The sequence below is a fragment of the Streptomyces sp. NBC_01017 genome, from assembly GCF_045162795.1.
Classification (GTDB): domain Bacteria; phylum Actinomycetota; class Actinomycetes; order Streptomycetales; family Streptomycetaceae; genus Streptomyces; species Streptomyces machairae.
The window spans coordinates 10,299,235-10,356,905 of sequence record NZ_CP108683.1 but is presented as its reverse complement, the minus strand read 5'-3'; the positions used below and the strand labels follow the sequence as shown (position 1 = coordinate 10,356,905).

The following is a 57,671-nucleotide window of genomic DNA, read 5'->3' as shown; positions in this document are numbered from 1 at the left end:
GACCATCCCATCAAGACGCACCGGCCGCGCATACCCATTCAGGAAGATGTTCTGGCCCTCGTCTGAGTAGAGAAACTCCTGCCACAGACGAGCTGCTGCCGGATGGGGGGCCTCTCTATTGATAGCCTGCGCGTAGTAGGATCCCAAGACCGCGCTCTTTGGGACGATAACTTTCCAGTCAATCTTTCCCGCGAATTTGACAGATGAAGCGGTATTCAGGTAGTCCCAGTCGAAAACGACAGGGGTCTGTCCGCTCGAAATCGTCGCAGGCGTGGGATTGATCGGCAGAAGGTTTCCCCTCTTCTTCAATTCAGCGAAGAATTCAACACCTGGGGCGATGTTGTCGGCAGACCCTCCGTTAGCCAGGGCCGCGGTGATGACAGCGCTGAACGCTGAAGCCGACTGGGTAGGATCGCCATTGAGGACGACTTTTCCCTTATATTCAGGCTTCAATAGGTCCTGAATGGTGGCAGGCGCTGGCACCTTTGATGCATCGTACCCGACCGACATATAGCCGCCGTAATCATTCGTCCACCGGCCGTCGGGGTCCTTGAGGTGCTCCGGAATGCCCTTCCACTGACTTACTTTGTACGAGGCAAAGAGGCCTGTGTTGGCGAGCGCAAAGCTCTGCCCCAAGTCGAAGACGTCAGGAGCACGGCTCGTCCCGGACAGCTGCTTAGCGGCGTTGATCTCCTCCTGACTTGAGGCATCGGGTTGCCGTGAATCTACCTTAATTCGGTATTTCTCAGAGAAAACCTTGATCATCTGTCGATAGTTAGCCCAATCGGGGGGCAGGGCGATGACGTTGAGTTGCCCTTCCTCCTGCGCCGCCTCGATCAGTTTCTCCATACCACCCAGGTCCGTCACGGACTCGGCGGAGGACGCGTCACCGTCCGCGTCCGAGGATGAGGAACCACAAGCCCCCATAGCAACTAGCACAACCCATCCGGTGAGCGCTGCGACGCTTACACTGACTCGATTGCGCCTCATGCGAGTCTCTCCCTATCGGCTTGGGCATCACTTGCCGGAGTGCATGCCACCTCGCCGCCTGGGCCGCACTTGGTGACCCGGCGACAGTAGGCCTCCACCGCAGCGCGGGCCCAGCATTCGTTGGGCGCACCCCGGGCAAGAAATGTCGTGTTTGTCCGGCTAGTAGCCTTTCAGAAGACTGGATCACCGTCCACTCGGACAGGCATGCTTCGAGGCGATGGCATATGCGCCCTCGGCAGGAGGCGGCGATGCAATGTTCACGGAGACAGCTTGGGAAGATGGAGACACCCGACGGAGCACGCCGCTGCATCCAGGTCACCGTCCCCCGCGACGAGGGGAAGAAACGCTGGTCGCTCGCTTCGGCGGGATCCCGCTCATCCGGCAGCGCGCGGAAGTTCGCACCGACATCCGGCCGGTCATGGCCAGCATGAGCAACGAGCTGACCACGGTCTCCTCGCCGAGTACTGCGAGATCTGGGAGACGCGGACGAACGTTGAGGTCCACCACGTCCGCAAACTCGCTGATCTCAACCGACCCGGACGCCGGGAGAGGCCCACGTGGGTCCATCTGATGGCGATGCGACGGCGCAAGACCCTGGTGATCTGCCGCGCTGTCAAGAAGACATCCACGCGGGACGTCCCACCGCACCACCCCGGAAGTGATCACTGGAGAGCCGGATCCCTGGAAATCGGGCCCGCCCGGTTCGGAAAGGGCCGCCGGAAAGGGACCCGAGCCACGGGCACCTTAAGACCGTGTCCTACATGGTCAGTTTGAGGAGCCGTTTGTAGCAGCAGAGGGCGGATGCCAGGCCAAGAAAGGCCAGGTAGTTGCCGGGTTTCCGTTCGTAGCGGTGGTTGAGTCGGCGGTAGCCGGTAAGCCAGGACGTTGCGTTCGATGACCCACCTGCGCCGGCCGAGTCCTTCACTGAGGTTCTTCAGCGGTGCTTCTCCAGGGTGAGGATGGCCTTGGCGATTGACGTCAGGCGGTTGGGACTGCAGCGGGCGCGGCGGAAGATCCGCCAGGACTTGAGTAGGGCGAAGGCCCGCTCGACCGGGCTGCGGAGCCGTGCGTGCGCGCGGTTGACGGACTTCTGGTGCGCGGTCAGCTCACGGCCGCGGTGCCGTTTGTATGGTGTGCAGAAGGTTCCGCCGGCTCCTTCGTAGGCTTTGTCCGCCAGGACGGGAATCTTCAGGCGTTCACATACGGTGATGATGCGGTGGGTGCGGGCGGCGGTGATGTCCACCGTGCGGCCCGGCAGGGCTGGCGAGTACCAGATCAGCTTGCCGGTCGGTCCGGTGACGGCCTGGATGTTCACTCCGTGCCGTCTGGCCTTGCCGGAGTAGTCGCGTTCGCCGTCGCCGACCCGGTCGCACTCGGCGATGGTGCCGTCCACGAGGACGTGGTCGGGCTTGGCCCGCCGCAGTGCGCGGGTGAGAGACGGGGCCATGTCCGCCAGCAACGCGGTGACGCTGTGTACATAGGCGTGGGCGGTGGCTTCGCTGATCCGGAAGCCCGCGGCGATCTTGGCGAGGGTGGTGTGCTCGCGCAGGTACACCAGGGCCACCATGGCCCGCTGGGAGGGGCGCAGCTTGCAGCGGCGGTCACCCTCGCGGGTGACGATCAGCATGGTCACCCACTCCACCAGTGCATGCGGCAGGTCGAGTGCGCAAGGATAGGTCACCAACGAGGCCCCCTGGCTGGCGAGTCGAGACGTGAGACATCTCGCTCAACAGCCCGAGGGCCTCGCCTGTTACGCCCCGCCGCCGGTCACCCGATCAGTGGCCACTCTGAAGAACCTCACTGGAGTCGATGCCCTTGCGTGCGATGCGGACGCCGATGCGTTTGCCCCACAGCCATCGCCGCAGGTGAGGGATGTCGTACGCCTTGTCTGCATGAAGGCGTACAGGTTTGGAGTCGGCCGCGTGGGATTCGTGTCCCATGTGGAAATGGGACAGCATCGGCTTCAGAGCGAGACTGTCGTGGGTGTTGGCCGCGGAGACCCCGACCCGTAGGGGCAGTCCGTTCGCGTCGGACAGGACATGCATCTTGGAACCGGGCTTACCCCGGTACACGGGGCTCGGACCTCCAAGTCGCCCCTTTTTTAGCGCGGACATGTACTGAGTCGAGGACTGCACGGGACAGGTCGACCAGGTCCTGCTCGTCCATGAGCTGGAGAACCTTCTGATACAGCCGGCCCCAGACCCCGGCCCGGGACCAGATGGCGAAGCGGCGGTGCACGGTCGACTTCGACGCCCCGAAGCACGGTGGCAACGCCCGCCATGCACAGATGGTGTCCCTCGTCGTGGTGTTGCGGATCAGCGGCTGGGAGTGCGCGGGCGTCTGCCCGGGGCGCACTTCCACGGGTGAGTGCCGCTCCCTGAACAGGGGGTGGGCCACCGCGTAACTCTTCTTGGTGAACAGCCAGTTCAACCACGAGGAGTACACGATGGCCCTGTCCCAGTCTGAGCTGATACGGCTGCTTGAGTCACTACGCTCGACCGACGGAATCGAGTTCATCCGCACCATCGCCGAGCGGATGGTGCAGGAGCTGATCGAGGCCGAGGCGAGTGCCCATATCGGTGCGGAGTGGAACGAGCACACGCCGACGCGGACCACCATCCGCAACGGGCACCGCGAGAAGGTGCTGACCACGCTGGCCGGCGACCTGAACCTGGAGATCCCCAAGGTCCGCACCGGCAGTTTCTTCCCGTCACTGCTGGAACGGCGGCGCCGGATCGACCAGGCCCTCTATGCCGTGATCATGGAGGCATACGTGCACGGTGTGTCCACCCGCAGCGTGGATGACCTGGTCAAAGCCCTGGGTGGGGACAGCGGCATCTCGAAGTCGGAGGTCTCACGGATCTGCGCGGCGCTGGACGAACCGCTGACCGCGTTCCGCACCCGCCCACTCGACCATGTCCGCTTCCCCTACGTCTACCTGGATGCCACGTACTGCAAGGGGCGGGTCAACCACCAGATTGTCTCCCGGGCCGTCGTGGTGGCCACCGGCATCACCGAGGACGGCAACCGCGAGGTCCTGGGCCTGATGGCCGGAGACAGCGAGAGCGAGGCGTTCTGGAAGGAGTTCCTGCGCTCCCTGCGTGAACGCGGACTGTCCGGGGTCCGCCTCGTCGTCACCGACCAGCACTCGGGTCTGGTCGCCGCGGTCCGCAAGGTGATGCTGGGCGCCGCCTGGCAGCGGTGCAGGGTTCATTTCCTGCGCAACGTCTTCGGCGTGATCGACCGGGACTCCGGTGAAATGGTTGCCGCGACGATCCGCACGATCTTCACCCAGCCCACTGCCGGCCTCGTGCGCACCCAGCTCGACACCGTCGCGGACATGCTCGGCACCCAGTTCCCCAAGGTCAAAGCCATGCTCCTCGACGCGAAGGAAGACCTGACAGCATTCGCGGACTTCCCACCGAGGCACTGGAAGAAGATCCAGTCGACCAACCCGCTGGAGCGGATCAACCGGGAGATCAAGCGCCGCACCGACGTCGTCCAGGTCTTCCCCAACGACGACGCGCTCTTGCGGCTCGTCACCGCCGTGCTGTTCGAGATGCACGACGAATGGATCGCCTTCCCCCGCCGCTACCTCCCCGAAGGCAGCATGGACGAGCTCTACTCCGAACGCCCCGAAAGCGCCCCCGCACTACCCAACACCCCGAACACGCCCACCAGTTGATCGGCAACACCACGACGGGGGACACCATCCATGCACAGCCGCTGACCAGGACGTAGATGATCGCGGCAAACACCGCCTCATCATCGATGTTCGCGACCCCGCCGCCCTGCGGCCGAATCCGCGCCACCGGCAGCAGCGGCCTGGCCAGCTCCCACAAGCCGTCCGGAACAATCCATCCCCACCGTCCACTCCCCACACCCAGCACAACCGCCAACTGACCATGTAGTCACGGTCTTGCCGACGGCGGCTTTGGCGCCGGATTCCTCCCACGCCTTGCAGTCGTTGCGGTTTCCGGCGAGAGGCCGGCCCACGACGACGACCAGGCTGGTGTCTGCGCCGATGACGACCAGGTGGTTGGTCGAGTACCGGTACTTCTTGGACTGCTCCGCCACCGTTTGGTCGCGGGTGGGGACCAGGGTGCCGTCCACGATGAGCACGGTGTCCTTGGCGACCGCTTGCGGGGCTGGAGCGCGAGCATCGGTCCGAGGTGGTCGATGATGCGGTCAGCTGCCGACTTGGACACCCCGAAGAGCAGGGCGAGCCGGCGCATCGTCAAGTCCGTGCGCCAGTACGCCGCGACCAGCAGAGCCCGGTCCTCCAGCGGGAGGCTCCATGGCCGGCCCCTTGCGGACCGCATCCGCACCCTCGCGCCGCAACACGGTCACCAGCTTGCCGAAGAGGCGGGGGCTCAGCCCGGTGAACGGGGCTGTCCAGGACGGCTCCGCCGCCGTGATCACACCAGTCACATCAAGATCATCTCACCCGTGACCAGCAGTTACGGGACAGCCCTTCGTCGGCGGCCTACTTCACTGGGCGGCTGCTCGGGGAAACCCACCGATGGAGACATCGGCAGGGTCATCCGAGTCGACCTCACCCAAGGCGCGGAACGGGTCACTCCTTGACCTTCTCGATCAACAGCGCGGGCAATCGCGGAAAACGAGTCCAGTTAGGGATCGCGAGGAAGCGGTGAATCGCCGCCATCGAGTTGCTACCGCTGCCCCAGACCAGGGGGGTGAACAAAACTCGCACCTTCACATACGGCAGGGAAGGCAGGCAGTCCTTCCGCTGTGCGGCCAGGTGCAATCGTCCTCAGAACGGCATGGGACGACCAGAGGGAGTTCGCAGGTCTGGCGGTGAAATGGGCCGAGGTGTCCGCGGCTGCTTGTGGATGAGAATCTTGCGCATATCGATCACCGATCGCGATTGGACAGTCGGGCGCGGTGCCGCGTCGACGGATAAACGTTCGCCTGCGGTGGCAGGCGTAGTGCAGCGCCACGAGCCGGCACGTCACCTGGCCTGAAGCGCAGGAACGGCTCCGTGCGACAGGACCCCGGCTGTGCCGCTGGGCGGCAAAGAGGCTTCTCCGGGTGAACTGTGCTGCTCGGGTCTACTCTCGGGCTGGCTACCGCCGGATCTTCACTATCCGGGCGAGCGGTTGCCTTGCAGTGTGCAGGTTCTCCCTGTCACAAACGTCCACTGATCGAGAAGCGCCTTGTTTTCTTATCTGTCTTCAGTCAATGCCATCCAGTGGCCGCAGGAATCAGGGGAAACCCCTAGTCCTTGGGGCACCCATCCCTAGGGGTGCCCCCGTGGCTTGGGTGAGGCGGGCGTTGAGGCGGTGTGCTGGAGCTGGGAAGGGGTGAAGTCGTCGGGCTTGGAGGGTGACGACTAAGCCTGAAACCGCAGTGCGAGGACCTTCGAGCCATGGGCCCGTAGGGCGGGGCGCTCGTGTGCGTCACGCTCTAGGTTCGATGCCGCCCTGCTTCAAGGCGTGGAGGGCACGTCTTCCGTCGCCAACCGGCCCATCTACGTGGCCCTGGCCGTCACTGTCGAGGGCCGGCGCGAGATCCTGGGCCTGTGGGCCGGGGACGGCGGTGAGGGCGCCAAGCACTGGCTGCACATCCTCACCGAGATCAAGAACCGCGGTGTCAACGACGTGCTGATGCTGGTCTGCGACGGGCTCAAGGGCCGGCCCGAGGCGGTCTGGCCTTGCACGATCGTGCAGATCTGCGTGGTGCACCTGCTGCGGAACTCCTTCAGCTACGCAGCCCGCCAGGACCGGGACAAGATCGCCAAACTCCTCAAGCCCGTCTGCACCGCACCGACCGAGGAAGTGGCTTGTTGCGGTTCGCGGAGTTCGCTGACGCGTGAGGAAGGAACTATCCGGCGATCGTGAAGCTGTGGGAGAACGCCTGGGAGGAGTTCACCCCGTTCCTGCGGTTCGACACCGAGATGCGCCGCATCATCTGCACCACCAACGCTATTGAGTCGGTGAACGCGCGGATACGGCGCGCAGTCAAGGCCCGCGGCCACTTCTCCTGCGAGCAGGCCGCGCCGAAGTGCGTCTACATGGCGATCATGTCTCTCGATCCCACCGGCAAGGGCCAGGCCCGCTGGACCATGTGCTGGAAGACCGCGCTGAACGCCTTTCGACATCACCTTCGACGGCCGACTCTCAGCAGCCCGCCAGTAGTCAACAACCCAGTTGCATCGCTCGTTTGACGGACCCGCCAAGGGCGTCCTCACCCTGGAGAAGCAACGCTGAAGAAGCTCAATCGACCCGGCGGTTCACAGAGCGGTGCGGAGCTGGCGGCGGCGGGAGGTGAGTCCGAGATTGGTGCAGATGTGCCCGAGGCGGTATTCAACGGTTTTTCCGCTGACGTAGAGTTTTGCGGCGATTTCCCGGTTGGCTTTCCCTTGTGCGGCCAGCCGGGCGACCGTGTATTCGCGTTCGGTGAGGCTCTATGTCGCGGTGCTGGTAGCAGGGTGGACACCGCAGACGGTGAGGTCGGCGGCGGCACGTTCGGCGAAGGGAACTGCGCCGGGCGTGGCAAATCGCTGGTGGGCGGAGTGCAAGAGGTCGGCCGCGCGGTGGCGCTCACCGGTGGCAAGGACGAGGCGTCCGTACGTAGGCGTGCTCGAGGCGGGCCTGGTGGAACGGTACGTCCGTCTCACCCGGGGGCAGCCCCTTGCTGTAGGCGGCCTCTGCGGCCTCGGCATCGTAGTGGGCTTCGGTGAATTGGCCGGCTGATCAGGCGGTGATGGCGTGCAGATAGGGCAGTTCGTCGGCGAGCTAGCGCAGTTCGTCGAGAGTCTGCTGAGCCTCGTGGAGGTGGCCAGTGCCGATGAGGGCCTCGGTCTGCAGGGACAGGGCCAGGGGTGCATGAGCAGGCGCTGCCCGGTGTCGGGCATGTTCGGGTTCTGGCGGAGGGCGTCGAGCATGCTGGCCTGGTCTCCCCGTGCTTGGGCCAGTGCGGCAACGGCTACGATCGGGTAGCGCCCGAACATTCGTGGCATGGGCGACCAGGTGCGTATGCCTGCAGGTGTTTCTGGGCAGTCCACCAGCGGCCCTGGCCCGCGGCGATGATGGCTGTCCACGGCGTGTCCGGGAGTGTGGCCCGCTCTATATCCGGCGGTTTCGCCCTCGACCATCCCCTGTTCCGCGTGCACTGCGGCCTCATCTCAGGAGCCGAGGAAGTACTGGCAGAACGCCATCCAGCAATGGCGTCATCAGCCAAGGGCACGTCATCGATCACTATCGCGACAGGATTGAGGTTCTCCGCCGCGCCCAGCAGGGTGATCACCTCGGCCCCCACCGCCATGGGCTCCACTATCGGTCCGAGCCCCCCGGTCAGCACCGGGGACTGCGCCAGCAAGTGCGAGTCTACGTGCCGCAGCAGCTGGTCCACCACCCCCGAACGGCCAGTCCTGTTCCGCGGCGTCGCATCCCGCCCACCACACCGCGAGCCCCTCAAGACCGACCATCGCTTCTCGCAGCAGCGACGTCTTCCCGATCCGGCCTCCCCCTCCACCGAGACCACCCGCGGCGCACCCCCCATCACCTGAGCCGAGCAGTCCTCGATCAACCGCAGCTCCACCTTCCTGCCGACGATCCCCCGGCACCCCGACGCATCCGACGTACACATGCCACCAGAAACGACTTCCAGGACGCGAAGGAGACCTGCCACCTCGCCAAGGGCGCCAGATCACATGGAACTCCTGGCACCGCATGGGTGTGATCGGCCTGGTCGCCTACGCCTTCCCGGTCGCCACCGCCGCCCTCGAACGCGCCGCCCAGACCTGCCCCGCCGAAGCCGACCTCGTCCCCCTCAGCAGCCACGGACTCCTCCGCCTGCTACCGGCCATGATCCTTCCGCCGCCCCGGCGAGACCCCGAACACCCGCTGTCGTGGTCCACCTGGCGCCGCCGCCACCAACACTCCCGCCTCTGTCACCAGCGATGGCACGCCTACGCAAGCCCTGGGCACCAGCAGGCTTCCATGCTCGGCGAGTCCAGGTGCGCGCGGAGCATACCCTCACTATTCCCCGCCGGATTTTCGTCCCGCCCGCCCCCGCGTGCGGCCATCGCGGGCAGTCTGCGTCTGCGTTCTGTGCGTGACTACGGCAAACTGGCAGTACCAGAGATTTCGGCCGCATCGGCAGATGACCATGAGCCACAGCAATGACGTGCTCCCGACGTCACCAGTTCAAGCCTCGCCCCAGTTTGACGCGCCCAGCCGCGTCAAACGCCTCCACCTACGGATCTGGCACAAACTCGCACTCATCGTCATAGCCTTCCTGGTCCCGCTTGCTCTGGCGTGCACCTACCTGGTCGCCCAGCAGAGGGAAAGTGCCGACCTCGCCCACAACGAATTGCGCGGTACCCAGTACCTTCGCTCGCTGAGTACCTTGACCTCCGACCTGGTCGCCTACCGCTCGCTGGCGACGATCACCAATCGAGGCGGGGACGTGTCACCGTCGCAACTCCAGGCGGCACAGGGACTGGTCGACCGCGATTTCGCCCGCTTGAGCAGCACTGCCCCTTCACTGCAACGCCAACTCAAAGCCGATCTGGAGGCCAAGAACCTGGTACGGATCCTGCCGGCGGCGCTGCACGCCGATTGGCGGAGGGTCAAGGGCCTGGCCCCGGCGGAGGCCCTGAGTTCGGGACTGACGCAACAGTTGGTGGCAAATGTCCTTGCGCAATATTCTTATGTCGGCGAGACATCCGAACTGATACTTGACCCGGATTTTGACAGCTACTACACCATGACCGCCCTGTTGATGAACGAGCCGGTACTGGTGAATCAGGTGGGCCGCCTCGGGGACTTGTTGAACATCATCGTACTAAAAGGAAGCAGTCTGGCCCCAACCGACCGGACAGCACTCATTCAGGCGGCTGGCCTTGCCGACGAGCAGCTGGTGAAGTTGCAGGATTCATTGAATCGCGCCATCAGCTCAACCTCCTCCAACAACACGTCGCTGCGGTCTAGTGTGCTGCCTCTACTGAATCAGACCAACGGCGCGGTCCGCGCCCTTATCGGCGCCGCCAATTTCGAAGTGTCATCATCGGAGCCCGGGCTGTCCCTGGCTGACACGCAGCCCTTGCCCGGTGCGGCGCTCCAAGTCAACACACAGTTGTGGAACACTCTGTTCGACCAGTATGACCGCATGGTGCACTCCCGAATCGACCGGATGGAAGAGCGCAACGCGATGCTCCTGGCGAGCATCGGCATAGCATTTGTGCTGATCCTGGCACTGACCACCCTCACGTCCCGCCGTATCGTCCACAACCTGTCACGCGTGGCCAATGCCTCCCAAGCGCTGGCAGCCGGCAACCTGGAGCGGCGGGCTCACGTGGCCAGCCACGATGAGGTGGCCACCTTGGCCGACACGTTCAACACCATGGCCGACCACCTGCAAGCAAGCTACTTCGCCTTGCAGGAAAGCCATAGGGCTGTCGAAGACAAAGTCCGGGCGCGGACCGAGGAACTGCACAAGCGCACCAAGCTCCTGCATTTGCTACAAGGCGTGGCCACCGCTGCGAACAAGGCCATGACATGGGATGAGGCCCTACAGAACGGGCTGACCCTGATCTGCACGTACCTGGACTGGCCGGCCGGGCACGCCTACATCGTCACGCCGTCGCCCGACGACGAAAACACACCCCTCCTGTTCGCCTGCCCCGCCTGGTACACCCAGACCAGCACACCAGCATCATGGTGGAAGCAGGTGCAGGCCGAGGCTGCCCGCGCGCCGTCGCCGCTGGTGCAGAGTGCCCTTTCCAGCGGCCAGCCCCAAGGCCCCGTCCCGCTGCAGGCGGAGACCGGCCTGCCAGCCCTTCCTCCCGCGCAGTCACGAGTCCGCGGAACTGTTGCGTTTCCGGTGTCGGCACGCCAGGAGATCGTGGCCGTGGTCGAATTCTTCACCAGCGACACAGAGCCCCTGGAGAAATCCACCACGGCACTGATCGCAGACCTGGTCGGCCAGCTCGGCCGGGTACGTGAACGGGAGATCACCAGTACGGCGCTGCAGACCGCGGCGGAGACGGCCGAGACCGCCACCCGAGCGAAGAGTGCTTTCCTGGCAACTATGAGCCATGAGATCCGTACCCCAATGAACGCTGTGATGGGCATGACGGAACTCCTGCTTGATGCTTCCCTGACCGACGAGCAGCGTAGCTTCGCCGAGATCATCCATAACAGCGCCGACAGCCTGCTGACGATCATCAACGACATTTTGGACTTCTCCAAATTTGAAGCCGGGAAGTTCCAGCTCGAGCAGACACCCGTTGACCTGTCCCGCTGCATCGAGTCGGCCTTCGATCTCATCACACCCAAGGCCAGGGAGAAGGCCGGTCTGGACCTCGCCTACGTTATCGGCCCGGACCTGCCGGACGAAATAATGAGTGACGGGATGCGGCTGCGTCAGATTCTCGTCAATCTCCTGAGTAACGCCGTCAAGTTCACCGAGACCGGCGAGGTCGTCCTGACAGTCAGTCGGCTGCCACCGGCACACGACGGCCCTCAGTCAGCGGCGCCGGAGGGCCAGGAGGCGTTCACCGTGCAGTTCTCGGTTCGGGACACCGGGATGGGTATCCCCCCGGACGGGATCAGCCAGCTCTTCCTGCCCTTCGAGCAGCTCGACTCCTCCACCACCCGCCGCTACGGCGGGACCGGGCTAGGGCTGGCCATCAGCCAGCGGCTGGTCGAACAGATGGGCGGCATGATCTGGTGCGAATCTGAAGTCGGCCAGGGGTCGACATTTCATTTCACGGCAACGACTCGTGAGGTATCCCCGCAGCTGCGGCACACCAAGGCTCCTGGCGAAAACGATCTGCGCGGTCGGCACATGCTGGCCGTCGACGACAACCCGACCAACCGCATGATCCTGTCCAGCCAGGGCGAGACCTGGGGAATGCACGTGCGCGCCACGGGATCAGCCAGGGAGGCCCTCGAATGGATCCGCAACGGCGACCCGTTCGACATAGCAATCCTGGACATGCAAATGCCCCACATGGATGGCGTAGCCCTCGCCCGAGAGATCAAGCGCTGTCGCGAGGGCCTGCCGATGATTCTTCTGACCTCCCTGGGCAAGCCGGAGGCCCGCCCCAAGGACATGACGCTGTTCAGCGCCTATCACACCAAGCCGATCAGGGCCGCACAGCTGCACGACACCCTGTGCCAGACGCTGATACCGTCCGACCAAAGCCTCGCAGTCCAGCACCCCCCAACCCGGACAGCACCCCGGCCCGCCCCGGCACCGTTGCGGATCCTGCTGGCCGAGGACAACAACGTCAACCAACAGCTCGCTCTGCGCATGCTCAACAAGATTGGCTATTCGGCAGACGCAGTCAGCGACGGCGCCCAAGTGCTCGATGCGCTGCGTAACCGGCCTTACGACGTCATCCTGATGGATGTTCACATGCCCGTCATGAACGGGATGGATGCCTCCCGGGCCATCCAGCGAGAATGGCCCGGCAGGCAACGCCCACGCATCATCGCCCTGACCGCCAGCGCCCTGCCTGAAGACCGTGAGGCCTGTATCGCCGCTGGCATGGACGACTACATAACAAAACCCCTTAGCATAGAAACCCTGGCCGCCGCCCTTGCCCAGCCCACCACCAGCGCTGAGGACCTTCGCAGCGCACCCTGAGCCTCTTTCACCGGGACTGTGCATCTCGTTGGTGTAACTCCCGGTCATGGCAGAAGCACCGATGGCCAGTGATAAGGCGTCCGGACGAGGCCGGTCGGGCAAGGCCGGGGCTGAGATACCCGACCGGACCTTCGCGACCAGTCGTGATCAAGAACGACAGCTCCCGTGTCAGCGCTGCCAGACGGCACGGTAGTGATCCCGATACCCATTCGGCGGCTCATAAACGTTGCCCGATCCGATGTTCTTCTTGGTGACCACATGCAGCGGTGCGATGTAGTAGCTCGGAGGCGATCCGGCGAAGGCGCGATTCAGCTCGTCAATGAGCTGCCAACCCTGCTCGTGAAGCGGTTCCGGAATTGTCGCGGTCTGGTACTCGCCTGCCCGAATTCGTTTGAACGCAGGGACTGAACCGTCACCACCAGAAGTATTGAAGGGCGGTCCGGCAGGGGGCTTCCTTGCCTTCCTAAGGGAAGAAACGGCGCCATCATAGTAGAGGTCGTTGATGGCAACGGAGTCCGTCCAGCGCGATCCGAAGCGGGAAAGCAGATGATTTACTTTCTGCGGGGTACGTTCAACGGCGGCACCGAGGGGGATGCTGACGTAGGACAGTACTGAACATTCCTTGCAGGACTCGATGGTGTCTTGCATGATTTGCGCCTTGGAGTGCGCGATCGGAATGGAGTCATCCGTGAAGATCACCGTACCCGTATGGCCGTTTGACCGAGCAATGGCGAATTGCGCGGCAAGTTGCGCCACCTTGGTGGTGTCTGTCCCTACGTTGTAGAAGACCGCAGGGTCAGTGAGCGGCCCAGGGTTGTCACCCGAATGCCACCCGACCACCGTAATGCCCTTGCTACTTGCTTGAGCCAGCAATGGTGCCTCGCCCTGCGCGTCGAAGGCACCAAGAATAATTCCGTCCGGCTTCTGATCGATGGCCTTCTGCAGGGCGGCAGTGATGCCAGAAGGCGTGCCTCCGCCGTCGATGAGACGGAAATCCCACCCGATGACCTTGGCGGCTTCGCGAGCCCCCTCCATCGAGCCGGTCACGCCTCCATTGGCCAGTGTCTCGGAAACATAAATGACCAGGCGGCGTCCACTGACGGCTGCCGGTCCGGTGACAGGACCCGTCCATCGAGACGGTCCAGTCCTGCTCGCCGCAGCCACTGCCCTCTTCGCCTCCTGGACCACCGGATCCAAAGCTCCGGTACCGGTCGTCGGGCTGTCGCCCGGTCGGGCCTGACCGCCCTGCGAGCAACTTGTGAGTGCCAGTAGGAGCGCAATGACCAGAACAGGTACCAGCGGTCGACCGGTACGGCCGCCTGCGCCGACCGTCCGGAAATTGATGCTGCCCACTGGATGCCTCCTACCAGCGAAGTCCTGGACCGGAATTTCCGACCCCACAGTACGGGGCAGGTCGGCCACCACAAGTACACTCTCATCCGAGAGAATGTTTGTCATCCTTGAGAGTGAACCTTTCACGCTAAAAGCTGCACGCGAAATGGTACGGGTGATGGCGGGGACGGATATGCCCGCTGGAGCCGAACTCGAATTCGGCTCTGCACATCGCAGCAGGATCGGTGGTGATCAGACCTCCTCATCCAACCCGACGGTGCGTCGCAGCTCCTCGGTAGCCTCACCGGTCTGCCGTCCCGCTCCTCCAGGAGCCCGGAGGCTCTGGCATCCAGCTTCCACTGGATCGCGTGTTCGGCCCTCTGCCACAAACTCTCCAACAAGCCACTCAGCTTGAACTCGTAGACGCCGAGAGGGCGTGACGGTCCTTGATCCCTGCGGTATGGCAGGTTCATGCGGTATGCGCAGAGGGGCGGGTATACGCCTGCCGAGCAGGAACGACGTGAACAACTGCGGCTGAAGGCCGCTGAGTTATTTGAGCAGGGCGAGAGTTCTGGTGCGGTCGCGGCGGAGTTACGGGTAGCGCCGCGCACTGTGCGACTGTGGCGTCAGCGGTGGCGCGAGGGCGGGGTGCAGGCCCTGCGTTCCAGGGGACCGGTGTCGCCGGAGCGTCTGTCGGCGCGGCAGTTCGCGCGTCTGGAAGCAGAACTGCGGCGCGGCCCGCCGGCGCACGGATTCGCCGACGACCAGCGGTGGACGCTGAAGCGGATCAAGGCGCTGATCGGGCGGCTGTTCCATGTGGGCTACACGGTGCAGGGCGTGTGGAAGCTGATGCGGCGCCACGGCTGGTCGTGCCAGGTCCCGGTGCGCCGGGCCGCCGAGCGGGACGAGGAGGCCATCGAGGTGTGGAAGCAGGAGGTGTGGCCGCAGGTAAAACCAGTGCGGCGGACCTGGGCGCCTACATCTGCTTCGAGGACGAGGCGGGGCAGGGCCTGAGGCCGCCGAAGGGCCGCACATGGGCCCCGCGCGGGGCACGGCCCGTGGTGAGGGTGCGTGGCAGAGGTTCCGGCCGGGTCAACGTGGCCGGCGCGGTCTGCTTCCGCCCCGGCGAGCGCCCGCACTTCTTCTACCGGCTGCACGTCTATCACGGGCGCAAGGGCGAGCCCAAGAGCTTCGCCTGGCACGAGTACCGCGAACTGATCCTCGCCGTTCACCAGCAGCTGCACGCGCCGCTCGTGTGGTGCTGGGACAACCTGAACGTGCACCTGTGTGCACAGATGAAGGAGTTCGCCGACGAACACCAGGAGTGGCTGCGTGTGATCCAGATGCCCGCGTATGCACCCGAGCTGAACCCCACCGAGGGCGTCTGGTCACTCCTGAAACGCTCCATCGCCAACTTCGTCGCCGCCGACCTGGGCGGCCTCGTCCGCATCGTCAAGCGCAAGCTCAAGAAGATCCAGTACCGGCCCGACCTGATCAACGGCTGCCTCACCGAGACCGGCCTGGTGATCGAACCACCGTGATCCACCAGCCGGCGTCTACGAGTTCAAGCTGAGCAGCAAGAGCAGGGCTGCAGGCCAATGGCCATGAATTACCGCGCTTGAACTTGTAGCGTCGCAGCCAGTGAGCCTTTTCCATCCTCAGTCTGAGCTGGTCAGGTGGAGTGTGAGGACAGCCTGGAGGGAGGCTCGTGATGTGGGTCACCGACCTGACGATGATCCCCACGCACGAGGGGCCACTGTGGCTGTCAGCCATCCGTGACGCCTTCTCCCGCCGCGTGGTTGCCTGGGAGACCTCCGAGAAGGCGGACGCCGACCTGGTCCTCACCGTCCTTGAGTACGCCCTCGCCTCCCGCGAGGTCACGCCCGGCACACTCGTCCATCACGCCGACCACGGCTGTCAGTACACATCCGTGAAGCTGACAACACGACTGGTCAGGGAAGGCGTTGAAGCGTCCATGGGGCTGTGTCGGATCCTGTTACGACTGTGAGGATGGGGTCACCGCCGTGGGAGTGGCCTGACTCTTGCTTACGACTGACCCTGCGGGTGTCCTGGCTGTTGATCTGTCGGGCACTTCCGCGGCGGGCTCGATGCGGGCCGTCGGCCGCGCGGGCAGTGACCGCATAGGAGCCTGCTGCCACCTGGCGCTCGTCACAGTCCTGTCCTCTCGCCCGGCCGATGGTCTCGCGCTGACCGCCGTCTCCTGGGAGGGGAACGGACAGCCATGACCAGCATCCTGCAGGCCGAGCCGATCGGGAAAGTCGTCGTCGGGGTCGACGCCCACAAGTACGTGCACACCGCGGTTGTCGTCGACGTCGTCGGCGGTACCCAGGGCACCCTCAGCGTCGCCGCCGACCGGGGTGGATACGAGCAACTCGTCCAGTGGACCGCTCAGTTCGGACAAGTCCTCGGCTTCGGTGTTGAGGGCACCGGCTCCTACGGCGCTGGTCTCGCCTCTCATCTGCGCAGACACGGCCATAAGGTCATCGAGGTCAACCGGCCCGACCGCCGGGTGCGGCGCCGGCGCGGCAAGTCTGACCCCATTGATGCCGAGAACGCCGCCCGTGCTGTCCTCGCGGGCACTGCGACCGCCACACCGAAGAGTGCCGAAGGCACGGTGGAGATGATCCGCCACACCAAGATCGCCGGGATACGGCCGTGAAGTCCCGCACCCTTCAGGGACTGTCGAAGATGATGCTCATCGAACGGTGCGCGGGACTGCGTCCTGGCCAGGTCACCAGCGTCCTGGCCCCGGCCAAACGCTCCCTGCGGTCGTTGGCCCGCCGCTGGCTCGCTCTCGACGAGGAGATCAAGGACCACGACCGCCTGCTGGGCGAGCTCACCCGCCGGCAGACCCCCGATCTCGTGGACTCCTTCGGGATCGGCGCGGATACGGCGGCCGAGGTCCTGGTTGTAGTCGGTGACAACCCCGAACGCATACGCTCACAGGCGGCGTTCGCCAAACTCGCCGGCGTCTGCCCCGTCCCGGCCCTCCTCCGGCAAGACCGACCGGCACCGGCTCAACCGCGGCGGCCACCGCCAGCTGAACTCCGCGCTCTACCGGGGCGTCATCGTTCGAATGCGCTTCCATCAGCCCACCATCGACTACGTCGCCCGGCGCACCAGCGAGGGCAAGACAAAGAAAGAGATCATCCGCTGCCTCAAGCGGTTTCTCGCCCGCGAGATTTACCAGATGGTCAAAGCCCGGCCCGATCCTGCCAAAGCGGCTTGACGAACTATAGGAGCGTCAATGCCCTGGCCGAATCATTCTTCGGCGCCCTGAAGAACGAGCGCGTTTCGAGGGTGACTTACCTGACCCGCGACATCGCCAGGCAGTGCATCACCCGTTAGATCGAATTCTGGTACAGTTACAAACGCCTTCACTCGGCGGTGGGTTACCGTACTCCCCGCGAAGCCCACGCCGCGTACCAGAAGTTGCGAATCGTCGCGTGAGTCAATAGTCAGATGCCTGTCCGGAAAGCACGAGGCCCCTCAAGGCGAGCGATTCCGCGATGCCCGCCCGGGGCTTCGCTGCCGCTCTAGGCGGAGTCTTCAAATGATCTTGCAGGGTGGATCATGGTCGGGTGATACGTCGACATGAACTGTCCGATGCCGAGTGGGAGTTCGTCCGGCCGCTGCTGCCTGTGTCGTTGCGGGGCAGAAGGCGATTGGACGACCGCACGGTGCTCAACGGGATCGTGTGGAAGTTCCGCACTGGGACGGCTTGGCGTGATGTGCCCGAGCGGTACGGTCCGTGGGCCACGCTGCACACCCGCTTCCGCCGATGAGCCCTGGACGGCACCTTCGAGCGAATGCTCCAGGCCGCCCAGGCGAGGGCGGACGCGGCCGGCGACATCGACTGGCTCGTGTCGGTCGACTCCACCGTGGTCCGCGCCCACCAGCACGCCGCCGGGGCGCGAAAAGGGGGCTCCGCAGCCCCGGACTCGGACGGTCCCGGGGCGGCCTGACCAGCAAACTCCACCTGGCCTGCGACGCCCTGGGCCGTCCTCTCGCCTTCACCGTCACGGCCGGCAACACCAACAACTGCACCCAGTTCATCGCCGTGATGGAGGCGATACGGGTGCCCCGGACCGGTCCCGGACGACCCCGCGTCCGGCCCGATCACGTCCTGGGCGACAAGGGCTACAGCTCCAAGGCCATCCGGACCTGGCTCAGACGGCGCGGCAACGCCCACACCATCCCCGAACTGGCCGACCAGATCCGCAACCGGCTCCGGCGCGGCAGCCGGGGCGGCCGGCCGCCGACCTTCGACAAGCAGCTCGACAAGCAGCGCAACGTGGTCGAGAGAAGCAAGCCGCAGTGCTGTCATACCTGCGGCTCGGTCTCATCGCCGGTTGCTCCTTCTGGTTCGGTGTTCGTGCCGACTGTCTGATTGTTCATCCAGGGGCGGCGGTTGTGCTGCCCGCGGAGCACTTGGTGCAGGGTGCGCAGGCGTTCGACCTCGGTGGGCTCGGCGCTCACGATTCGCAGTCCGGCCTGGGGATGGAGGTAGCCGGTGGCCCAGCCGCGCCGCACCCATGCGTCGAGGGTGACTTCGGACATCTGGAGGTGTTCTGCCAGGTCACGCAGCCACCACTCGTGCTCGTCCAGATCAGGGCGGGCCTGGCGGGCCGGGGTGCGTGAGCGTTGGATCCCCAGGGAGCGCAGGAGGTCACGGACGGCGTTCTTGGTGAACGTCTTGCTGCGCTTCGGAGGACGCAGGCCCTCGGCGTTGAGGCGGTCGGCGATCTGCCCGGCGTTCATCCCGGCGTCCACGAACTGCTGGGCCCGGGTGATGAGTTGCGGGTAGTAGCTGAGCGGTCAGGCAGGCGACCGGACGTACCGTTTCGCTCTCGCTTCGATGCCCGCCGGCCCAGGTGACCTGGACCTTCACCTTCTCGTTAGTGCCGATCACCTCGATGTGGACCCTCTCGACCAGGTGCCGGATCAGCTGCTTGCGGTCCGCATCACTGGTCGTGGGAGCATGCCAGATGCCGGGGACATCAGCGGCCAGGGCGCGGATCTGCTCGCGCTCGGCGGCGCTGAGGGTGCGGGGCCGCACGGCCAGGAAACGGTCGTACTCCTCCTTGAGACGTTGCCGCTCGCCCATCGCGGTCTCCCAGTCTTTCTCCAGCTGTCGTACGACCAGGCGGTTTTCTGGTTCGGCGAGTTGGTACTGGCGCCGGGCCCGGTCCACGGCGAACTCGGCCCGCTCCAGACGCTGCCGCCAGATCTGGTCCACCTGAGCGCGCTGGGCCTGGCCCTGCTCGGCTGCGGCGAGGGACACCTCGACGGCGGCCGGGGCCATCGCGGCCAGCAGCAACACGGTGACCTGCTCGTCCACGCAGTCGCCGGCCAGCTGCTGGCACTGCCCGCTCGCGAAGGTCGTTTTGTCCGATCCACAGACGTAGGCCGGGTGCAACTTCCCGCCCGCCCCGCGCTGGTAGCGCACCGACATCTTCTTCCCACAGCGCCCGCAAGCCACCAGCCCTGCCAGCAGGGCCGGCCCGTCGCGCACCACGCCGATACTCTCGGCCCGGGCCCGGTTGGCGTCCATCCGCTGCATGTTCCGCTCGTACCGCTCGACGCTGATATAGGCGGGCAGCAGGCCCGGAAGGTAGACGTACCAGTCCTCACGTTCGGTACACACCCGGCCGGTATACGGCCGCCCCGCCTGACGGCGCCGCGGATCGATCCTGCTGCGGCCGTAGGCGTAGATTCCAGCGTAAGCCGGATGACGGAGCATGTTCTGCACTCCGGCCCGGCTGGGACGACGCCACCGCAACTCCCCCCGATCGGGCCCCTCGCGCAGCCGCACCCCCAACTGGATGTTGTTATCGGCCAGAAAACAGAGCACCGCGTTGATCGTCCCAAGCCGGTCGAACAGATCGAAGACGAGGCGGACCACGGCCTGGACCTGCTCATCGGGATCCAGGACCGCTTCGCCGGACGGACGGCGCACGTAACCGACCGGCAGCGCCACGACCAGCTCACCGCGCCGGGCCTTCGCCAGCCGCCCGGACCACATCCGCTGTTTGATCAGGTGCAGTTCCGCCTCACTGATCGTCCCCTTCAGCCCCAGCAACAGCCGGTCATTGTGATCAACGGGGTCGTAGACACCGTCCGGGTCCGCGAGCAGAGCGCCCGACAACGCGCACAACTCCAGCAACTGATGCCACTCACGGCCCGTCCGCGCCAGTCGTGACATCTCGATCCCGAGCACGATCCCCACATGGTCCAGGCCGACCTCGGAGACCAGACGCTGAAAGGCGGGCCGGGCATCGACTCCGGACGCGGAGTGCCCCAGATCCTCATCAATCACCAGCACCCGCGAGGCCGGCCACCCCAGCGCGACCGCTCGCCCGACCAGCGCGTACTGCAGCCGCGTGGACTCCTGATGCTCCTTGACCTGGCCAGCGGTCGACTGCCGGACATACACGGCGGCAAGACGATCACGATGCCACGGCTGGACCTTGCCCTCCAGCCGCTCCCACGGCCGCCTGACCGTCGTCATCGCCCGCACCCCCGTCCCTGCTCCTGGGAGGTGTCGCTGCTGCCATCCGTTCCACCAGCAGGCCCAGCAACCGCTGGACCACCACCCGGTTCACCTCCGGGAACGACTCCCAGCTCGGGGCGCCCGCTATCGCGGGCTTCGACTGGGGGGCACAGCCGCGTCTCCTCCTGCCACCGCGACCCACCCCCCTCGCCTGTCCCGCTCCGCCGGTCCCGCAGCAGGCGGACCGTTCCGGCCAGCGCAAATGTCAGCACTGCGGCTTGCTCCTTGAACGCTGCATCAACCGCTTGAAGCAGTGGCGCGGCATCGCCACCCGCTACGACAAGAACGCCGAGTCCTACCAAGCCGCCGTCACCCTCGCATCGCTCCTAATGTGGCGTGACAATTGAAGACAACTCCCAGGGCACTTCATTAGGGCGTACGCCTTTGCATTCTCGTAATACGTGGGCATGGCGAGCGCGGCCAACTCCATTGCGGGTAGACCGGTCTCCACGTCGAACTGCTGGCCTTCTCACAGTGCGGCCATGAGTTCCGAACGGTGCCCATCGGCCTGCAGTCGGAGCTTGTACCTTTTGGAATGCGGCTGTTCGCCCACCGGCCAACGCAGCTCCCACGGCTCGGGCCGTCCAGAGGGCTGACGGATGGACCACACGACAACATCGTACGTGAGCATGTCTCTTCAGACAGAAAGAGCCCGTCCCGGCGTCCGGGGCGGGGCCTCGTGAGCAGGGCGTGGTCCCAGCACAGGTCAACCCAACGCGGCCCCGTGTTCGAGGCTGTCGTATGGGCGGGCGGTGGCGCTCGGATCGACGCACACCGAGCACGGCAACGGGGGCATGCGCAGGATGCGGAGCATCTGCTCGTCGCGGTTCAGCGTGGCCAGTGCCGGTTCCAGCGCGCCCCGAGGGATGAGAATCTACTCGGCGCCATTAGGCGGGGAGGGTGCGGACGCTGGCCCGGGGGCGCGGAGGCCGAAGAGACCACCCGCGTAAGCGAGGTGGTCTCTTCAAACGCCTACCGAATGCGCGAGCGGCTGCAACACGAGATGTCCAAGCGACTCCGTGCTCGTGAACGGTAGTTGTCCGCAAACAGCGACCGAGGAACTACGGCGGAGCCGCTTAGCCCCGAATGATGGAAAGGTGACTTTCCCCTGGATCGCCAGAACCCTTCAGTGGTTCATATCTCAGGCGGGACTATACGGCATCGGTATTGCGTTAGCTTTTCGATGGGGAATCAAGGGGCTTGGTTCGCGCAGATCGCGAAAGCGAATATGATAGCATTGGTCGAATTGGTATTCTTTCCATTCACTATCCAAGTCGTCGAGGTACTGGGCAGGCTCCAATAGACCTGGACGCCCGGAGAGGCCTCGAATCCCCCGCCGAGGACGACTTTACCCGCAGGGCATGTGGCTGTCGCATGCTGAGTGGAACCAGGTGCGATGGTGGTCGGACTATCTCCTCTTACCCTCTCCCACCCAGAGGTCCCGCCAGGCCCCTGGTCTCCCTTGACGCCGGGCAGGCCCTGGTCGCCCTTGTCTCCCTTGACGCCGGGCAGGCCCTTGTCTCCCTTGACGCCGGGCAGGCCCTGGTCGCCCTTGTCTCCCTTGACGCCGGGCAGGCCCTGGTCGCCCTTGTCTCCCTTGACGCCGGGCAGGCCCTGGTCGCCCTTGTCTCCCTTGACGCCGGGGTCACCCGGAACTCCCTGGTGCCCCTGAACACCGGGCACACCCTGGTCTCCCTTGTGCCCCTGAGTGCCGGGCACGCCCTGGTCGCCCTTGTCTCCCTTGACGCCGGGGTCACCCGGAACTCCCTGGTGCCCCTGAACACCGGGGTCACCCGGAACTCCCTGGTGCCCCTGAACACCGGGGATACCCGGAATTCCCTGGTGCCCCTGAGGGCCGGGGATACCCGGAACTCCCTGGTGCCCCTGAACACCGTGAAGACCAGGGTTGCCCTTGGGTCCGACAGGACCCCGAAGACCCCGAGGCCCCCGAGGACCCGGGCAATTGTGCTTGCAGGGCTTCGTGACCTCGTGCAGCGAAGAATGTGCTGCAGCCGTTTGCGCGGACGCTAGTGAGGGGCTGGTCGTACCCGCTGCTGCCACTGTCGCTGCGGCACATATGCTGGCAGCCACCACCAAGGTCCGCCGAGATCGCAACGTAGCCAGGCGACCCCTGGCCCGGAATGCAGCCTTGTTGAGATTCATTTACTACTTCCTTAACTGTTAGTCAGGTCGGGGCTACTGCACGCCCCGACGGGGCGCTTGGGCTCGACAGATGCCCGCCGCACTTCAGGGTCATTCCCTAGGTCGAGGTGGGAGCCTTGTGCTCGTGCGTCCGCCCACCAACCACGTCGTACCGTATTGAGTGAAACGCAGCAGTCCGAGGCCCTGCAGGCAACAAGGCGGGCAAAGATCGCCTCCCATTAGGGCACATAGCGAAAAGGTCTCACTCGGCTGCGAGGTGCCCACTGAAGCGAAAGTGACAGGAACCATGGTGGGTGTGACATCCGGTGGGCAGCCGGTGCTACTCGAGTATGCCGATGAAACCTATGGCGCCGTAGGTACTGATCTTTGAGGTGCCGTTTGTCGGCGGGTGTGTGCGGCAAAACGGATCCATGAGGACTCGAACCCGTCGGCTGTTGAGCCCAGTTGAGCTGGAGCGGCGTCGGCTGCAGGCAGCGGATTGTTCGAACAAGGAATGCGGCCGGTCAGGGTCGCGGAAGCGCTCGGCGTGACCCGGCAGGCGGCCGGTCTGTGGCATCGGGCCTGGCGTGAGGGCGGGGTGGAAGCGCTCCGGTCCAAGGGGACGGGCAACAACGCGTATCTGAGCGACGAACAGGAGGAGGAACTCCAGGGCCTGCTGAAGGCGGGCCGACCGCGTTCGGCTGGGATGATCAGCCTCGATCCGTCAGCGGGGTTTGGTCGCTGAGTGGCTCGGCGGTTCGCCTGAAATGTCCCCTGCCGGTCGGGGGTGGGCCGTCGCGTGACGCTGCGGCTGCGCCGGGTTCCACGGGCCCGGGGTGGTGGGGGTCTCCTCCGTTCTGGTCTTCGTCGGGACGGAGCCGGTCCGTCAGGTGAGGGCCGGAAGTCCAGTGAGTCGCTGCCGGCAGGCGGTGAACGCCTTGGCCCAGGGCCAGGTGGAGTCGATGCGGAGCCAGCGGCAGCGGGCGTGTTTCGTGAGGCGGGCGGGCAGGTGGTAGAGGCGAAAGCGCATGGTGTCGATCTCGGCGTCGGCCAGGTCGTCGACGTCGTGCAGGCCCAGGAGCCTCAGCCAGGCGTCGAGGTCGGCGGCCAGGTTCGCGGCGAGCATCCAGCCGCGGTTCACATCCCAGGACTTGGATGGGAGATTGTGCAGGCCCATCGCCTTGTTCGTCCGCACCCGGTCCTCCACTTCAGCGTGATCACGGTGGAGGACGTCGAGGAATTGAGGCTGGTGGGAGCCGGCGATGCCCCACATCCGGCCGATGTTCGTCGCGGTGATGCTGTAGCGCCAGCCGGTCTTGCGCTCGAAGCCGGTAAGTTTCTTGATCTGCCGGCCCGACGGCTTGACCCGCCGGACGATCAGCCGGGTGCCGTCGGGCCAGCCCTCCCGGGTGTTCAGGCCGGTCAGCTCGGCCACGAAGTAGGCGGCCTGGAGGCCTGACTTCCGCAGTTGGTAGGCATGCGGATGCGGCCGATATGGGGTCTGAGCTGCGGGAACATGCGGAACGTGGCCGGGTGTGCGTGTGCCCACGCGGCTAGGTTGTGGCTGGTCAGGCGGGGTCTGCGGCGGTGATCCGGGGCGGTGGTTTGATGCCGCAGCCGCGGTAGATCGTGGCCTGCTCGCTGGTGAGCGGGGTGGTCTGGGTCAGCTGTCCGGCGTCGCCGGTGAGGGTGACCTCGTGGACGCGGCCCAATTCGGTGCTGATCCGGTTCCAGGTCTGGCCGGTGCGGCGTTCGGCGACGCGGATCAGCAGCAGGGCGAGCCAGCACAGCAGTACGTGCGCGCGGATGCGATGTTCCAGGCGGTGGAAGACCGGCCGCAGTTCCAGCACCGTCTTCAGGTCGCGAAATCCGCGCTCCGCTTCCAGGAGCGCCTTGTAGCCGACCGCGATCTCCTCGGCGGTCAGGTGCGGGTCGGAACTGGTCAGCAAGTACTTGCCGTCCAGCCGCTCCTCGGCCTTGACCTTGGCGCGGTCGATCGCCAGGCGTCCGCTCTTCGATGTCCTCAACCACCGCTTCAAGGTGGGGTGTTCGATCAGAGCGCATTCGGCGCGCACGTGCGTGGCCTCCGCGCGCTCGCGGGCCTTCGCAGTGGTCAGGCGCTTGGCGTCGCGTTCGCGCTGGGTGCGGATGCGCTCCAGTTCGGCCTCGATACGGGTGATCGCCTCCTCGCGGTGGTGGCGGTCGCGTTCCTCCTGAGCGGGGTTGTGGCAGATGACGAAGCGTCGGCCAGGGGCCTGGTCGAGCTTGACCTCCTTGACCCGCAGGTTGTCGCGGACGCTCTGGTAGCGGCCCTGGCGGGCGAGGGCGGCCTCGGCGAGGTCATTGCCGTCGCGCATGCGCATCCCGGCGATGAAGTGGCCGCCGGCGCGGGTGAGGTAGGCCAGGTTGTCCGCGCTGGAGAAGCCGCGGTCCACCACGGTGATCACCCGTCCCAGCTTCCAGTCGCGCATGTCGTCCTTGACCTGCGGAAGGATCGCCTGATCACTGGTGCCACCGGGCCAGCACCAGCAGCGAACCGGCACGCCCTCCTTGGTGACGGCCAGTCCGATGGTGATCTGCGGCAGGTCGTCGCGGTGGTCCTTGCTCTTGCCGTAAGTGCGAAACGGGTTCTCGCCCGCGTCGGGCTCGTCGCGTTCGAAGTAGGTGTTGGTGGTGTCGAAGAACAGCAGGTCGACTTCGAGGTTGAGGAGGTTGGCGACCGCGAAGAACACCGCTTCTTGGACCTCGGCCTGGGCGTCGGCTTCCACCAGCAGGTCCATCGCCCGGTATGCCTGGTCCTCGTCCATCGCCTGCAGGCCCGGTATCGCCGTGTCGCGGCCGGCCCACTCGGCGGCCGAGAGCTTCGAGGCCGGGGCGATGGCGCGGTTGGCGACCAGGGCGAACAGCACGCGCTCGACGTCGGTGCGGAATCGGCGCGCGCCCAGGATCTTCGTGAGCGCGGCGTCGATGTCCAACTGCCGCCACAGGCCCTGCAGTAGCCAGACCGCTCCCAGAGGACGCGAGCCGGTCACCTGCAGGCCGCCGCCGGCCACCGGTGCCGCCGCGTCACCGCCCTCGCCGAGGTAACGGTTGATCGAAGTGACCAGGCGGCGCAGACCGTCGGTGTCGAGCTGGTCCTCGCGGCCGAAGTTGTGCAGCACCTCGGCCTGAGTACTGCCGCCCACGCGGTGGTTGTGCGCGAGCTGCACGTAGCGGACCGCCGTCCCGTCCTTCTTCTTCCGCTGGGTGGTCCGCAAGTACATGCCCACAGCATGAACGATCACCCCAGGAGGATTCAACCCTCACTTCAGAAAACGTGTGCCCACGCGTTTTCCTGACTCAACGCCACGGGCAACACCGTGACCTGCACCGACACCGCCCGGCAGACCTTACGTGCCCACGAACTGCGGAACTCAGGGGAGGGAGCCGTCCTGTTTCAGGGAGGTCTCCCAGGCTGTCTCGGGCAGCTTCGCGATCGCGGCCTCGTCTTCATCGGTGATCTTCCAGCCGACTGAGAAGCGCACCGTGCGCCGCGCGGTGTTGAGCGCCACGAGATGCTCCAGCAGCCCGTGGGTGGCGCCGGCGCCATCGGCCCGGATGAGGAGTCTGGCCTGGCTGGAGTGCGGTATCTGGGCCAACGCGGCGGCCAGGACCCGCAGGTGGTCGGCGACGGTGTTGGCCCCGGCGTTGCCGGGCCGCAGTTCCATGGCCAGGCACTCGGAGGTGTTCGCGCACCAGGCGGCGAGCGGGTGGAAGCCGAAGCTACCCTTGAAGGTGGCTGCCGCTCGTTCCTTCTTCGAGGCCGCGGTGATGACTGTGGCGTCCATGTCGACCACGATCCAGCCCTTCAGCCGCCGCCCGGCCACGCTCAGCCAGGGGAATCCTCCAGGCCGCAGGTGCAGCAAAGACCACACGTGCCGGCGCACCGTCCGCCGGGCCTTCGCCATCCGCGTCAGTGCCGACTCGTCCAGGGCGGCCAGGGTGCGGCGGGTGGTGGAGTCCGATGCGGCCGGACCGGACAAGTTGCGGTGGTGCAGGGCAAGTTGCTCGGCCTCGCTCAGGTTCACCGCGCCGAGCGCGATGGCCACCGCAAGCTGGACGACGACCGCCGCACGCTCCCGCCAGCCGTGCCCGACACCCACTGGCAGCACGGCCGCGAGCGCCCCGGTCAGCCCCACCTGGTCCGCGCACCTGCGCAGCAGCACCACCCCGGCGTGCCCGACCAGCCCTTTGCCGTCGGCCCGCACGCGCAGCCGACGGTCCCACCCTGTACGCTCGCTCACCAGAAAGGTGCCCTGACTCTTGCATCGGATACGGACTAGACACTCGCATCCTCGCAGGTCAAGGCACCTTTCCTGCTACCGGGGCGTCAGATCACCCAATTCCGCTGAATAGCCAGGGTCAGAGGTGGACCCTGGCCCGGGTTGGAGCGTTGATCGAGGAGCGGTTCGGGGTTCGGTACGAGATCTCGGGGGTGTGGCTGCTGGCCGGACCGGCTTGGCTGGTCGTGGCAGGTGAACCGTTTCGGGTTTGATCGAGACTCTAGATTGTGACTGCGACCTGGGGTTTCGTGGTTTCGAGGTAGTAGTTGGTCTCGTATTCGACCGGTGGGATGTGCCCGAACTCACCGTGGAGTCGACGGTGGCAGTACCAGTCGGTCCACTCGGCGGTGGCCGGCTCGACCTCGGAAAGTGTCTTCCATGGCCGACGGGGCTTGATCAACTCGGTCTTGAACAGGCAATGCCGCGGAGTCAACACGCCGCCCGCCACGTCAAGTTGATCTGTCTCATGTGGTCGTTGCGGGACGTGAAGAACGGGACCTCCGTTACAGCATTGAAGCCGACCAAGGTCTTCACTCTGAGCGGAGGTCCCGTTGCCTGACCAGTCTGCCACTTCGACGTTCACGCGCGCCGTCACGGTCGCTGCTGGCATCTTCGCTCCAGGGCACTTGGGTGAGTTGACGCAGTACCTGCCCTTTGAGCTGGTTGACGACGTGCTGCAGCGCACGCGCTCGGTGGAGCGAAGGCTGCGCCGGCTGCCCTCACGGGTCGGGGTGTACTTCGTCCTGGCCCTGTGTCTCTTCCCGGAGGTCGGCTACCTGCGCGTCTGGGGCAAGATGATCGCCGGAATGCGCGCCCTGACCTGGTGGGTTCCGTCGGAGAAGGCGCTGCGCGAGGTCCGTCGCCGCCTCGGTCCGGCGCCGTTTCGGGAACTGTTCGAGGTCGTGGCCGGCCCGTTGGCGCGTCCCTCCACCACAGGCGTGTGCTACCAGCGGTGGCGTACCGTCACCTTCGACGGCTGCAGTTCGCTGGAGGCCCCCGCCACTCTCCGTGTCCGAGGCCATCTGGGCAAGACCCGGCGTCACCGAGGCGTCGAGGGGGTATCCACATGTCCGCTTGATGGCGCTGTGCGAGACCGGCACCCGGGGCCTGCTGGGCGCGGTGTTCGGGCCGACGGCACCGGTGAGCCCGCCTATGCCCGACGGCTGCTGCCTCTGCTCGACCCGGGCATGCTGCTGCTCGTCGACCGCAACTTCTCCGGCGACGAGTTCTTGAACGACGTGGCCGACACCGGTGAGCCGATCAGTTCATGCTGGTCAGCAACCCAGCGCACCTTCGGTGCGCGCCGGGGGCGTGGTAAATGGTGTGGTGTGCTGCGGGTGCTTCTCGCGCGCTCTGCCGGGTTGGTGCGATGGCCGCGAGCATGATCGTGGGCTGGTCGTTCCGGTCGAAACCGACTCCTCTGTGATGCTGTGCAGCTCGTTGGTCAGCATGGTGCTGAGGGCCGTCCACGGGAACCGTGGAGTGTTGCTGTGAGCACGGGTGTCAGATTCCTGATTTGCCCTGGCCCTCCCGGAGCGGGCAGTTCCTGTGGACTGTCTGCTCGGCCGGAAGGGGAACGGGACCATGGATGTGCTGCACGAGCGGTGCGCGGGGATGGATATCAGCAAGAAGGACGCCAAGGTCTGCGTGCGGACGCCGGGTGGCAAACGCCGGGGAACGTTCACCAGTGAGATCACTACCTGGGGTGCGACCACCAACTCGGTCCTTGAACTGCGTGATCATCTGGTGGCGGCAGGCGTGACGCTGGTAGTGATGGAAGCGACGTCGGACTACTGGAAGCCCTTCTACTTCCTGCTCTCCGAGGACTTGAATGTGATGCTGGTCAACGCGCGGGAGGTCAAGAACCTGCCCGGCCGCAAGACTGATGTCTCGGACTCGGCCTGGCTGGCCCAACTCGGGGCGCACGGCCTGGTGCGGGCTTCGTTCGTGCCGCCGCAGCCGATCCGCGAACTGCGGGATCTGACCCGGATGCGCACTCAACTCACCCGCACCCGCGGACAGATCGTCCAGCGGCTGGAGAAGATGCTGGAAGACTCCGGGATCAAACTCTCCGCGGTCGCCGCCGACATCATGGGTGTCTCCGGCAGGGCGATGCTGGAGGCTCTGATCGCCGGTCAGGACGACCCGCACGCGCTCGCCGACCTGGCCAAGCGTCGCCTCCGCAACAAGATTCCCGAGCTCACCGAGGCATTGACCGGGCGTTTTCGCGAACACCACGGCTTCCTGGCCCGCGTCCACCTCGACCACTACGACCACCTCACGACCGCGCTCGACACGCTGAACACGAGGATCGCGGAGGCGATGTCTCCCTTTCGGCCCGTCCTGGAACTCCTGGACACCATCCCGGGTGTCAACCAAACCACCGCCGAAGTGATCGTCGCCGAGACCGGCGGCGACATGAGCCGCTTCGCCAGTGACAAGCATCTCGCCTCCTGGGCCGGCGTCTGCCCCGGCCATCACTCCTCCGCCGGCCGGAGCAAGACCACCAAGGTCCGGCCCGGAAACCCGCATCTCAAAGGCGCCCTGGGCCTGGCCGCGTTCGGTGCGGTGAGAACCAAAGACACCTATCTCCAGGCCCGCTACCGACGCCTGACCGCCCGCCGGGGCCCGATGAAGGCCCTGGTCGCCATCGAACACTCGATCATCACCGCGATCTGGCACATGCTCACCGACCAACGGCCCTACCACGAACTCGGCGGCACCTACTTCACCCAGCGCGACCCCGAACGCGCCGCCCGCAAAGCAGTCGGCCAGCTCAACCAGCTCGGCTACCGGGTCACCCTCGACCCGATGAACAGCGCGGCCTGAAACTCCGTCCACCCAGACACCGGACGGCCCTCGCATCACCACCGCCCGGTCACCACCCCTACCCGAAAACGCCCTGACCTGCATGTATTTACGTGTCAGGGAGGGACGAGGACGATACCGCCTCGCCCCGGAGTGGCTGACTTCGCCGACGCCGTGAGGTCAACTTGACGTGGCGGGCGGCGTGTTAACTCCGCGGCATTGCTTGAACAGGTCGATCGTGGACTCCATCAGGGCATTTTCGTAGGCGTCGTCGACCGAGCCGATCGAGGCGGCGATGCCTGCCCGCTCGAGGTGTTCGACGAGCGCGAACGATGTGTACTGCGACCCGGCGTCGCTGTGGTGTATCAACTGGCCTTTCTGGAAGGGGCGTTGGTCCCGGTCTCGTTGCCACAGAGCGATCTCGAGGGCGTCCAGGACCAGCCTTGTCTCCTTCGACGTGGCCAAGGACCAGCCGACGATGCGGCGGGAGAAGGTGTCCACGACGAACGTGACGTAGACCACGCCGGCGAACCGGTAACAGGCGAAGGCCCATCGCGGACAAGACCTCAGCGATTTCCTCGCGCAGGACAGGCCGCGGCCCCATGGGGACCAGATGCAGGCCCCGTACCCTCCCATCGAGCTCATCGGGGGACACACTCTGTGCAAGTACACGAATCAGGGTGAGGTGAGCGAAGCGGAAGCTCAACACCCAGATCATTCAAGCCGATTCGATACCCGCGAGTAGCTTCTCTGACTGCTGCGCCTCCTCACGGCACCCACGTTTTCCGCAGGGCTTTCACGCTCGGCGCGCGCAGCGCGCGCGTCTGCCCTGCCCAACCGGTTCGACACGGGGACGCAGGGAAGGTTCACGTTTTCTCGACGGAAGCCCCATACATGCGAAGGAGAGCCGGGCGTGTCGCGGCGGGGCCCGGTTCTGTCCGGTTCCCGCGCTGACCCGCGGCTGATCGGGTCGCGAGTGCATGGAATCCACTGCATGAGCACATCAATGAGTCACGGCTTCCACCGCAGATCACCGGAGATTTTGCGGTTGAACACTCAACCCCCCACAAAGACCGGCGAGGAGACCCCTCTTCATGGCAACTCACAAGCGCTCGAACCGGATCCGGCTCACCGCCGTCACCGTCGCGGCCGCCGCGGCAGGCGTCACGCTGCTGAACCCGTTCTCCGCCGGCGCCGCGGCGCCCGCCGAGGGCAAGATCTACGGAGCGAACGCCGACGGCGCCGTCGCCGGCAGCTTCATCGTCATGCTCGACCAGCAGGCCGACAAGCAGGAGCTGGCCAACGAGTACGGCGGCACACTGAAGCGCACCTACCGCTCCGCCATCAACGGCTTCTCGGCCGGCGGCCTTTCACAGACCGAGGCCAAGCGCCTGGCCGCCGACCCGGCCGTCGCCAAGGTCGTGCAGAACAAGAAGTTCACGATCAACGCGGAGCAGCAGAACCCGCCCTCATGGGGCCTGGACCGCATCGACCAGGCCGACACCGCCGGAGACAGCAAATACACCTACCCCGACTCCGCAGGCGAGGGCGTCACCGCCTACGTGATCGACACCGGCGTCCGCATCTCGCACAAGGACTTCGAAGGCCGCGCCACGCACGGCTTCGACGCGATCGACAACGACGACAGCGCCGACGACGGCAACGGTCACGGCACCCACGTCGCCGGCACCATAGCCGGTGCCACGTACGGCATCGCCAAGAAGGCGAAGATCGTTGCCGTGAGAGTCCTCGACGACAACGGCTCCGGCACCACGGAGCAGGTCGTCGCCGGCATCGACTGGGTCACCCAGCACCACCAGGGGCCCTCCGTCGCCAACATGAGCCTGGGCGGCGGCGCCGACGAGGCCCTCGATGAGGCCGTTCGCAAGGCCATCGCCGCGGGCGTCACCTTCGCTGTCGCAGCCGGCAACGACTCCGCCGACGCCGGCAAGGGCTCCCCCGCCCGCGTCAAGGAGGCCCTCACCATCGCCTCCTCCACCAAGGACGACGCCCAGTCCGACTTCTCCAACTTCGGCGAGATCGTGGACCTCTACGCGCCGGGCTCGGACATCACCTCCGCCTGGAACGACAGCGACGAAGGCACCAAGGTCCTCTCCGGCACCTCGATGGCCACCCCCCATGTCGTCGGCGCCGCCGCGGTCTACCTCGCCGGCCACAAGGACGCCACCCCCGCGGACGTCGCCACCGCCCTGACCAACGGCGCCACCCCCGACAAGATCACCAGCCCAGGCGCGGGCACACCCAACAAGCTCCTGAAGATCACCGAGTAACACCCCTTGTGAGGGCCCGGCTTGGCCACATGCCCGACCCCGGGCCCTCACCCCGTCTGTTCAGGTGCCGCGAGGCTTGGCTTCATTAACCCGAGCGCTCGCTACTCACCCGGCGCGTGTACGGAATGAAGCCCCGGTCACCGCGCGCTCGCGCCGACCGGGGCTTCATCGCTCTGACCAGGCGCCCCCGCCGCAGGCAGCAATCTGCGGGCTGAGGTGGAGCGGCTGAGCGCGGACAATCAGCAACTGCACCAGGCAGTCGTCTCCTACGCCGTGGTCGACCAGGCCATCGGCGTACTGACCGTCGGCGTCCTGACCGTCGTGGGCCAGGTAGCGCCGTGGGACGGCTTCACCGTGCTGCGGGAGGTCTCCCAGCACACCAACACCAGAATGTCTGCCGTCGCAGAACACATACGTGCGGCATCCCCCGCCTGCTGTCAGCACTGCCTGCACTGCCCCGGAGACGTGTCCATTCCGGTCACCTCAGGGGCAGTTGTCGTCGCGGACGCCTCGAGCAGCTGACAGTTGCAGGTGCCCTCCGCCCCAGCCATCGTCGTCGGTGACCGACGCTGTCGTGCGCCTGGGAACGTTCCGCCCCGCGAACTCGGGAGGCGGAAGCCCTGGTCACAAGTGAGGGACGTTCGGCCGGACCGGCCGGAGCAAGGGAACTGCCAGCCGTAGCGCCGGTCCGCGCCCGCCGGGAGCCGGCCTCACCGAGCTTCGTCATCAAGGGACGAAGACATAACGGACTTGGTTCGTCGTCAACTCCCGGGCGCGTTCGATGCATTGACACGTGCATTACAGAGGCTTTACGTTCCGGCCATCTGAGAGCGCTCTCAGACTCCTCTTCTGTGAAGACTTGAGGTGCCGCATGCCATCCCCACGCACCAGACCGGCCGTCATACTGCTGCTGGCCTCAGCGCTCGCCGTCGTCGGCCTGGTCCCGGCCGCCGTACCGGCGGCCGCGGCTACCGTTCCCGTAGGCTCCGGCAGCTACTCCGACACCCGGCCCGCCGGCACGTCGGGCCCTACGACCAACACCGGAACACCCGTCACACCCAAGCTGACCACCGCCGCCCGGAACCGGCCCGTGCCCACCAACGACTGGTGGTCCTCCCTCGCCTTCCAGCGCTACGGCGACAACCCGTGGTCGACCCCCATGTACGGGCATCCCCTCACCTACCAGGCCACGGCAGGCGGGCTCGACGTCGGCTACCCGACGTCGCCCGCGATCGTCGGTGACGGCCGACAGTACGAGTACGCCCACAAGCGCGACCTCACCATCGGACTGGCCGGCCTCAACTCCCCCGACACCAAGGCCGACGACTGGTCCGACTGGACGGTCACGCCCCTGTGGTCCGACGGTGCCCGCACCCTGCGCACCACCATCGGCCACGGCTCCCCGTTCGTATACGCGAAGGGCTCCGGCGGCAACGCCCAGATCACCACCGCCGGTGCGCCCACCGTCTTCGCCGACCAGACCAACGTCCTCGGCATCACCGTCGGCGGGCACCACTACGCCCTCTTCGCGCCGACCGGCAGCGACTGGAACGTCGCGGGCTCCACCATCACCGCCGGTCTCGGCTCCAAGGACTACTTCTCCGTCGCCGTGCTGCCGAACACCGACGCTCTGGCAACCTTCAAGAAGTACGCCTACAGCTTCGTCACCGACTCCAAGGTGACCTGGAGCTACACCGGTGGCACGGTGAACGCCACCTACACCCTCACCACGGAGGCGAAGGAAGGCACCGAGCGCGGCACCCTCCAGGCGCTCTACCGCCACCAGTGGCTGAACACCACGGACGCCCTCACCTCCTACACGTACGTCTCACCGCGCGGAACCATGAAGGTCCGCGAGTCGGCCTCGTTCACCACGACACAGAAGGCGGCGGCGGTCCTGCCCGCACTGCCGAAGTCGAACGGTGTGGACGCCGCCCGGCTACGCGGATACCTGAACGAGGTCGTGAATGCTGCCGACCCCTTCTCCGGGGCCACCGACACCTACTGGACCGGCAAAGCCCTCGGGCGCCTCGCCCAACTCGTTCCGGTGGCCGAGCAGATCGGTGAGACCGGCATCCGCGACAGGCTTCTCGGCCTGATCAAGGGCAAGCTCCAGGAGTGGTTCACCGCGGGCGGCGCGAACGAGTTCAGCTACGACAAGGACTGGAAGACCCTCACCGGCTATCCCGCGTCCTACGGCAGCGACACCGAGCTCAACGACCACCACTTCCACTACAGCTACTACGTCTACGCGGCGGCGATCGTCGCCCAGTACGACCAGGGATGGGCCGCCGACTCCGCATGGGGCGGCATGGTCAAGACCCTCGTGCGGGACACCGCCAACCCCAGCCGCACCGACGGTTCCTTCCCCTTCCTGCGCGGCTTCGACGTCTACGCCGGCCACAGCTGGGCATCCGGCCACCAGGGCTTCGCCGCCGGCAACAACCAGGAGTCCTCCTCCGAGTCCACCAACCTCAGCGCAGCCCTCGTTCTGTGGGGCTCGGCCACCGGCGACTCCTCGCTGCGTGACCTCGGCACCTACTTGCTGACCACCGAGTCGGAATCCATAGCCCAGTACTGGTTCGACGCCGACGAGCAGGTCTTCCCCTCCTCGTTCGGGCACGACACCGCAGGCATGGTCTGGGGCAGCGGCGCCGCCTACGCCACCTGGTGGACCGCCAACCCCGAGGAGATCCACGGCATCAATGTCCTGCCCGTCACCGGCGGATCACTCCATCTCGGCGGTGAGAAGGCCGCCATACGGCGCAACATCGCCGAGATGGAGCGGGAGAACGGGGGCCCGGCCGTCGAATGGCGCGACATCCTCTGGGAGTTCCAGTCCCTGGCCGACCCGGCCACGGCCAAGGCGAAGTGGGACGCGGGCAACGCCGGCTACACCCCGGAGCAGGGAGAGTCCAAGGCACACACCTACCACTGGATCAACACCCTCGACACGCTCGGCGCCCCGGACGCAACAGTGACCGGCGACATCCCCACCTCAGCCGTCCTCACCAAGGGGACGACCCGCACATACGTCGCCCACAACCACGGATCGTCGGCCCGTACCGTCACCTTCTCGGACGGCAAAACCCTTTCCGTGCCTGCTCGTTCCACCGCGACCGGCACCGGGTCGGGGTCGCAGGACCCGGACCCCGACCCCGATCCGCCGACCGGGAACACCTTCCAGCTGCGCAGCGGTGGCGTCCTGAGCACAGCGACCGATGGCACCTTGGGCAGCGACACGATCGCCTCCGCCGGCGGCGCCAACCACGACGGCGCCCCGCACCAGCCCCTCGTCTACGAGGTCCGCGGAGTCAACGGCACGCTCACCCCGGGCGTCGGAACCACGTTCCGGCTCCAGGTGGACGCCGACACCACGGTCGGTCTCGGCCAACAGGCGCGTGTCAGCTACGACCTCACCGGTGACGGCACCTTCGACCGGACCGAGACGTACAACTACTTCGCCACCGACCCGGTCGCCGGATGGGAGGAGTACACGCAGGCACGAGGTCTCAAGGCGTCCACGGGCACACCGGGCAGCCTCAAGGGCGGCACCGTACGTCTCGAAGTTTGGAGCGCCATCGGCAACGGCACCTCAAAACTGCAGACGGGCACGGCCAAGTCCGCGTTGGTGATCCCCTACAGCTGATCCGGCGAGAGCCATGCGGCGGGCAACGGCGCCAGTCCTTGCCCGCCGCACTGACATCTCCGGGCAGTAGACCCGCCTCAGATCCTGGCGTGCCGCCACATACGCCTGACCGTGGGCGTGGCCGGCCCAGTTCGGCGGAGCCACTACGTGGGCGGCGCGTCCCGGTGGAGTGCCTTGTTGACGCCGGTGATGACCACGGTGATCAGGCAGAGGGCGATGATGGTTTCGGCCCACAGGAAGGCGAACCAATCCAGCACGCAGCCGATCGGGGGTGTGCCGGGGGCGGTGTTGCGGAACGCGGCGAGGGCGAACAGGGTGGCGGCCATCCAGGCGAAGCCGGGCCAGACCACGCCCTCGCTGCTGGTCGTCAGGTACCAGGCCCCGATGAGCACGGCCGCCGTCAGCGCCCACATCACCACCATCATGAAGACCGCGAAGACGAGCAGGCTGCCCGATCGCGCCAGCTCCAGCGCCACCACGGCATCCTGCCGGGAGGGCGCAGGTTCCGCGGAGACCGAGAAGAGCGTGTCGGCGTTGGAGAACAGCATCCGTACCGGCACCTGCTTGCCGCCCAGTTGCGCCCGGAACGCGATGTCGGTCTCGTAGGTGTCGAACGGGTAGTCACTGATCGATCCGCCTGTGAGCGCAACGTGCACGTCGCTCGTCGCGAGCCGCTCATGCGCCGCGAACTCCAGATCGTTGACGGTCGCCCCCGAGGTCTGAAGGCTGAGATCGGCCACCGGGGCCGCCCCGTTCGCCTCGCCGAGGGTCCCGCGCGGGGTCACCCAGACCCGCAGTACCAGCTCTCTGCCCGCGGCGTCGACGCTTTGGACGACGGCCTCCACATCCACCCGGTCGGCGGCCGAGGATCCGACGGTGTGCACCGTGTCGACCGCCTGCCGCTCGGTGAACTGCAGCCACGAGCCAACGGTCACCGCCGCCACGATCAAGAAGGCGATGAGGATGAGCACGGGCAGGATGGACCTTCCGAAGCGTCGTGGGCGAGGCGAGGCGGCAGGTGCCGGACGGCCCTGACGCATCACTTGGTCCAGATGTCCAGCAGTTGGTTCGCCGCACGGAAGTTGTCGGGTGGGCCCGCGTTGCACACGACGGTGACGGCAGTGTTGCGGTCCGGGCTCATGCTGTCCCCCTTTTCGTCGTACGACTTCGCCCTTCCGGAAACGTCCACTGCCGGGGACAAAGTCATGCGCACGTCCAGCGGGGTGAAGAACTCCTGCTGGATGAAGGTCCGGAACCGCTTACCGGTCACCCTCTCGACGACATGTGCCAGGAGGACGCAGTTGGAGGTGGAGTAGGAGAAACGCGTATGTCGCATCAGGTCGCCCAGCGTGACGTCCCGCGCCCGGACCGGAGGGTTGTCGAGGTTGTCGGACAGGGGGTCGTTCAGCGCGAGTCGGTGCCGCCCCGCCAGCAACAGAACCGCGTCTGCGGTGAATTGCCTGGAGTTGGAGACCATGTCGAAGACGGTCTTCGAGGTGATGGCGCGCCCCGTCGTCAGATCGGCTTTTCCACTCCCCGTCTCCCGGACACCGCTGTGCGGGTTCGCGGCACCGGCCCGCACGACCACAGCCGCAGCGCCCCCGGCGGTACACAACGACGCCATCCGATTCACGGACACCACCTGCTTTCGCCACCTGGAACGAGATCGGCCCAGCGCGATCTCGAACTCGGAGGGTTGAGGTCATCAAGTCCGCTGCGGACGCGCCGCTACCGGTGTGCCGTGCTGCGGCGCCGGTCGGCACCGGGCCGAGTTGCCAGAAGGACCAGGACGCTCTGGCAGCCGGCGCCCCCAATGCGGAAGCTGCCTGCGCTCTGCCAGGTGATCCCGTTCCCTACCGACAGCCACGGGCCTCCCGGGCGACGCCGAGGCGGTGTTGGCGGAACGCACGTAGTCAACGCTACGGCGTGGTCCGAGGACGTGCATGCGGACGACGTGGCGGCAACGAAGCGCGTGCCGCCTGCCTCTGATTCGGCTGAGTCACCCCCGCCGGAGCGCAGCGACATCCCGGCCCTCGCCCTGTCCGGCGGGTTCGACGCCCAGACGGCACCGAGCAACGGGGCGTACGTCGCCCGTACGCTGAGTCGCTCCACCGCCGTCACGGTCCGCGACGTCGCCCACGTGGTTCCTTCCTGCCCTGATGGGAGGTCACCGGGTTCCCCGGAAGGGACGTGTCCCTAGGGCTCACAGCCGCCTCCTTGCCCTCGCTCCGCCGTCCCGGCCAGAAAGGGGACGACGCACCCGGCAGGCGCCAGACGGCACCGGACGCGGCTGCTTCCGTCGTAGGGGCACCGGCCTCGCGTGCTGCCGGGCCAGAGGAACGTCTGGCTGAGGGCCGGGGCCCCGGCGTTGCGGAACGTGAAAGTTTACACTTCTTAGACAAATCGCATTTTGGGATATTTTGATACTGCAATTTCGGCAGCAGTGCAGCAAGAACCGTCGGATCCGGCGTCCGATCTGCACGGAAGATCCGCAGTGAGTGGCTGTCGGCAGCGCTGGGAGGGCGCGGGCGAATCGCATAGGCGCCAGGAGGAAGATTTCTCGATGACCCGGCCCGATGACCCGAGCACCGCGGCGGCCCGGATGTTCGCCGAGGCCGGCGCCTTCGGCGAGCTGCTGGCCGGGATCGAGTGGGCGGCGACGCCGCTCGGGCCCCCCGAGTCCTGGCCGGGGCCCCTGGTGGACACCCTGCGCCTGATGCTCACCTCTGAGCACGGCATGGCTCTGTACTGGGGCGCCGAATTCGCCACGCTGTACAACCTGGGCTCCTCACCGATTGTCGGCGCCAAGCATCCCTGGGCCCTCGGCAGGCCCTACAAGGATGTGTTCCCCGAGGTGTGGGCCCACCCCGTGAGCTCCCACTTCCACTATGTGACCGACACCCGCAAGTCCATGCTGATTCCCGATGAGCCGCTCATCATGGAGCGCCACGGCTTTCTGGAACAGTGCTACTTCGACTCCTCCTTCCAGCCCGTGCTGCTGGACGACGGCACCTCCGGCGGCGTGCTGCAGATCATCACCGAGACCACCGGCCGGGTACTGGGCGAGCGCCGGCTGCGCCTGCTGAGCGAGACCGGCGCCCGCACCGCCGGGCTGCTCACCCCGGACGAGGTCGCCCGCGTCGTCGCGGAGGTGCTGGGCTCCTATCCCGAGGAGATCCCGTTCCTGAGCCTGTACCTGGCCTCCGAGCCGGGCATGCTGCATCCGGCGGCCTCCACCGGGCTCCAGCAGGCGCCCGAGCCCGTCTCGTTGAATACGGCCGCCGGGTCGGAGGTCGCGGCCCGGCTGACGGAGGTTGTCACCGACGGTGCCCCTGCCACGCTGCCGGCCGCCGCGCTCGCCGGCGCCAACACCGTCGGACAGCACGCCGCGGCCTCCCGGCTTCCGGTCGAGGAGGCGCTGGCTCTGCCGCTGGACTGCGCGGGCCAGGTGGGCGGCGTCCTGGTCGTGGGCATAAACCCCTGCTTCCCGCCTGCCGGGGCCTACCGGGACTTTCTGGAAGTGCTCGCCGCCGCCGTGGCCGGGGCGCTCACCGCCGCACTCGCCCACGACGAGCAGCGCCGGCGGGCGGAGGCGCTGGCCGAGCTGGACCGGGCCAAGACCACCTTCTTCGCCAACGTCAGTCATGAGTTGCGCACCCCGCTCACCCTGCTCCTGGGCCCGCTCCAGCAGGCCCTGGCCGACGAGGACCGGCCTGAGCGGCGCGAGCAGCTGGAACTGGCCGAGCGCGGTGCCCTGCGCCTGCTGAAGCAGGTCAACACCCTCCTGGAGGTCGCCAGGGCCGATGCCGGGCAGCTACGTCCGGCCCTCGAGCCGGTCGACCTCGCCGGTGCCACGGCCGAGCTGGCCGGGGTGTTCCGCTCTGCCTTCGAGGCGGCCGGGCTGACGCTGGAGGTGGACTGCCCGCCGCTGGCCAAGCCGGTGTCCCTGGACCGGGAGATGTGGGAGAAGATCATCCTCAACCTGCTCAGCAACGCCCTGAAGTTCACCTTCACCGGCGGCGCCCGGGTTCAGGTGGCCGCGGCCGGCGACCGCGCCCGGCTGACCGTGACCGATACCGGCACCGGCATCCCCGCGGATGAGCTGCCGCGCCTGTTCGAGCGCTTCTACCGGGTCCGCGGCGCCCGCTCCCGCTCCCACGAGGGCAGCGGCCTCGGCCTGGTGCTGGTGAAGGACCTGGTGGAAGCGCACGGCGGCACCGTGGGCGTGGACAGCCGGCTCGGCCAGGGCACCAGCGTCACCGTGGACCTCCCGTTCGCCGCCACCCATCGGCCCCACCCGGACCGGCCCGCAGCCGACGCCGGATCCCCCGGGGAAACCCCCAGGGAAGGCGGAGGCGGCCGATCCGGCCGCGCCACGGCCTATGTGGACGAGGCGCTGGGCTGGCTGGCGCCCGACCCCGTCCCCGCCGCTGCCACCCCCGCGGCACGCACCCCGCACGCCCCCGCGACCCACGATGCCCGCCACGCCCCCGGGCGGCTGGAAACCGACCGCCCCCGCCGGGCCCGCCTGCTGATCGTCGACGACAACGCCGACATGCGCGCCTACCTCGCCCAGCTTCTGGAGCCCGACTACGACGTACTGCTCGCCGCCGACGGCCGGGCCGCCCTGGAGATGGCCCTGGCGCAGCCGGTGGAGCTGGTGCTCAGCGACGTGATGATGCCCCGCATGGACGGCTTCGAGCTGGTCCGCGCGCTGCGTGCCGACTCGCGCACCGCCCGCCTGCCCATCGTCCTGCTCACCGCCCGCGCCGGCGAGGAGGAATCCGTGCGGGGCCGCCAGGCCGGTGCCGACGACTACCTGGCCAAGCCCTTCTCCGCGCGCCAGCTGCTGGCGCGCGTCCGCACCGGCTTGGAACTGTCCCGGCTGCGTGAACAGGTCCTGACCGAGACCCGCAACCAGCTGGCCGTGCTGGCCTCCCTGGCCGACGCGGGCCTGCGGCTGTCCGCCACCCTCGACCCGGACCAGATACTTCAAACCGTCGGCCAGATCCTGCTGCCCGACTTCGCCGACCAGATCAGCATCCACCTCACCACCGCAAAACACGCCCCGGCACAGTCGCCCCCGGAATACATCGCCGGCACCCCCCTTCTTGCCCGCGAGACCCTGGCCGCCGCCGCCACCCACGCGATCAACGGCACCGCCCCGGCCCCTGCCGGCCCGCACTCGCCGCCCACATCGGTGCTGGCCCTGCCGCTGCACGCACACGACCAGACACTGGGGGCCCTGGTACTGGTCCGGCACACCGACTACTCCGCGGTCGAACACAAGTATCTGGAGGACCTCGCCCACCGCCTGGCCCTGGCCTATGACAACGCCGCCAGGTACCACAACGAGCGCCGCCTCGCCCTGACCCTGCAGGGCGCCCTGCTGCCCCACAGCCTGCCCCAGGTGCCCGGGATGCGCCTGGCCACCCACTACAGGGCCAGCAACCGCGGCGCCGAGGTCGGCGGCGACTGGTACGACGTGCTCGCCCTGCCCGACGGTGCCGTGGGGCTGGCCATCGGCGACGTCATGGGCCACGACGTGGAAGCCGCCATCGTGATGGGCCAACTCCGCTCCGCCCTGCACAGCCTCGCGATGGAGGGCGCCGGCCCGGCCCAGGTACTGGCCAGGCTGGACGCCTACATGCAATCGCTCACCGCCGAGCGCTTCGCCACCTGCCTGTACGCGGTCTACGACCCACACCGCCACCGCCTGCGCTACGCAGCCAGCGGGCACCTGCCGCCCCTGCTGATAGCCACCGACACCGCCTATCTGGAGCTGCCCCCGGCGCTGCCGCTGGGACTGGGCAGCACCCCGGTCGACCTCGAGGTGGCGTTCCCGCCCGGCACCAGCCTGCTGATGTACACCGACGGCCTGGTGGAAAACCGGGCGCTGTCCTTGGACGGCTGCATGGAGGCCCTGCGCCAGACCTGCGGCACGCTGCCCGCCGCCGCCCGCACCGACCCCCACCAGATCACCGAACGAGCCCTGGAACTGCTGAACACCCCCGACCGGGTCGACGACGACACCGCCCTGCTCGCCGCCACCGCCGAACCATCGTCTCCAACTCACGCCCCGCAAGCCGGCTGAAGTGCCGTACGCCCGACCGCTACTGCGTAGGCATTTCTAAGAGCCCGTAACAGGACCCTGCGCGGTGGCGCTGGTCAGTCGCGACCGGTGTACCGATTCGGCGGTAAGCGGTGCCGCTGCGCTGGGGCCGTGATGATCAGGGGGACTGTGAGCCGGAGACCACTGCTGTTTCTGGACATCGACGGGCCGCGCGCCTGGATGGGCGATGCCAACCAGTGGATCGGGCCCGTCCTCGGCCTCCCGCCACTGCCGTTCGTCGACTTCGGCGACCACCTGATGCGAGAGCGGCCGGACGGAGTCCACTGGAAGTCCGAGCCCGTGGTGGGCCTACGCCGACGGCCGACCCTTCGCCTGGGTGGACGACGAGCAGACCGACGCCGACCACGCGCACATCTCCACCATCCACCCCGCCCCGCCCCAGTGCTGCTCCACCATGTCAACCCACGCATCGGCCTGCGGCAGGACGACTTCACCGCCCTGACCGGCTTCGTCGCCTCTCTCGCCCGCTCTGCTGCAACTACTTGCGCATCGTTGTGGGACAAGCCCCAGCCGCCAGGCCGTTCCTGACCATCAGGATGCCGGAGGGTGACGAAGTCCAGCGCCCGAGAGCTCACGCGTAGGGGTCGAACGGGATCCCCGAGGGCTTCGCCTCGGCGATGTTCCCTTCGAAGCTGCCGTCCTTGAGCCCGAAGTGGGCGCTGCCGAAGTTCGCGGCGGCCAGCTTGTCGCGCAGGCCGGCCGGGTAGCCGTTCCAGCCGATCAGGGCAGGGTACTGCCAGGTGTGCTGATGGTTTTCCGGCGGCTCGTCCTGGGAGTTGGCGGGTCTGAAGCAGTGAGTGGACGCGCCGTCCTTGTGGTAGACGACTTTGGGGTGGGTGCCGTCCCAACGGATCCTGTCGCGTGGGTAGATGTCGAAGTCCCCGTGGGCCGAGGTGGCGACGTACTTCGCCTCGTTGTCCTGCACCCACACCACCACGTGCTCCCAGTCGTGCCGGTGCCCGAACGGGTCCCAGCCCGGGATGGCCTGGTCCTTCTCGAAGTAGGAGGCGTACATGATGGCGCACCAGCCGTTGTTGCACTTGGAGCGCGAATACCCGTTGGTGTTGAGAAGGTCCGATGCGTCCCGGCAGCTCCCGCTGAGGGACCCGGTGGTCTTCAGCCCGCCGTTGATGGAGCCATCGGGGCCCATCGCGGGCACCGCGTAACAGCCGTCGCTGTCGTAGTCGTACCCGGGCTGGAACGCGCGGTCCAGGGCGTCCGCGTTGGCCGGTAGAGCTGGCGGCGGAGCGGCGAAAGCAACGTCCGGAACCGCGAACACCAGGGCAAAAGCACCCGCAACGATCACCGGAACCTTCCGGATCCGTGCGCTCTTCAGCACCAAGTCCTCCTGCAAGCCACGGTTTCATCCACGCCGCTTTGACGTGTCCACCACAGACTCCTGGTGGCGGGGCCCAACGCCAAGAGAGAGGAGAGCAAAATCCGGGAGTCGAGTCCGGCACACGCAGGACTCCACAACCGGCAGGCCCGACAGCCGCGGGAGGCCTCACCCAACCGTGAATTTCACGGCGACTACTGGCAGTTGGCGACTGCACGACGTGCGCGTCTCACCGGGCGAGCCGGGATCGGGATCCCGTCGACCAACGGACCGCCCCACTCGTCGAGTGTGATGTGGTCGGGGACCAAGTCCGCCCACACGCCGCACCCCTTGCACAACGTCCAGTCGCCGGCTGTGCGCTGATCCATGTCAGCTGCTTGAGCCGATCATCCGCGGTGCAGATCTGCTGCATCGACTTCGCCGCGCTGGGCTGGGCGGACTTCGGTAGGGCGTTCCGCCCGCGACTCCGCCGACTCACCCAACCCCTCGGCCGGCGCGTTCAGCTCCTTGGAGCCGTCCAGCCGCACTCCCATCAACACCAGCACGCACGAGTGCGCTTGGAGGAGCGAAAGAAGCGGTCGACCGCGCGATGACGTCCCGCCCGCACCAGTTGCCTTGCACTCCAGCGCGGAGCGGAACTCGCACCAGCTCCCGTCCGAGACGGCTCGGGCCAGCGCGCGAACCCCGGGCCGAAAACACCCCTTCCCGGTTTCAGGCCATTTCGCACGCGAGTGCATCGGCCACGCCTGCAACCGACGAACCAAATGAAAAGCCGCTCACCTCCTCAACCGTGAAGAGTGGTCAGCCGATCAAGCCACTGATTGAATAGGCAATTTGGTCTGAATTGCCACGACAGCAAAGACACCAACTGCTTGGCCGTGGGACAGGCGCAACAAGACGGGTACTACGAGGCACTGAGCACCGCAAACAGAAAGGAGATACACCATGCAACCGATGACACGCTGGGCAATGACAGGAGCCCTGCTCACCGCAACCCTCGCGGGTCCCTTGAGCGAGCCCGCCCACAGCGCCCCCGCCTCGCTGTACGCCCCTTCGTCCCTGGTCATGACCACCGGCCACGGCGAGAAGGCCGCCATCACAGCACCGGAGCGCGCGGTCACCGTGAACTGTGCGTACACCACTACGGGAACTCACCCCGATCCGCGACAAGCCTGTGCGGACCTGGACCGCGTGAACGGGGACCTCGACCGCTTAGCCACCCTCCGGGGAAACGAGACGGGACGGCCCTGCACCAAGGAATACCGTCCCATTGTCGTCACCGTTGAAGGTGTATGGCGCGGTACGCGGGTGAACTACGAGCACACCTTCGCCAATCCCTGCATAAAGCAAACGCAGGGGGCTTCGGCGTTCGCCTTCTGAGCCCCACAGCTCAGTAGATGCCTCACCAGCGGGATCCTTTGGTTGTACTCCGTCGCCATCACCTCAGCCCGTGTCGACATCAACCACAAGGGTCCCTCTCCCCCACGTGGGAAGGGTGGTCGAGACCGTGGTCCTAAAACAGGGCTTCGGATCTCCCCACGGTCGGGGCGGGTGACGCCTGGGTTCGGTGTCCCCGCCCCGTCGTCACCCAGGCCCGTTCGGGGGCGCTGTCGACAGTCCGGTCGAAGCGGCTCGGGTCGCCCGGGCGCGGGTCGCGCAACACCCACCGCCCGCCCGCGCATGGCCGCCGTACGAGGTGCTCCGGCATGGTGAGAAGGTCCGGAGACCTCGACGTCAGACCTTCCGGATCCGGTCGGCGATCTCCGGCCTCGCCGCGAACCCGGCCGCCTTGTACGTGGCGACGCCGCCGACGTTGGAGCTCGGCGTGCACACGCGCACGCTCGACGAGCCCATCTCCCGCAGTGCGGCCGCCCCGGCGACGGTGATCGCCCGGCCATAGCCGCGGCCTCGGTGGTCCGTGTGGACGCCCATCGGCTCGACCAGTCCTGGCTTCCCCGGGCCGGCCGACCAGACCGTCACCACCGCCGCGGCGTTGCCCTGGTCGTCGTAAGCACCCAGGCAGCGGGCGTCAGCGTAGAACGGTGCCGCGGACATCTCGTGCCGGTACTCGCGCGTGGGCTTGGTGGTGTTGAACGCGGACCGCAGGACGTCGGCGAAGTCCTGTGCCTGCTCCAGGCCGATCGCCTTGATCCGCACGCCGGGGTCCTCCACCGCTTGGGCGAGGTCGCGGAACAGCGGCGTCCACGGGTCGTCGACACCCCAGCCCTCCTTGGTCAACAGGTCGTGGAGCAGCAGGCCTTGAGGCGCCTCGATGGACACCGCTCCTTCCGGCAGCACGCCGCGCTCAGGCAGCGAGAAGTCCTCGACGAGCCGCCGCGCCAAGTCCTCGTCCTGGAAAGCGTCGGGAGCGACCGTCATCCGCACGAGCGTCGGCGAATCCAGCATCCCGACGGCGAGGATCCGTCCGTTCCGGCTCCAGGTCCGTACCGCCGCGGCCGTCTCGGCCGTTCCGAACCGGTAGTTCCAGCCGATGTCCCCGGGATGCAGCTGCATCGGCGCTTCGTCATGCTGCCACTCCCGCAGCGCCGCAATGGCCTCGCGCACCCCGTCGGCCGTCGGCGTACTCAGCACAATCGTCATAGCCAGGATCTGACACCCCGTCTCGGTGGCATGCAACCGATTAACTGATCAAGCGCTTCAGTGTGATGGTGGCGGGAGGTCGATGGCGAGTCCGATCCCGGCGAGGAAGCCGTCGAGGATGTCGGGGCGGTACTGGAGGCGCTTGAGTCGGCCGATCAGCCCGGCGACCGAGACCCGCCCGAAGTCGCGGCCGTTCACCTTCACGACCGGGGTGATGCCGCGCCGTCCCCAGGTACGTCCGGTCGGCGGCCTGCGGGTGAACCCCGCTTCGTCCTCGAAGCAGATTCAGCCGCCGCAGGCCGCCCGGGTGGTCTACCTCCGCCCATGTCACCTCCTTCCAGGAGGTGACGGCCTTCTCGTCGCGTTACGTGACCCTGCCGGCCGGGACCTGCGGCGTGAAGCCGATCCGGCGCGTCAGCCTCGTCGCGCCCGAGACGCTGCAGGAGACGTGAAACTTCCTGCCGATCAGCGTCACCGCCCGCGCCCCGGTCCACACCCGGTCCTGGTCCCAGCCATGCGCGGCCGGCCCCTGCTCCAGGTAGCCGGCCAGCTTCTCCCGACACTGCGGCGACAGCTTGCAGAGCTGCCCGCTCGCGCCCCGGGAGGCCAACGCCTCGGCCCCGCCTTCCCGCCAAGCCTGCTGCCACGGGGAGTCCGACTTCGAGCTGACACGCAACTGGCGGGCCACCTCTGGCGGGACGACCCCTTGGGCGAACAATCCGTTTGCGGCACCAAGTCCGAAGTGTTCGACGGCCGGCCGCCGGCACAGTGCCCCATGCCGGGAATCATGTACAGCCGCGCAAAGCGATCGGTCTGCGCTTGGCCTCCCATCGGCCGCACTCGACAGAGCTGACCAGTACCGTGCGGCCTGATCACCGCAGAGACCGATGCCGCTGCCCGGAAGCGCCCAGGGCCACGCGGAGTCGCCCGGAACCGGCGCCCGCCTGTGCGCCCGTCCCTGGTCCTGCCTGGCGCATTCGGCTGCGGGATTGCCCCGGTGTGCTAGACAGGGAGCAACCAAAGGGGCATTTTGCAGCAGCTCACGCTCGGAATCATGTCGCAGACCCGCAAGGAAAACGAGCACCGTCTGCCCGTTCACCCCGCTCATTTCGACCGCATCGACGCCGGTCTCCGCAAACGCATCTACCTCCAGGAAAACTACGGAGAGTACTTCGGCGTCCCAGACAGCCGGCTCGCCCCGCTCGTCGCGGGCTTCCGCACGCGCGAGGAACTCATCGCCGACTGCGATGTCATCCTGCTGGCCAAACCGCTCCACCAAGACCTGGCGGAACTGCGCGAGGGTCAAGTTTTGTGGGGCTGGCCCCACTGTGTCCAGGACGAGAAGGTCACCCAGGCCGCCATCGACCGGCGGCTGACCCTGATCGCCTTCGAGGCGATGAACCACTGGACCCGCAGCGGAGCCTTCAACCTGCACGTCTTCCACAAGAACAACGAGCTGGCCGGGTACTGCTCGGTCCTGCACGCCATGCAACTGACCGGCGTGACAGGCGACTACGGGCGACGGCAGCGCGCGGCCGTCATCGGCTTCGGCGCCACCGCCCGCGGCGCAGTGACCGCGCTCGGCGCCCTGGGCGTGCACGACGTCGACGTCCTCACCGCGCGTGGCGTCACCGCCGTCAGCTCCCCCATCCACTCCGCGCGGATCGTCCACTTCGACCACGACAAGGCCGACGACACACTCGCCCCACGACGCAGTGTCGCCCTCACCGAGGACGGCCCTCTACCGCTGGCCGAGTTCCTCGCCGGACACGACATCATCGTCAACTGCGTGCTGCAGGACACCGACGCGCCGCTGATGTTCCTGATAGACGAGGACCTGCCCAAGCTGGCCCCCGACACCCTGGTCATCGACGTCTCCTGCGACGAGGGCATGGGCTTCGGCTGGGCCCGGCCGACCACCTTCACCGACCCGATGTTCACCGTCGGCGACCATGTCAGGTACTACGGGGTGGACCACAGCCCCTCCTACCTGTGGAACTCCGCGACCTGGGAGAACAGCGAGGCCCTCCTGCCGTATCTGGACACCGTGCTCCAGGGCCCCGACGGCTGGGACGCCGACGACACGATCCGGCACGCCATCGAGATCCGCCAGGGCGTCGTCCAGAACCCCAAGGTGCTCGCCTTCCAGCACCGCACCGCGGAGTACCCGCATGCCCACGAAAAGACCCGAGCGGCGTCGCGGCCGTAGCGGCGGGGCATCCCGGGGAGGCCCCGGAAACTGCCGGAAGGCGGCATCTGCGAGTGCCCGTCACAGTTTCATGACCCCCTGCCCCGCAAATACGCCCCCATTGGTCCGATGTGGAATTCCGTGGATGCGTGCGCCGCGGTGACATCCCGAAGGGCCCCGCCGGCGATCTTCGGCGGGGCCCTTCGCGCAGGGTGTTGTTTACCAGCGGTACCAGCGGCTCCTGCGGCCGCCGTGACCGACCGGCCGGACCACGAAGCCCAGCAGCCAGACCACCAGGACGACGACCGCGATCCACCACAGCGCCTTGAGGGCGAATCCGGCACCGAAAAGGATCAGGGCGAGAAGCAGAACGAGAAGCAGGGGAACCATGATTATCAACCTCCGCGCAATCAGGTGCCCCGCAGCACCCACTTCATGCACGTAAATAGTTGAATGCATATTTCCGCAGCGCAGGGGAATTCGACTACGCCGTGCTGAACGGGCAGTTTGGCTGATCGCAGGCGCACGAATCAGCCGAACCAGCATCGTCATCAGCCTTCCACGCCGAGGGCTCCCCGATCCTGTGCGTCGGAGCGCCTCAGCGCGAGGGCGGCAATGTCGTCATCCAGCCTTCCGCCGCTGTGCCGCAGCAGATCCCGGTGCAGCTGGTCGAGCAGTTCGCGGGGCTGCTCCAGGCCCTGCCGCTGCATCCAGTCCGGGAGCGGAAAGAACTGGCCGGCGTGGTCCCGGGCCTCCGATACGCCGTCCGTGTAGAGCAGCAACTGGTCACCCGGGGCGAAGGCGACGCTGTCGACCCAGTAGCGGTCACCGATAAGCGCTGCGAGGTTCAGGGGCGGGGAGGGGACGGCGGGATCCAGGACCCGGACCTTCCCGCAATGCGCGATCAGCGGCGGCGGATGTCCGCAGTTGAGAAGTCGTATGTGGCCGCCGTCGGGCGGGATCTCGGCGAGGAGAGCGGTGGCAAAGTGCTCGGGCTGGTCCTGGGCGGGAAACACCGCACTGTGGCGCGTGACGGTGGTCTCCAGGCGATGGATGATGCCCTGCAGGTCGGGCTCGTCGTACGCGGCCTCCCTGAAGCAACTGATCACCGCCGAGGCCACCCCCACTGCGGACAGGCCCTTGCCCCGTACGTCGCCTATGAGCAGCCGGACCCCGTGCGGCGTACCGATGGCTTCATAGAAGTCGCCGCCGATCCGGGCCTGTTCCTGGGCCGCCAGGTACAACGACTCGATCTCGACGTCCTCGATGCGGCGCGGCATCGGGCGCAGCAGCACCTTCTGGGCGGCGTCGGCGACGAGCCTGACTTGGAAGAGTATTTCCTCTCGCTGAAGTCGGACATGACTCCCGTATGCGGCCGCCAAGGTGACCGCGACGATTGCGGCCGACGTGTACTGCGTCCCCAGATCGGTGTAGAAGAGGCTGAGGACTGTCATGAGCAGCAGGCAGAACGCCCCCAGCAGGACCGTGGGAAGCACGGGCCACATCGCTGCTGCAAGGGCGGGTGCGGCGGGCAGAATGCGGCTGATGGCGATCTCCCGGGGTGTGGAGAACGCCAGGACGGCGATGAGGACGGTCAGGACCACGGGTGACAGCCGGGCAGCGTCCCATCGGCCGCTATAGGCGGGGCGGCGGCGCCTCAGCCGTGCAGACGTGATCACAAAATGCATCATATCGGCCTAAACGGGCATCGGGCGCGGAGAAAATCATGCACCGCACGCCGGCCTTTGCGGCGGACGGCCCTGCCCGGAGGAGCCGAGGACAATGCAACGCCTGGCCGCCCAGACTCCCGAGGCCGGCAGGCAAGGATCAGGCGGGCCCTGGCCGCTCGGGATCACCAGTGTTAAAAAGGTCGCATGGCGAATCGCTTCGCCCGTTTTCAACACCTCTCGGTCAAGCGCGTGATCAGCAAGGGCACGCGGAGTGTGGCCGGGCAGGTGTTGATCTTCCAGGTGGCCCTCGTGGTGCTGCTCGTGGCCTGCGGCGTTTTCGCTCTCATCCTGCAGTCGGAGCGCGATACCAGCGCCGAGGCCAAGCGCCGCTCCACGGCCGTGGCGCAGACCTTCGCGCACTCACCAGGCGTCCTGGCGGCATTGCAGACCCCGGATCCGAGCAAGATTCTCCAGCCGCTCACCGAGGAAGCGCGCCGGGCCGCCGGTGTGGACTTCATCGTGGTCATGGACACCGAGGGCATCCGGTACACGCACCCCTTGCCGGGCCGCATCGGAAAGCGGTTCGTGGGCGAGATCGGACCGTCACTGGCGGGGAAAGTCTATGTGGAGAGCGTCGACGGCCCGCTCGGTCGCGAAGTGCAGGCGACGGTCCCGATCGAGAACGCCGGCAACAAGGTGGTGGGCCTGGTCTCGGCAGGGATGAAGGTCAAGAACGTCGAAAGTCAGTTGACCAGGCAACTACCGATCATCCTGGGCGCCGGGGCCGGAGCGCTCGCGTTGTCCATCGGTGTGACGGTATTGGTGGGCAGGCGGCTACGACGGCAGACACACAGCCTGGCCCCGGACGAGATGACCCTGATGTACCAGCACCACGACACGGTGCTCCACTCCGTCCGGGAAGGGGTCCTGATCGTGGCCGCCGACGGGCGCCTGATGCTGGCGAACGACGAGGCCAGACGACTGCTGGAGCTGCCCCCGGACGTAGAGGGACGGCTCGTCTCGGGACTGCCGGGCCTCGATCCAGAGACGAAGGCACTGCTCGCCTCCGGGCGCGAGGCCACTGACGAGGTGCACCTCGCGGGAGAACGGCTGCTCGCGGTCAGCCAGCGGCCCACGGATCGCAAGGGAGGCCCCAAGGGAACGGTGGTGACGCTGCGCGACTCCACCGAGCTACAGGCAGTGACCGGCAGGGCGGAGGTGGCACGGGAACGGCTCAGGCTGCTGTACGACGCAGGACTCAACATCGGTACCACCCTGGACGTGCTGCGCACCGCCGACGAGTTGGCGCGGGTCCCGATTCCTCGCTTCGCGGACTTCGTCACCGTGGACCTGGCCGACACCGTCCTGCACGGCGACGAGCCGGCACCCACGGGGACGGACATGCGACGCGCGGCCGTGTCCGGCATCCAGGGCAACCACCCGCTCTCCGAACAGGGCAGGCTCTTCGACTACCTTCCCTCCACTCCCCAGGCACGCGGCTACGGCAGCGGTCACTCGCAGTTGGTGAGCGATCTGCCGACCGCCACGGGCTGGCGCGTGCAGGACCCGGAGCGTGCCCAGGCGATCATTGACTACGGCATCCATTCCCTCATCACCGCCCCCATCCAGGCCCGTGGCGTCGTGCTGGGCATGGCCAGTTTCTGGCGCGGGCAGCAGCATGAGCCCTTCAACGAGGAGGACCTGTCGCTGGCGGAGGAACTGGTGGCCCGTGCCGCGATAAGCATCGACAACGCCCGCCGCTACACCCGCGAGCACGCGTTGGCCGTCACCCTCCAGCGAAGCCTGCTGCCGCAGGCGATGCCCGACCAGAACGCACTCGACATCGCCTACCGGTACCTCCCCGCCCAGGCGGGCGTGGGCGGAGACTGGTTCGACGTGATTCCCATGCCGGGGAGCCGGGTGGCACTGACCGTCGGCGATGTGGTCGGCCACGGCCTGCACGCCGCCGCGACGATGGGCAGGCTGCGGACCGCGGTCCACAACTTCTCCGCGCTCGATCTGCCACCCGACGAGCTGCTGAGCCATCTGGACGACCTGGTCGGGAGCATCGACCAGAACGAGACGGCAGACAGTGCTGCGGGCGTCGTGGGCGCCACCTGCCTGTACGGGATCTACGACCCCGTGACGCGTCGCTACGTCATGGCACGTGCGGGGCATCTGGCGCCCGCGCTGGTCCACCCCGACGGAACCGTCACCTTCCCGGACGTGCCGGCCGGTCCGCCTCTGGGCCTCGGCGGCATGCCGTTCCAGACCGCGGAGCTGTGCCTCGCGGAGGGAACCCAGCTCGTCCTGTACACCGACGGCCTCATCGAGGACCGCAAGCGCGACCTGGACGTGGGAATGGAGCTGCTGCGCGATGCGCTGACGGGCCACCCCGGCCGGCCGCCCGAGGAGACCTGCCAGGACGTGCTGGACAGCCTGCTCCCCGGGCGTCCCAAGGACGACGTCGCCCTGCTCGTCGCCCGCACGAGAGAACTGCCGCCCGATCGGATCTCCGACTGGGATGTACCACCGGACCCGGCCGCCGTCGCGGGTATGCGCGACGCTGTTTCCCAGCGGCTCGAAGCGTGGGACCTTTCGGAGTTCGGTTTCACCATGGAGCTCATTCTGAGCGAGCTGGTCACCAACGCCATCCGCTACGGCGCCGGGCCGATCCACGTGCGGCTGATCCGCGACCGCGCGCTGATCTGCGAGGTGGCCGACAGCAGCAGCACCTCACCGCATCTGCGGTACGCCGCGACGACGGACGAGGGAGGCCGGGGCCTGTTCCTGGTGTCACAGATGGCTGATCGCTGGGGCACCCGTTACACCCCGCAGGGCAAGGTGATCTGGGCCGAACAAGCCCTGCCCGAGGGCGCACAGCCCGCCCCGAGTCCGGCTGACGCAGACACGCCCCTGGACGACGAGGCAGCCGACCCGTCAAGCCTGACGTGAAGGCGGCGGCAATCAGCCGGATTCGTCGACGACATATGAGGACCGGCCGAAGGGCGCGTCGCGCCAATTGAGTCCGGTCCAGCGCGCCCTACGCGTTCAGCACCATGCTCCCGACAGGCGCCGGGGGGGACGACGGCACAGAGCGTGCGCACGCCCCGATTCGATCCAGACTCGACACCCGTGAGCTCACGGACAGGCGCAGACGGTGGTCCAGGGGCCCTTCTCCAGGCGCCGGGTCACCGTACGGAGCCAGTGGTCGACGAACGGCACGTCCGATACAGCGAGTTCGTCGCAAGCAACCGCCTGGGTGTGCGGCCACAGCCACGCGGACGCCCGCCGCAGCAGGGCTGCCCGTGATCCGCCGGCCGCGGTCCGGAGTGTCGGCCAGCTCCGGCAGCGGTGCGATGGACGCGCCGACGGCGCACGGGCGGCCGAGGCGTGGGCGAAGTCCCGTACGAGATCGGGCAGGTGGTCGGGGGTGATCGACGGTGGGCCGATCCGGAAACCGGAACACCGTCACCACGCAATGATCCGGGAGGTCCATGTCCACGGCTTCGGCAACTTCTGTCGAAATCGGATCTCCGGTCAACAAAGACCGGGCCGGCAGCGCGGCGCACGAATCCCTGGCGGTAGGCGCCGATGCCGCGTTCGCCCTGCGGGGCGAACCAGGTCATCATGCGCATGCGTTCGTCGGCACCGCCGCCGTGCTCGGCCTCGGTCGCGCCACTTCCGGCCGTGTCACCTGACCCGCGTTGGCGTCGACTCGCCCGCAGTTGTCGGACAGACGCGTCGACGGCCGACGGGTGGCCTACTGGGGCCGGCTCGCGGAGGCGTCGGCATCATCGTGCAGGGCGATGCGGACGGTGATGCGTTTGCCGACCGGCTCCCGATACGCTTCAAAACTCTCGGCGACTGCCATGACGATCTCCAGACCGTGCTGGCCGATGCGGTCGGCATCGGTGGCCCGTGCCACCGGGAGGGCCGGGTCGGAGTCCCACACCACGACCTCCACCCACTCCCCTGCAATGCCCAAATGCATCAGCACCGGGCCCGGAGCGTACTTGCGGGCGTTCGTGACCAGCTCGCTCACGACCAGTTGCGTCAGTTCCATCGCGCGCTGCGACACCGGCACCCCGTGCCGGCCCTGCGCCTGGGAGAGGAAGCTGACGGCCAGGTGACGGGCCTGCGCGATCGTCGCACCGCCGCCCTCCAGGGCTACCGTGGCCTGCACGTGGGAACTTCCGTCCTGGGCGTTGCCGTCCTCACCCAGCGGGTCCACTTCCCTTAGTCAATCCCGTCGCCCTCGTTTCACAGGCCCGCGCCTACCCCTGGGCGGCCGGTTGACTCCCTCACGCACGATGACGCCAAAACGCGCGTTGCCGGCTCCGCCATCCACGGAGTTCACCCACACGGTACGGGCAGCCCTTGGGTCCACGATCGGGGCGTGCCAGGATCACAGTCATGGCTGAGCAAGCAATGACGGGCACCGAACAGACCGGGCAACTGGGCCAGCTGTCGGTCACCACCACCGTCGACGACGGAATCCGCGTAGTCGCCGTCACCGGGGAGATCGATCAGCAGACCAGCCAACCGCTGCAGCAGGCCCTCAACGCCACCACGCCCGCCCCCTCCCGCGTGGTGGTCGACATGGGCAGCGTCAGCTTCATGGACTCCACCGGCATCAGCATCTTCATCGCCGCCCACCGCAGCCTTGCCGCAGACGGAGGCTGGCTCCGCCTGGCCGCCCTCACCGAACCCGTACAGCGCGTCGTCCGGCTCGTCGGCGTAGACACCTTCATCGACTGTCACCTCACCGTCGAACAGGCCCTGAACGGCAGGCACCCGCACCCGCAGTGATCCGCCAGGAGGGCGCCTCCCGCATCCGGCGCAGCTTGGGGAATGAGCAGCAGAGTGCCCTGTTATCGTGCGCCGATGTCAGCGATCAAGAAGTTCCAAGTCACGTTTGACTGCGCAGAACCTGAGCGCCTCGCTCGTTTCTGGTGCGAGGTGTTGGGGTACGTCGTACCGCCGCCACCGGAGGGGTTTGCCACTTGGGACGATTTCAAGCGTTCGCAGCCACCTGAGCAGCGGGATTCATGGTTCGCCTGCAGTGATCCCTCAGGTGTGGGCCCGCGACTGTACTTCCAGCGCGTCCCCGAAGGGAAGGCCGTCAAGAACCGGCTGCATCTTGATGTGAGGGTCGGCACCGGACTCGTGGGTGAAGAGCGCCTTGCCGCGCTTGAGGCCGAATGCGCCCGACTGGTCCCGCTCGGCGCGCTACACGTGCGAACGCTGTATGACGGCAATGATGCGTGCATCCCGATGCTGGACATCGAGGGCAACGAGTTCTGCATCGACTGAGCGCTCTCCGAGCCGGAGATCCGAGCCGGAGAGGTGGGGAGCCGCCTCCCTTGGACCTCTCTGGTCTCGTATGGGGCGGGAGTTACCTCGTGAGGGCGAGGTTGGACAGCGGGGCGATGCCGCGCGTCGCGGTGCTAACGCCGTCGCCATTCAGACGGCAGTCGCGACCGCCGGTCGTCAGTCGTCGGTCGCCCGTCGTCGGTGAACATCTGCCCGCACTCGGCGCACACCGTCCGCCGCGCCTCCTGCTCCGCGGCTTCCCGTTCCGCACGGCGCCGCGCCTCCTCCCGGGCGGCTTGGCGGCGGCGGGCGACGTAGGGCGTCCTGGCGGGGATCGCCGATCGCGTCCAGCAACGGCTCGCGGTGATCACGACCGAAGCGCCAGAACGCCGGTCCGGCCGGGCCGCGTTCGCTCGTCAGGCGATCCCGGTGCCGCGCAGCAGCAGCAACGCCACGTCCACCACCGCCACGGCGACCGCTGCCGCGAAAGCCGCTCGCTCCCAGCGGCGTCCCAGCACCGTCCCCGCCACCGCGACGAGGCCGGCCACCGCGAGCGCAGCGATTCCCCATCTGCCGGGTGGTCCGGCGGGCCCCAGCGCCAGTACCGCGGACGCTGCCACCAGCGGTACCGGCAGCAGCAGCCGCGCGCCGTCCGGGCCCAGCCGGTGCGGCCAGCCCCGTACGCCCGTCGCCAGATCCCCGTGGATGTCCGGCAGCACATCGCCCAGATGCGCGCCGACTCCCAGCAGTGCCCCGGCGGTGACGACCCACCAGGCCGGCCATGGCTGCCCCGGCAGCCCCAGTGCCACGAACGCCGGGAGCGCGGCGAAACCCACCGCGTACGGCGCCCAGGACCACGCTGTCGCCTTGAGCCACAGGTCGTACGCCCACGCCGCTGCCACCCCGGTCAGGTGAACGGCGCCCGCCCACAGGCCACAGGCGAACGACAGCGGCACGCACAGCGCCAGCGCGCCATACGCGGCCATCCACACCTCCGTCACGCCGACCGTGCCGTCGACAACGGGTTTGCCCCGACGGCCGGCGGCGATGTCCCGGCGGGCGTCGTACGCGTCGTTGCACCAGCCGACGGACAACTGCCCGGTCAGCACAGCGGCGGCGGTCAGGACACAACGCGCGGCGCCCTGGCCGGCGGTGACGGCGAGGGCGGTCATCAGGGCGGTGACCGCCGCGACAGGCCCGGGGTGGCACGATCCGGCCAGGCCGCCCACCCGGCCGGCCCAACTCGCGGCCGGGCCGCCGACCGTCGACTGCTCGGGAGTGCCCACCCGGCCGATCGTAGGCGTCCCGGCCCCGCCCGGCTCGAGCACGCGCCCGCGTGGCGAACGGCCGGACGGGCGATCCATGGTGATGAAGGCCCGGTCCGGGGAAAGGGTGGGAAGCAACTCACCCCAGTCGGTCACCGGACGGGAACCACATGACGCGGATCGCCGCCGTTCACGGTGCCCTCGCACCGCACCGTCGCAGCCAGTCCGAGATCACCGACATGGTGGCCCGTACCTGTCTGCCGGAGGGCAGCGACCGCCGGCTCCTGGACCGGCTGCACCGGAGCGTGAAAGTCAGTTCGCGGCACATGACCCTGCCGCTCGAGCGATACGGAGAACTGGACGGATTCGGCGCCGCCAACGACGTCTTCATCGCCGCCGCCACCGACCTGGGCGCCAAGGCCGTCCGAGGCGCTCTTCACATGGCCGGCCTGACCGCCGCCGACGTGGACCTGCTGATCTTCACCTCCGTCACCGGCATCGCCACCCCTTCGATCGACGCACGGCTGGCCGGCCGCCTCGGACTGCGGCCGGACGTCAAACGGCTGCCCCTGTTCGGGCTGGGCTGTGCCGGCGGCGCCGCCGGCCTGGCCCGTATGCATGACTACCTGCTGGGCCGTCCGGGCCACGTGGCGGTGCTGCTGTCGGTCGAACTGTGCTCGCTGACCTTCCAGCGCAATGACGCCTCCATGGCCAACCTGGTCGCCACGGGGCTGTTCGGCGACGGCGCCGCCGCGGTCGTCGCGTACGGCGGGGAACGCCGGGGCCGCCCGGAAGAGCCCGCCGGCCCGACGATCGTGGACTCCCGCAGTCACCTGTATCCGGACACCGGGCGCGTCATGGGCTGGGACATCAAGAGCACCGGCTTCCAGGTCATCCTCGACCCGGCGGTCCCCGATGTGGTGCGCCGTTACCTCGCCGACGACGTCGAGGGGTTCCTCGGCGACCACGGGATCAAGCCGAAGGACGTGACCGCCTGGGTGTGCCACCCCGGCGGCCCCAAGGTCCTTCAGGCCGTCACCGAGGCCCTCGACCTGCCCGAGGAGGCACTCGATGTGACCTGGCGTCACCTGTCCGACGTGGGCAACCTGTCCTCGTCGTCAGTGCTCCACGTACTGCGCGACACCCTGGCCCAACGCCGCCCGCCGCCGGGCACGCCGGGCCTGCTGCTGGCCATGGGGCCCGGGTTCGCCTGCGAACTCGTCCTGCTGCGCTGGTAGTTCGGACCTCGAAGGACACGTAGGACACGAAGGACACGAGGGACACGAAGGACACATGATCTGGTACGGACTGCTGGTGGCCGCCGTCGCCGCCGAGCGCGTCGCCGAACTCGTCGTCGCCCACCGCAACGAACGTTGGACCACCGCCCGCGGCGCGACCGAGGCCGGGCAGGGCCACTACCCGGCCATGGTCGCCC

At 67.2% G+C, this 57,671-nt stretch carries 46 protein-coding genes and 10 pseudogenes (2 of these 56 only partly in view); 30 read left to right on the top strand and 26 right to left on the bottom strand.

Annotated features, from left to right (window positions below; translation table 11 throughout):
• Positions 1-990, bottom strand: the 5' portion of a protein-coding gene (locus OG331_RS47305) for an ABC transporter substrate-binding protein (RefSeq protein WP_406209398.1). It extends 135 nt beyond the left edge of the window; the window shows 990 of its 1,125 coding nt (coding positions 1-990); it begins with the start codon at positions 988-990; its stop codon lies off the left edge, out of view.
• Between the two features lie 204 nt (positions 991-1,194).
• On the opposite strand from OG331_RS47305, the gene OG331_RS47300 reads away from it, so the two are divergent.
• Positions 1,195-1,764: a hypothetical protein gene (locus OG331_RS47300; protein WP_406210815.1), complete on the top strand. Its 570-nt coding sequence runs from the start codon at positions 1,195-1,197 to the stop codon at positions 1,762-1,764.
• Here the strand turns inward: OG331_RS47300 and OG331_RS47295 are convergent.
• The 3 genes and pseudogenes from OG331_RS47295 to OG331_RS47285 all read right to left on the bottom strand — a co-directional run.
• Positions 1,748-1,916 (bottom strand): annotated as a pseudogene (locus OG331_RS47295) (transposase); the annotation flags it as partial. The gene OG331_RS47300 and the pseudogene OG331_RS47295 sit on opposite strands and share 17 nt — an antisense overlap.
• An 8-nt stretch (positions 1,917-1,924) precedes the next feature.
• A complete protein-coding gene (locus tag OG331_RS47290; RefSeq protein ID WP_406209395.1) occupies positions 1,925-2,674 on the bottom strand; it encodes a transposase family protein in 750 nt (249 codons plus the stop codon).
• Between the two features lie 106 nt (positions 2,675-2,780).
• Positions 2,781-3,276 (bottom strand): annotated as a pseudogene (locus OG331_RS47285) (IS5 family transposase); the annotation flags it as partial.
• On the opposite strand from OG331_RS47285, the gene OG331_RS47280 reads away from it, so the two are divergent.
• Positions 3,209-3,394 (top strand): hypothetical protein, encoded by a 186-nt coding sequence (locus OG331_RS47280; protein WP_406210955.1) that lies wholly within the window; start codon positions 3,209-3,211, stop codon positions 3,392-3,394. The pseudogene OG331_RS47285 and the gene OG331_RS47280 sit on opposite strands and share 68 nt — an antisense overlap.
• 42 nt (positions 3,395-3,436) lie before the next feature.
• On the top strand, positions 3,437-4,675 hold the full coding sequence (locus OG331_RS47275; protein ID WP_406209691.1) for an IS256 family transposase: 1,239 nt from the start codon (positions 3,437-3,439) through the stop codon (positions 4,673-4,675).
• A 16-nt stretch (positions 4,676-4,691) separates the two neighbouring features.
• On the opposite strand, the pseudogene OG331_RS47270 reads toward OG331_RS47275, so the two are convergent.
• From OG331_RS47270 to OG331_RS47260, 3 genes and pseudogenes are all read right to left on the bottom strand, one after another.
• Positions 4,692-4,871, bottom strand: a pseudogene (locus tag OG331_RS47270) (transposase); the annotation flags it as partial.
• Positions 4,867-5,421: pseudogene (locus tag OG331_RS47265) on the bottom strand (transposase family protein); the annotation flags it as partial. The pseudogenes OG331_RS47265 and OG331_RS47270, both read right to left, overlap by 5 nt.
• A gap of 145 nt (positions 5,422-5,566) precedes the next feature.
• Entirely contained in the window at positions 5,567-5,695 is a 129-nt protein-coding gene (locus OG331_RS47260) for a hypothetical protein (RefSeq protein ID WP_406209392.1), read from the bottom strand.
• A 733-nt stretch (positions 5,696-6,428) separates the two neighbouring features.
• On the opposite strand from OG331_RS47260, the pseudogene OG331_RS47255 reads away from it, so the two are divergent.
• Positions 6,429-7,148 (top strand): annotated as a pseudogene (locus tag OG331_RS47255) (IS256 family transposase); the annotation flags it as partial.
• A gap of 95 nt (positions 7,149-7,243) precedes the next feature.
• On the opposite strand, the pseudogene OG331_RS47250 reads toward OG331_RS47255, so the two are convergent.
• Positions 7,244-7,405 (bottom strand): annotated as a pseudogene (locus OG331_RS47250) (helix-turn-helix transcriptional regulator); the annotation flags it as partial.
• A 1,712-nt stretch (positions 7,406-9,117) separates the two neighbouring features.
• On the opposite strand from OG331_RS47250, the gene OG331_RS47245 reads away from it, so the two are divergent.
• Positions 9,118-12,609 (top strand): response regulator, encoded by a 3,492-nt coding sequence (locus OG331_RS47245; protein ID WP_406209390.1) that lies wholly within the window; start codon positions 9,118-9,120, stop codon positions 12,607-12,609.
• Positions 12,610-12,777: 168 nt separating this feature from the next.
• Here the strand turns inward: OG331_RS47245 and OG331_RS47240 are convergent, their stop codons facing one another.
• Complete coding sequence (locus OG331_RS47240; RefSeq protein WP_406209387.1) at positions 12,778-13,656, bottom strand: substrate-binding domain-containing protein; 879 nt, start codon at positions 13,654-13,656, stop codon at positions 12,778-12,780.
• Positions 13,657-14,412: 756 nt separating this feature from the next.
• Here OG331_RS47240 and OG331_RS47235 point away from each other — a divergent pair.
• The 8 genes and pseudogenes from OG331_RS47235 to OG331_RS47200 form a co-directional block, all read left to right on the top strand.
• Entirely contained in the window at positions 14,413-14,955 is a 543-nt protein-coding gene (locus OG331_RS47235; RefSeq protein ID WP_406209385.1) for a winged helix-turn-helix domain-containing protein, read from the top strand.
• Positions 14,880-15,482, top strand: a complete 603-nt coding sequence (locus OG331_RS47230) for a transposase (protein ID WP_406209382.1) — start codon at positions 14,880-14,882, stop codon at positions 15,480-15,482. The genes OG331_RS47235 and OG331_RS47230 overlap by 76 nt, the downstream gene beginning before the upstream one ends.
• A gap of 170 nt (positions 15,483-15,652) precedes the next feature.
• Positions 15,653-15,949, top strand: a complete 297-nt coding sequence (locus tag OG331_RS47225) for a transposase (protein ID WP_406209379.1) — start codon at positions 15,653-15,655, stop codon at positions 15,947-15,949.
• Positions 15,950-16,183: 234 nt separating this feature from the next.
• Complete coding sequence (locus OG331_RS47220; protein WP_406209377.1) at positions 16,184-16,621, top strand: transposase; 438 nt, start codon at positions 16,184-16,186, stop codon at positions 16,619-16,621.
• Between the two features lie 29 nt (positions 16,622-16,650).
• A pseudogene (locus OG331_RS47215) lies at positions 16,651-16,896 on the top strand (IS110 family transposase); the annotation flags it as partial.
• Positions 16,880-17,191 (top strand): transposase, encoded by a 312-nt coding sequence (locus OG331_RS47210; RefSeq protein ID WP_406209374.1) that lies wholly within the window; start codon positions 16,880-16,882, stop codon positions 17,189-17,191. The pseudogene OG331_RS47215 and the gene OG331_RS47210, both read left to right, overlap by 17 nt.
• The gene (locus tag OG331_RS47205; protein WP_406210952.1) at positions 17,188-17,310 is read left to right on the top strand and encodes a hypothetical protein; all 123 of its coding nucleotides are present in this window, start codon (positions 17,188-17,190) and stop codon (positions 17,308-17,310) included. Before OG331_RS47210 ends, OG331_RS47205 begins: the two co-directional genes overlap by 4 nt.
• Before the next feature lie 233 nt (positions 17,311-17,543).
• A pseudogene (locus OG331_RS47200) lies at positions 17,544-18,268 on the top strand (IS5 family transposase); the annotation flags it as partial.
• Between the two features lie 17 nt (positions 18,269-18,285).
• On the opposite strand, the gene OG331_RS47195 reads toward OG331_RS47200, so the two are convergent.
• The gene (locus OG331_RS47195; RefSeq protein ID WP_406209371.1) at positions 18,286-18,723 is read right to left on the bottom strand and encodes a hypothetical protein; all 438 of its coding nucleotides are present in this window, start codon (positions 18,721-18,723) and stop codon (positions 18,286-18,288) included.
• Positions 18,632-20,473, bottom strand: coding sequence for a recombinase family protein (locus OG331_RS47190; protein ID WP_406209369.1), 1,842 nt, complete (start codon positions 20,471-20,473; stop codon positions 18,632-18,634). Before OG331_RS47190 ends, OG331_RS47195 begins: the two co-directional genes overlap by 92 nt.
• Positions 20,474-23,156: 2,683 nt before the next feature.
• Here OG331_RS47190 and OG331_RS47185 point away from each other — a divergent pair.
• Complete coding sequence (locus tag OG331_RS47185) at positions 23,157-23,402, top strand: helix-turn-helix domain-containing protein (RefSeq protein WP_406209366.1); 246 nt, start codon at positions 23,157-23,159, stop codon at positions 23,400-23,402.
• 141 nt (positions 23,403-23,543) lie between these two features.
• On the opposite strand, the gene OG331_RS47180 is transcribed toward OG331_RS47185, so the two are convergent.
• The 3 genes from OG331_RS47180 to OG331_RS47170 all read right to left on the bottom strand — a co-directional run bounded on the left by OG331_RS47180 (position 23,544) and on the right by OG331_RS47170 (position 26,940).
• Positions 23,544-24,206: a transposase gene (locus OG331_RS47180; RefSeq protein ID WP_406209364.1), complete on the bottom strand. Its 663-nt coding sequence runs from the start codon at positions 24,204-24,206 to the stop codon at positions 23,544-23,546.
• Positions 24,207-24,225: 19 nt separating this feature from the next.
• Positions 24,226-25,920 (bottom strand): IS1634 family transposase, encoded by a 1,695-nt coding sequence (locus tag OG331_RS47175; protein ID WP_406209361.1) that lies wholly within the window; start codon positions 25,918-25,920, stop codon positions 24,226-24,228.
• A gap of 150 nt (positions 25,921-26,070) precedes the next feature.
• Positions 26,071-26,940, bottom strand: a complete 870-nt coding sequence (locus OG331_RS47170; RefSeq protein WP_406209359.1) for a transposase — start codon at positions 26,938-26,940, stop codon at positions 26,071-26,073.
• On the opposite strand from OG331_RS47170, the gene OG331_RS47165 reads away from it, so the two are divergent.
• The 3 genes and pseudogenes from OG331_RS47165 to OG331_RS47155 all read left to right on the top strand — a co-directional run bounded on the left by OG331_RS47165 (position 26,925) and on the right by OG331_RS47155 (position 29,808).
• Complete coding sequence (locus tag OG331_RS47165; RefSeq protein ID WP_406210812.1) at positions 26,925-27,191, top strand: winged helix-turn-helix domain-containing protein; 267 nt, start codon at positions 26,925-26,927, stop codon at positions 27,189-27,191. The two genes, OG331_RS47170 and OG331_RS47165, sit on opposite strands and share 16 nt — an antisense overlap.
• Before the next feature lie 339 nt (positions 27,192-27,530).
• Positions 27,531-28,232, top strand: a pseudogene (locus OG331_RS47160) (transposase domain-containing protein); the annotation flags it as partial.
• A gap of 331 nt (positions 28,233-28,563) precedes the next feature.
• Entirely contained in the window at positions 28,564-29,808 is a 1,245-nt protein-coding gene (locus tag OG331_RS47155) for an IS110 family transposase (protein WP_406190426.1), read from the top strand.
• A 159-nt stretch (positions 29,809-29,967) separates the two neighbouring features.
• Here OG331_RS47155 and OG331_RS47150 read toward each other — a convergent pair whose 3' ends face one another.
• Complete coding sequence (locus OG331_RS47150; RefSeq protein WP_406210809.1) at positions 29,968-30,423, bottom strand: DDE-type integrase/transposase/recombinase; 456 nt, start codon at positions 30,421-30,423, stop codon at positions 29,968-29,970.
• A 458-nt stretch (positions 30,424-30,881) separates the two neighbouring features.
• Here OG331_RS47150 and OG331_RS47145 point away from each other — a divergent pair, with 458 nt between their 5' ends.
• The 3 genes from OG331_RS47145 to OG331_RS47135 all read left to right on the top strand — a co-directional run bounded on the left by OG331_RS47145 (position 30,882) and on the right by OG331_RS47135 (position 35,727).
• Positions 30,882-32,078 carry a S8 family serine peptidase gene (locus OG331_RS47145; protein ID WP_406209357.1) on the top strand — a complete coding sequence of 399 codons (1,197 nt, stop codon included), beginning with the start codon at positions 30,882-30,884 and terminating at the stop codon, positions 32,076-32,078.
• 216 nt (positions 32,079-32,294) lie between these two features.
• A complete protein-coding gene (locus tag OG331_RS47140) occupies positions 32,295-32,600 on the top strand; it encodes an ANTAR domain-containing protein (protein ID WP_406209354.1) in 306 nt (101 codons plus the stop codon).
• A gap of 349 nt (positions 32,601-32,949) precedes the next feature.
• Positions 32,950-35,727 carry a glycosyl hydrolase gene (locus OG331_RS47135; protein ID WP_406209351.1) on the top strand — a complete coding sequence of 926 codons (2,778 nt, stop codon included), beginning with the start codon at positions 32,950-32,952 and terminating at the stop codon, positions 35,725-35,727.
• Between the two features lie 143 nt (positions 35,728-35,870).
• On the opposite strand, the gene OG331_RS47130 is transcribed toward OG331_RS47135, so the two are convergent.
• Together OG331_RS47130 and OG331_RS47125 are read right to left on the bottom strand one after the other, a co-directional pair.
• Entirely contained in the window at positions 35,871-36,704 is an 834-nt protein-coding gene (locus tag OG331_RS47130) for a DUF4436 family protein (protein WP_406210806.1), read from the bottom strand.
• 62 nt (positions 36,705-36,766) lie between these two features.
• A complete protein-coding gene (locus OG331_RS47125; protein ID WP_406209348.1) occupies positions 36,767-37,351 on the bottom strand; it encodes a serine hydrolase domain-containing protein in 585 nt (194 codons plus the stop codon).
• Positions 37,352-38,290: 939 nt separating this feature from the next.
• Between OG331_RS47125 and OG331_RS47120 the strand changes: the two genes are divergently transcribed.
• Positions 38,291-41,821: a SpoIIE family protein phosphatase gene (locus tag OG331_RS47120; protein WP_406209345.1), complete on the top strand. Its 3,531-nt coding sequence runs from the start codon at positions 38,291-38,293 to the stop codon at positions 41,819-41,821.
• 195 nt (positions 41,822-42,016) lie between these two features.
• Positions 42,017-42,388: pseudogene (locus OG331_RS47115) on the top strand (hypothetical protein); the annotation flags it as partial.
• A 43-nt stretch (positions 42,389-42,431) separates the two neighbouring features.
• On the opposite strand, the gene OG331_RS47110 reads toward OG331_RS47115, so the two are convergent.
• Positions 42,432-43,199, bottom strand: a complete 768-nt coding sequence (locus tag OG331_RS47110; protein ID WP_406209342.1) for an NPP1 family protein — start codon at positions 43,197-43,199, stop codon at positions 42,432-42,434.
• 191 nt (positions 43,200-43,390) lie between these two features.
• A complete protein-coding gene (locus OG331_RS47105) occupies positions 43,391-43,564 on the bottom strand; it encodes a ferredoxin (protein ID WP_406209339.1) in 174 nt (57 codons plus the stop codon).
• Positions 43,565-44,141: 577 nt separating this feature from the next.
• On the opposite strand from OG331_RS47105, the gene OG331_RS47100 reads away from it, so the two are divergent.
• Positions 44,142-44,576 (top strand): subtilase-type protease inhibitor, encoded by a 435-nt coding sequence (locus OG331_RS47100; RefSeq protein ID WP_406209336.1) that lies wholly within the window; start codon positions 44,142-44,144, stop codon positions 44,574-44,576.
• Between the two features lie 354 nt (positions 44,577-44,930).
• Here OG331_RS47100 and OG331_RS47095 read toward each other — a convergent pair whose 3' ends face one another.
• The 3 genes from OG331_RS47095 to OG331_RS47085 form a co-directional block, all read right to left on the bottom strand.
• Complete coding sequence (locus tag OG331_RS47095; RefSeq protein WP_406209333.1) at positions 44,931-45,797, bottom strand: GNAT family N-acetyltransferase; 867 nt, start codon at positions 45,795-45,797, stop codon at positions 44,931-44,933.
• Positions 45,798-45,854: 57 nt separating this feature from the next.
• Complete coding sequence (locus OG331_RS47090) at positions 45,855-46,001, bottom strand: hypothetical protein (RefSeq protein ID WP_406209330.1); 147 nt, start codon at positions 45,999-46,001, stop codon at positions 45,855-45,857.
• A gap of 160 nt (positions 46,002-46,161) precedes the next feature.
• Positions 46,162-46,473, bottom strand: coding sequence for a winged helix-turn-helix domain-containing protein (locus OG331_RS47085; protein ID WP_406209327.1), 312 nt, complete (start codon positions 46,471-46,473; stop codon positions 46,162-46,164).
• A 354-nt stretch (positions 46,474-46,827) separates the two neighbouring features.
• Between OG331_RS47085 and OG331_RS47080 the strand changes: the two genes are divergently transcribed.
• Entirely contained in the window at positions 46,828-48,006 is a 1,179-nt protein-coding gene (locus tag OG331_RS47080; RefSeq protein ID WP_406209324.1) for a N(5)-(carboxyethyl)ornithine synthase, read from the top strand.
• A 198-nt stretch (positions 48,007-48,204) separates the two neighbouring features.
• Here OG331_RS47080 and OG331_RS47075 read toward each other — a convergent pair whose 3' ends face one another.
• Both OG331_RS47075 and OG331_RS47070 read right to left on the bottom strand, forming a co-directional pair.
• Entirely contained in the window at positions 48,205-48,375 is a 171-nt protein-coding gene (locus tag OG331_RS47075; RefSeq protein ID WP_406209321.1) for a hydrophobic protein, read from the bottom strand.
• A gap of 161 nt (positions 48,376-48,536) precedes the next feature.
• A complete protein-coding gene (locus tag OG331_RS47070) occupies positions 48,537-49,664 on the bottom strand; it encodes a PP2C family protein-serine/threonine phosphatase (RefSeq protein ID WP_406209318.1) in 1,128 nt (375 codons plus the stop codon).
• 195 nt (positions 49,665-49,859) lie between these two features.
• Here OG331_RS47070 and OG331_RS47065 point away from each other — a divergent pair, with 195 nt between their 5' ends.
• On the top strand, positions 49,860-52,610 hold the full coding sequence (locus tag OG331_RS47065) for a SpoIIE family protein phosphatase (protein WP_406209315.1): 2,751 nt from the start codon (positions 49,860-49,862) through the stop codon (positions 52,608-52,610).
• Between the two features lie 542 nt (positions 52,611-53,152).
• Positions 53,153-53,356, top strand: coding sequence for a hypothetical protein (locus OG331_RS47060; RefSeq protein WP_406209312.1), 204 nt, complete (start codon positions 53,153-53,155; stop codon positions 53,354-53,356).
• 62 nt (positions 53,357-53,418) lie between these two features.
• On the opposite strand, the gene OG331_RS47055 is transcribed toward OG331_RS47060, so the two are convergent.
• On the bottom strand, positions 53,419-53,889 hold the full coding sequence (locus OG331_RS47055; protein ID WP_406209309.1) for an ATP-binding protein: 471 nt from the start codon (positions 53,887-53,889) through the stop codon (positions 53,419-53,421).
• 182 nt (positions 53,890-54,071) lie between these two features.
• Between OG331_RS47055 and OG331_RS47050 the strand changes: the two genes are divergently transcribed.
• Positions 54,072-54,467 (top strand): STAS domain-containing protein, encoded by a 396-nt coding sequence (locus OG331_RS47050; protein ID WP_406209306.1) that lies wholly within the window; start codon positions 54,072-54,074, stop codon positions 54,465-54,467.
• 75 nt (positions 54,468-54,542) lie between these two features.
• Positions 54,543-54,971, top strand: coding sequence for a VOC family protein (locus tag OG331_RS47045; RefSeq protein ID WP_406209303.1), 429 nt, complete (start codon positions 54,543-54,545; stop codon positions 54,969-54,971).
• 416 nt (positions 54,972-55,387) lie between these two features.
• Here the strand turns inward: OG331_RS47045 and OG331_RS47040 are convergent, their stop codons facing one another.
• Complete coding sequence (locus OG331_RS47040; protein ID WP_406209300.1) at positions 55,388-56,257, bottom strand: UbiA family prenyltransferase; 870 nt, start codon at positions 56,255-56,257, stop codon at positions 55,388-55,390.
• A gap of 149 nt (positions 56,258-56,406) precedes the next feature.
• Between OG331_RS47040 and OG331_RS47035 the strand changes: the two genes are divergently transcribed.
• A complete protein-coding gene (locus tag OG331_RS47035; protein WP_406209297.1) occupies positions 56,407-57,474 on the top strand; it encodes a type III polyketide synthase in 1,068 nt (355 codons plus the stop codon).
• Positions 57,475-57,529: 55 nt separating this feature from the next.
• Positions 57,530-57,671, top strand: partial view of an isoprenylcysteine carboxyl methyltransferase family protein gene (locus tag OG331_RS47030; RefSeq protein ID WP_406209295.1) — the beginning only. 389 nt of this gene lie beyond the right edge of the window; the window shows 142 of its 531 coding nt (coding positions 1-142); its start codon is at positions 57,530-57,532; the stop codon falls past the right edge of the window.

Excerpts from the sequence above, each read along its gene's own strand:
- OG331_RS47075 (WP_406209321.1), bottom strand. The coding sequence starts at position 48,375 with ATGGTTCCCCTGCTTCTCGTTCTGCTTCTCGCCCTGATCCTTTTCGGT.
- OG331_RS47280 (WP_406210955.1), top strand. The coding sequence starts at position 3,209 with ATGGCGAAGCGGCGGTGCACGGTCGACTTCGACGCCCCGAAGCACGGT.
- OG331_RS47120 (WP_406209345.1), top strand. The coding sequence starts at position 38,291 with ATGACCCGGCCCGATGACCCGAGCACCGCGGCGGCCCGGATGTTCGCC.
- OG331_RS47175 (WP_406209361.1), bottom strand. The coding sequence starts at position 25,920 with ATGTACTTGCGGACCACCCAGCGGAAGAAGAAGGACGGGACGGCGGTC.
- OG331_RS47035 (WP_406209297.1), top strand. The coding sequence starts at position 56,407 with ATGACGCGGATCGCCGCCGTTCACGGTGCCCTCGCACCGCACCGTCGC.
- OG331_RS47100 (WP_406209336.1), top strand. The coding sequence starts at position 44,142 with ATGCAACCGATGACACGCTGGGCAATGACAGGAGCCCTGCTCACCGCA.
- OG331_RS47050 (WP_406209306.1), top strand. The coding sequence starts at position 54,072 with ATGGCTGAGCAAGCAATGACGGGCACCGAACAGACCGGGCAACTGGGC.
- OG331_RS47225 (WP_406209379.1), top strand. The coding sequence starts at position 15,653 with ATGTGGGTCACCGACCTGACGATGATCCCCACGCACGAGGGGCCACTG.
- OG331_RS47135 (WP_406209351.1), top strand. The coding sequence starts at position 32,950 with ATGCCATCCCCACGCACCAGACCGGCCGTCATACTGCTGCTGGCCTCA.
- OG331_RS47300 (WP_406210815.1), top strand. The coding sequence starts at position 1,195 with ATGCTTCGAGGCGATGGCATATGCGCCCTCGGCAGGAGGCGGCGATGC.
- OG331_RS47065 (WP_406209315.1), top strand. The coding sequence starts at position 49,860 with ATGGCGAATCGCTTCGCCCGTTTTCAACACCTCTCGGTCAAGCGCGTG.
- OG331_RS47125 (WP_406209348.1), bottom strand. The coding sequence starts at position 37,351 with ATGGCGTCGTTGTGTACCGCCGGGGGCGCTGCGGCTGTGGTCGTGCGG.
- OG331_RS47275 (WP_406209691.1), top strand. The coding sequence starts at position 3,437 with ATGGCCCTGTCCCAGTCTGAGCTGATACGGCTGCTTGAGTCACTACGC.
- OG331_RS47220 (WP_406209377.1), top strand. The coding sequence starts at position 16,184 with ATGACCAGCATCCTGCAGGCCGAGCCGATCGGGAAAGTCGTCGTCGGG.
- OG331_RS47060 (WP_406209312.1), top strand. The coding sequence starts at position 53,153 with ATGTCCACGGCTTCGGCAACTTCTGTCGAAATCGGATCTCCGGTCAAC.
- OG331_RS47190 (WP_406209369.1), bottom strand. The coding sequence starts at position 20,473 with ATGACGACGGTCAGGCGGCCGTGGGAGCGGCTGGAGGGCAAGGTCCAG.
- OG331_RS47155 (WP_406190426.1), top strand. The coding sequence starts at position 28,564 with ATGGATGTGCTGCACGAGCGGTGCGCGGGGATGGATATCAGCAAGAAG.
- OG331_RS47145 (WP_406209357.1), top strand. The coding sequence starts at position 30,882 with ATGGCAACTCACAAGCGCTCGAACCGGATCCGGCTCACCGCCGTCACC.
- OG331_RS47245 (WP_406209390.1), top strand. The coding sequence starts at position 9,118 with ATGACCATGAGCCACAGCAATGACGTGCTCCCGACGTCACCAGTTCAA.
- OG331_RS47150 (WP_406210809.1), bottom strand. The coding sequence starts at position 30,423 with ATGGGAGGGTACGGGGCCTGCATCTGGTCCCCATGGGGCCGCGGCCTG.
- OG331_RS47105 (WP_406209339.1), bottom strand. The coding sequence starts at position 43,564 with ATGGATCAGCGCACAGCCGGCGACTGGACGTTGTGCAAGGGGTGCGGC.
- OG331_RS47195 (WP_406209371.1), bottom strand. The coding sequence starts at position 18,723 with ATGAACGCCGGGCAGATCGCCGACCGCCTCAACGCCGAGGGCCTGCGT.
- OG331_RS47095 (WP_406209333.1), bottom strand. The coding sequence starts at position 45,797 with ATGACGATTGTGCTGAGTACGCCGACGGCCGACGGGGTGCGCGAGGCC.
- OG331_RS47235 (WP_406209385.1), top strand. The coding sequence starts at position 14,413 with ATGCGGTATGCGCAGAGGGGCGGGTATACGCCTGCCGAGCAGGAACGA.
- OG331_RS47045 (WP_406209303.1), top strand. The coding sequence starts at position 54,543 with ATGTCAGCGATCAAGAAGTTCCAAGTCACGTTTGACTGCGCAGAACCT.